Below are 55,786 nucleotides of genomic sequence, written 5' to 3'. Positions count from 1 at the left end.
GCGCGGACGGCATCCGATCGGCGGTGACCGCGATGGGAACGGCCGGGGTGACCCGCCTGATCGCGGTCAGCGCCCACGGCGTGCTGGAGACCCACGACAGGTCGCTCTACTCGCGAGCGGTGTGGGCCGGTGTGGCCGGGAGAATGCGCGACAAGGAGGCGATGGAACCGCTGATCACCGGCTCCGGACTGAATTGGACGATCGTGCGGCCGCCGAAGCTGTCGGACCACCACGCCGTCGGGAAATACACGGCCGGCACCGACCTGCCGATCCGGCTGTGGAGCTCCATCGGCCGCTCCGATCTCGCCGCTTTCCTGATCGACGAGGCCGAGACCCCGCGGTACGCACACGCCTACCCGCGGATCACCCGATGAACGTCACGATCCCCGACCAGACGGGAAAGGTCGCGGTCGTCACCGGGGCGACCGGCGGCATGGGCCAGATCATCGCGGCCGACCTCGCCCGGGCCGGCGCGCACGTGGTCGTCATCGCCCGCGACCCGGCCCGCATCGGACCTGGGGTGGCGAACCGCTTCGAGGTCGTCGCCGGGGATCTGTCCCGGCGTGCGGACGTCGTGACCGCCGCGCGGACCATTGCGGACCGGCACGACCAGATCCACCTTCTGATCAACAACGCCGGTGCGCACTTCCCCGAACGCCGACTCTCGGCCGACGGCGTCGAGATGCACATCGCCCTCGACTACCTCGCCGCCTACGGCCTCATGACCCGGCTGGACGGACCACTGCGGCGCGGCCGGGCCCGGGTGGTGAACGTCGCGAGCGACACCCTCAACGACACCCGCCCGGTCAAACTCGCCGGCCGGCCCCGCCCGGCGACCCTCGACCTGGCCGGCGTCGACGATCTGGCCCGGCTGAACCCCGCCGCCGGGTTCGTGCCCTTCGAGGCGTACGCGCGGGCCAAGCTGATGACCGTCGCCGCCGGTTACGCCCTCGCGCGCGAACTCGCCGCCGACGGGGTGACCGTGAATGCTCTGCATCCCGGGATCGTCGCCACCGGCATCGTCGACGACCTGATACCGGCACCGCTGCGCCCGTTCCGCGGGCTGATCCGCCGTAGCCTCCTCACCCCGGCCCAGGGAGCCGAGACCGCGCTGCACCTCGCCACCGATCCCGGCCTGGCCGGGGTGACCGGCAAGTATTACAACCGCGACATCGAGAAGACCACACCGCCGCTGTCCCACCACGACGGCACCCAGCGGAGACTCCTCGCACTCAGCGAGCTCCACTTCGCCCGCTGAGCACACCGGCCACCGCTAGCCGCCGGCCATCGCGCCCACCACCAGAAACGGCTCCTCGCCGGTGGCGACCCGGTCGGGGAGCGGGGTGTCGGGCGGGTCGTTGGAGAGGTCCTCCTCGCAGGCGAAGAAGCGGACCAGGGCCCGCCGCTTCGCCGTGTCGCGGTCGCGCATCGTGCCGACCAGCATCGGGAACCGCTCCTCGACCGCGTCCAGCACGGCTCGCTGGGTGACCGGACCGGCGACGTCGACCTCGACCTCGCCGGTCACCTTGGCCAGGTTGCGCAGGTGGGGTGGGAGGATCACGCGGATCACGGCAGGACCTGGACCTCGACCGACAGGACCGCGGGCAGGTCGCGGACGATCGGCTGCCAGCTGTCGCCGCCGTCGGGGGAGCCGTAGATCTGGCCGCCGGTGGTGCCGAAGTAGATGCCGCAGTCGTCCAGGGTGTCCACCGCCATCGCGTCGCGCAGGACGTTGACGTAGCAGTTCTCCTGGGGGAGGCCGTTGGTGAGCGGCTCCCACTCGCCGCCGCCGGTGCGGCTGCGGTAGACGCGCAGCTTCGCGTCGGGCACGTAGTGCTCGGAGTCGCTGGTGATCGGGATGACGTAGACGGTCTCCGGCTCGTGGGCGTGCACGCCGATCGGGAAGCCGAAGTCCGTCGGCAGGTTGCCGCTGATCTCGCGCCAGCTGCCGCCGGCGTCGTCCGTACGCATCACGTCCCAGTGTTTCTGCATGAAGAGCACGTCGGGGTTGGACGGGTGCATGGCGAGGCGGTGCACGCAGTGGCCGACCTCGGCGTCGGCGTCGGGGATGCCTTCGGAGCGCAGGCCCCGGTTGATCGGCTGCCAGCTCTTGCCGCCGTCGTCGGTGCGGAACGCGCCGGCCGCCGAGATGGCCACGAAGATCCGGTCCGGGTCGACCGGGTCGAGAATGATGGTGTGCAGGCACATGCCGCCGGCGCCGGGCTGCCAGGCGGGGCCGGTCGGGTGGTTGCGCAGCGCGGTCAGCTCGGCCCAGCTCCGGCCGCCGTCGGTGGAGCGGTAGAGGGCCGCGTCCTCGGCGCCCGCGTACACCGTGTCGGGGTCGGTGCGGGACGGCTCGAGGTGCCAGATCCGCTTGAACTCCCACGGGCGCGGCGTTCCGTCGTACCAGAGGTGGTCGCCGACCTCACCCGCGTACGCGAAGTCGTTGCCCACCGGGTTCCAGGAGCGGCCGCCGTCGTCGGAGCGCTGGATCACCTGCCCAAACCAGCCGGAGGACTCCGATGCCCACAGCCGGTCGGGGTCGGCCGGCGAACCGGCCACGTGGTAGATCTCCCACCCGCCGAAGTGCGGGCCGCTCACCTTCCAATCCTTGCGCGTGCCGTCGGCGGTCAGCGTGAACGCGCCCTTGCGTGTGCCTACCAGGAGCCGGACGTCAGTCATGGCCCCCATAGTGCCGTAAGTCACATCAGTGTGGCGTCGCGGCGGGGAGGCAAATCTTGGCCTTCGTACCCCGTCCGGTGCCGGCCGAGTCGAGGGCCAGCCGGCCGCCGTGCGCGTTGACGATCCGCCAGGCGATCGCCAGGCCGAGGCCCATGCCGGGGACGGCCTGCTCCTGGGCGTGCCGGCCGCGGTAGAAGCGTTCGAAGACGTACGGCAGCTCCTCGGCGGGGATGCCGGCGCCCTGGTCGTGCACCTCGATCCGGGCCCCGGCCACCCGCACACTGACCTCGTTGCCGCCGGGGGAGAAGGCGACGGCGTTGCGTACGACGTGCTCGAGTGCCTGGCTCAGGGCGGCGGCTTCGCCGACGACGTACGCCGGAAGTTCTTCACCGGAAAGAGTGACCGTCACGCCGCGCTCGGCCGCGAGGGGTTCGCAGGTGTCGACCGCGGTCCGCGCGGCGGCGGCGAGATCGACCAGACCCTCGGCCTTGGCCGGCGCGTCGTCGGGGCGGGTACCGGCCAGCAGGTGGTCGACCATCCGGACCAGGCGGTCGCCGTTGCGCCGGATCGGTTCGAGCATCCGCCGGTACGGGGCCAGGTCCTCGTCCTCGGCCAGCATCTCCAGGTAGCCCTGCATGGTGGTGACCGGCGTGCGCAGTTCGTGCGACACGGCGGCGACCAGGTCCTGTTCGCGGCGCATCAGGCGGGTGAGTTCGGCGTCGAGGAAGCTCAGCCGGTTCTGCTCGCGGATCGCCTCGAGGTGCCCGATGGCCTGGGCGGCGAGGTCACTGAGCAGAGTCACCTCGCGCTCGTCGATCTCCCGCGGCTCCCGGTCGAGGACACAGACGCTGCCGAGGATGTGGCCGTCCGGGTTGACCAGCGGCACCCCGGCGTAGAAGCGGAGGTACGGCGCACCGGTGACGTTCGCGTAGTCCCGGAAGCGCGGGTCGACGCGGGCGTCCGGGACGATCAGCGGGCGCGGGTCGTCGAGCATCCAGGCGCACAGCGAGATGGCCCGGGGCGCCTCGCTGCCGTCCATGCCGGTGTTTCCGGCGAACCACTGACGGTTGCGGTCCACCAGCGTCACGGTCGACATGGGCGTGTCGAAGATCCGCGCGGCGAGCCTGGTCAGGTCGTCGAGCACGACCGGGCGTACCGCGTCCAGCAGGCCATATGTGTGCAGCGCCGCCAATCGGGAATGCTCTGCCGCTGGGCTCAACGTCGTTTCCTGTCCGTCGGTGATGTAGTCGTAGGTCGGCACCGCACGTCGCTACCTGAGAGATTCACCTTCAGCACGTAAGGTCCCGTGCCATGACGCGGATCCTGCTGATCTCGGGAAACACCCGAGCCGACTCGCTGCATACGGCAGCGCTGCGCACGGCGGCCCGGTTCGCCCCGCCGGAGATCAGTGCGTCGCTCTACGACGGCCTACGTGACCTGCCGGCGTTCGTGCCGGGTGACTACTCCTCGCCCGACCCGGTGGCATTCCTGCGCCTGCAGGTCGCCGCCGCCGACGCCGTCGTCTTCAGTACCCCGGAATTCGCCGGTTCGATCCCGGGCAGCCTGAAAAACCTGCTGGACTGGCTGGTGGACGGGGGCGACCTGAGCCACAAGCCGGTCGCCTGGCTGTCCGTGTCCACGCCCGGCCAGGACGACGGCGCGCGCGACCTGCTGGAGACGGTGCTCGCGCACGCGAACGCGAAGATGCTGCACCCGGCGTGCATGCGGATCCCGCTCAACGCGGCCGCGCTCGACGAGGTGGACGGCACGCTCACCGACCCGCATCTGCATCAGGCGCTGCTGGACATGCTGGACGTGCTGTCGAGGGCCCTGGCCGCGCCGAAACCGAAGGCACAGCCGTCCTGGCAGGGGGTCTCCAGCATGTTCCCGGTCGTGCAGCGCAACGACGCCTCCGCCCCGTTCCGGTCCTGGCGGGCGGAGATCTGGCGACCCGACGCCTAAACCCGGGCGCTCCTCTGCCGATGTGAACCTCAGCGGTTGACAAACGCCGGGAGAGTGCGTGCTCAGGGAACGAGACGAGGGCTTCACCCTCGTCGAGATGGTCGTGGCGCTGGCCATTCTGAGTGTCACCATGCTCGCGAGCGCCCCGTTCTTCGTGCGCAGCCTGACCAACGTCAACAAGCAGCGCGCCAAGCAGGCCGCGATCCAGCTCTCCGACACCGCGATGGAGCAGGTGCGCGGCCTGAAGGGCAGCGCCCTGCTGAGCGGGCGCAGCGTCAGGGCGACCCAGGCGCAGTTCGACGCCGCTTCCACCGTGGTCCAGCCGTACCTGAAGACGATGCAGGTGGCCGGCGATCCGATGATCACCGACAGCACCTCGACGGTGGGGGCGGACGCGCCGATCTCCACGTCGGCCCAGCGGGTCACGGTCGAGGGCACCACGTACACCCAGAACATCTACGTCGGGGAGTGCGAGGTCTATCTGACCGGCACCACCGAGTGCGTCTATCCGAAGGGCGCGGCGGCTCCGGCCGACTCGACCCAGATCCTGCAGTTCTTCCGGGTCGTGGTGCTGGAGACCTGGCCGGATTCCACCTGTGCGAGCAGCCTGTGCAGCTACGTCGCCACGACCCTGGTCTCCCGCGCGTCCGAGCCGACCTTCGACTTCAACCGGCCGTCGCCGGTGGTCATGGAGAACACTCCGACCTGGTACGTCGGCGACACCGTCTCCTATCAGCTCAAGGCCCGCGGCGGTCAGCTCCCCAACACCTGGACGATCGTCCAGCTCCCGGCCGGCCTCTCGCTGGCCTCGTCCGGGATCATCACCGGGGTCCCGAGCACGCCGGGCGTCACGTCGACCACCGCGACGGTCACCGACCACGCGAATCGCACCAACACCGGTTCGGTGACGATGACCGTCGTCAAGCCGCCGGCACCGACCGTTCCCACCGGCGTCGTCAGCCGCATCGGTGACGCCTACAGCCTGGCCCTGTCGGCCTCCGGCGGGGTGGCGCCGTACACCCCCTGGGACGTGACCGGCCTCCCGCCCGGCCTGGCCTTCGACGCCGGCACCGGCCTCATCAGCGGCAGCCCGACCACCGCCGGCACCTACACCGTCACCGTCACGGTGACCGACGCCAATGCGAGGACCGGCAAAGCTAACTACACCCACACCGTGAATCCCGGGCTGACCCTGAGCGGCCTGTCCGACCAGACGATCGGCCTGAAGTCGAGCCTCGATCTCACCGCGGTCGCCGCGGGTGGTGACGGCGACTACACCTACAGCGCCACCGGCCTGCCGACCAGTGTGTCGATCAACAAGAACACCGGTTCGTTCTCGGGCAAGGCCTCGTCGTCGGGCCGGTTCCTGCCCACGATCACCGTCACCGACGGCAGCGGTGGCACGGCCAGTAAGCAGATCGTGGTCATCGTGACGACGAGTGACTCGCTGGTCTTCACCGCGCCCGCGCTGACTGCGCCCGACCAGAGCACGGTCAAGGGCAGCGCCGCGGCGCTGGCCCTGGCGACCAACGGAACGCTGCTGGGTCTTTCGCCCGCGCTGTCCGTCTCCGGGCTCCCGCCGGGCCTGACCTTCAACGCCCTGACCAAGGTCATCTCCGGGACCCCGACGACCGCCGGCACCTACGTGGTGACGGCGACCGCCACCACCGTCGCGCCGCCGAGCAGCAGCATCCTCACCTTCGTCTGGAAGATCACATGAGCGAGATCGAGACCCCGGAGGCGGGCGACGAAGGCTTCTCCCTGATCGAGCTCATCGTCTCGATGTCCGTCATGGCGGTGATCATGGTGATCGTCACCGGGGCGATCACGGAGGTCTACTCCGACGTCAACCGGACCGACAGCCTGAGCAACGCGCGGGACCAGATCGGCAACAGCTTCCGCCGGCTGGACAAGGAACTGCGCTACGCCACCTGGGTCTCCACGCCCGCGCAGGTGGGCGGCGTCTGGTATCTCGAGTACGCCACCCCGACCAACTGCCAGCAGCTCGTCTTCCGGAACGGGGCCCTGACCCGGGCCGTCTGGACGCTGCCCGGCACGACCCCGGGGGCGGCCACGACGATCGCCACCGACCTGACCCAGACCGGTTCGTTCGCGCCGTTCACCGTCTACGCGCCCGGCGACCAGCCGTACGCCTCGGCCAGCCCGAACGTCAGTGGTGTCGGCAGCGGCTACGAACCCGAGCACAACCAGGTCCGGCTCCGGTTCAGCGGCACGGTCGGCAAGACCGTCCTGCCCCTGGACGTGCTGTTCACGGCGCAGAACACCAACCGCAACACGTCGGCGCTCAACGACTGCAGCAAGGGGAGGCCGTCCGCATGAGGCTCTCGCTCCGCCGCGACGAGGGGTCGATGCCGCTGGCCATGCTGGTCGTGACCGTCGTGCTGGCCCTCTCGGCGACGCTCGTCCCGATCGTGGTTCGCCAGATCAAGAACACCGTGAACTACGACCAGCGGGCCGCCGCTCTCGATGCCGCCCAGGCCGGCCTGGACGTGATGATGGCCCGCGTCCGCGCCGCGTCCGACGCCGTGCAGAACGGTTACCTGGAGAATCTGCCGCCGTGCACGATGAGCGGGACGACCGGCGCGACCGGCGGCACCATCACCTCGGCGTACACGGTGACGGTCACCTACCGCGACAAGGACGGCAACACGATCACCAGCTGCGCCGTCTACGACGTGCCCACCACCGCGATCGTCCAGTCGGCCGGCACCAACGGCACGGTGACCCGCACGCTGACCGCCACGTACGTCTTCTCCACCAGCAACACCAACATCCCGGGCGGCCGGATCAAGATCGCCAGCAGCACCCTGGGCGACCAGTGCCTTGACGCCGGCGCCGCGGCGAGCCCGGCCGCCGGGACCGCCGTCCTCGTGCAGACCTGCAACGGCAGCAGCCAGCAGCAGTTCGGCTACACACCGGACCTCTACCTGAAGCTGGTCTCCTCGGAGTCGTCCACCGCGACGTCGGGCATGTGCCTGTTCTCGAACTCGACGCGGGTGAGCGGCACCACGCCGGTCGTCTTCCAGGCCTGCCCGACCGTGCGCACCACGAACTTCCAGTGGGCGCTCGACGGCAGCAGCGTCTTCCACGCCACCACCTCGGCCAGCAAGTCCGACGGCAGCTTCTGCATGAACATCAAGACTCCCGGATCGGTCGCCGACCACACGGTGCTCCTCGCCGGCTGCGGCGCCACGTCCAACAAGAACGTCTGGTACTCCGCACCCGGCGTCGGCGCCGGGATGGCCGGTGACTCCACCAACCAGCTGGTCAACTACAAGCAGTTCAGCCGCTGCCTGGACGTGACCAGCAAGAGCACCAGTGCGACGTACATGATCGCCTGGTTCTGCAAGCAGGACCCGGGCGCCCTCGTCGACTTCAACCAGCAGTGGGTCCACCCCGTGCCGGTGCTGCCGGCCATCTCCAAGTCCGGGCCGATCATCGTCAACAACACCAGCGCCAACAGCAACGCCAACAACGGCAGCGCCAATAACAACTACTGCCTGAAGTCGCCGGGCATCGTCACCTCGACGTCGTGGGCGACGGTGGTGTCGTGCAAGGACGCCGCCACCCAGGCTCAGGAGACGCTGACCTGGACGGTCTACCACGACACCGGCGACTACGGCACGAGCTACCGGATCATGGACTACAAGGGGTACTGCCTGCAGCCCACCGAGCAGGGCAGCGGCGTCGCCAACGACTTCCACGGCGACGGCACCAGCAAGGTCAAGGTCGCCACGTGCAGCACGGCCGACATCCAGAAGTGGAACGCGCCGGCGAACATCGACCAGCCGACGCCGCTGGTCAACCTCACCGAGAAGTAGGCCGCCGGGCCGCCGACTTGGCCCGGTACATCGCGGCGTCCGCCTCGCGCAGCAGATGGTCGGGGTCGGCCCCGCCGTCGCCGCCGGAGAGCGCCACGCCGATGCTGCAGCCCACCTCGACCCGCTCGCCGTCGATGAAGAACGGTGCGCGGATCGCCGCGTGGATGTTGTCGCAGGCCGCCTTGTGCCCGTCCGGCCGGGTGATCCCGTCGAGCAGGACCACGAACTCGTCGCCGCCGAGCCGGGCCACCGTGTCGGACTTGCGCAGCAGGCCGGTGAGCCGCCGGGCCACCTCGATCAGCAGCTGATCGCCGGCTGCGTGCCCGAGCGTGTCGTTGACCGCCTTGAAGCCGTCCAGGTCGAGCAGCAGGATCGCGAACCGGTAGTCGGGCTGGCGGCCCGCCCGCCGGCCGGCCTGCTCCATCCGGTCCTCCAGCAGCACCCGGTTGGGCAGCCCGGTGAGGTGGTCGTGCAGGGCCGCGTTGCGCAGGCTCTCCTCCTTGTCGCGGAGGGCGGCCATGGTCACCTCGTAGTCGAGGGCGGCGGCCAGCAGCGCCCCCGAGTGGTTCATCATCTCGCGGCCGGGCGGGGTGGTGGACTGGATCCGGCCGACCGCGGCGAGGACACCCCAGTCGGCGTTCCGGCTGCGGACCGGCACCAGGAACACCACGTCGCCGGCCGGCCCGTCGGTCGTACCGAACAACTCGGGCGGCGGGAAGTCGGCGGCGTCGACCGCGTGCCCGGTCGGGCAGCCGGCCCGGAACTCGCCGACCACGTCGAGCCGGCCCTCGGAATTCCACAGGCCGAGGCAACCGGCCAGCGCCGGGGTCAGGCCCAGCCAGCCGAGCGCGCGCGGGTCGCTGCCGTGCGTGCCGAGCAGCTCGATGCCCAGTTCGTACTGGATGTTCAGGGTGCTCTGCAGGTATTGCACCTGGGCGAACAGGCTGCGCGCCTGCGGTTCGGAGATCGGCAGGCCGTGCCCGGTGCAGCCGCACGAGTCCCGCCGCACGAAGGTCGTCGGGACGTGCCGGACCAGCCGCTCACCGGAGTTCTCCGACAGCTCGGTGAGGAGCTGGTAGACGACGGCGCCGACCTGGTCGAGCGGCTGCCGCACGGTGGAGAGGCTGGGCCGCAGGTAGGCGGCGTCGGCGATGTCGTCGAACCCGACCACGGCCAGCTCGGTCGGCAGGTCGTAACCGGCCCCGGTCATCCGGGAGATCAGGCCGATCGCGTTGCGGTCGGTGCCCAGCACGATCGCGGTGGCCGGCATGCCCGCCTTGATCAGACCGTCGGCGACCGTCTCACCGCCGCTCTCGTGGTTGTCGCCGGAGTCGAGCAGAAGCGACGGCTGAGGGGTGATGCCGTGCGCGAGCAGCGCCTCCCGGTAACCCTCGTAGCGTTCCCGCACGTCGAAGTGGGCGAGATAGCCGGCGAAGGCGATCCGCTCGTGGCCGTGCTCGACCAGGTGCGCGACCGCCTCGCGGACGCCGCTGCGGTTGTCGGCCAGCACCGCCGAGCAGCCGCTGCCGGTGGCGTCCTGGGCGACGAACACGACCGGCAGGCCGGACCGGTGCGCCTCGGCCGCGTACGCCGTGCCGACCGCGCCGGGCAGCACGACCAGGCCGGCCAGCTGGTTCCAGGAGATCGGCCGGCGGAAGTCGGGCAGGCCGCTGCGGTCGGCGCTGTGCGCGCCGGGGTCGAGGGTCTGGATCGCCATGATCCGGTCCCCGCCGCCGGCCGCCGCCGTGTTGATGCCCTCGATGATCGCCCCGTAGTAGTCGCCCCCGACGAAGGGCGAGAGGATCCCGAAGGTACGGCGGCCGTTCACTCCGCCATGATCTCTCGAAACACCGGTGTCGTGGGTCACATCCCAGCCGTCGGGCAGAATGTCGGACCGTGACAAGAGCACAGGGTGACGCGCAGCCGCCGGAGTCGACGGTGTCGCTGGACTATTTCACCGGGCTGTACCTCGCCAAGGACGATCCGTGGGACCTCGCCACCAAGTGGCACGACCAGCGTAAATACGCGGTGACGGTGGCCAGCCTGCCGAAGCCGCGGTACCGCCGGTGTTACGAGCCGGGCGCGTCGGTGGGCCTGCTGACCCGGTTGCTGGCCGAGCGCTGCGACGAGGTCCTCGCGGTGGACAGCGTACCGGAGGCGGTGCAGACGGCGACCGAGAACGTGCGCGACCTGCCGAACGTCACGGTCGAGGTGGCGCTGCTGCCGGCCGAGCTGCCGACCGGCACGTTCGACCTGATCGTGGTGGGTGACCTCTTCTACTACCTGTCCGCCGCCGATTTCGAGGCGCTGGTCGACGGCCTGCTGGAGCGGCTCGAGCCGGGCGGCGACCTGGTGTCGGTGCACTTCCGCGACCGGGAGAACCCGGGCAACTACGACGGCTTCAACGTGCACGAGGCGCTGGCCGCCAAGATCGGGCGGGTCGTCCATCACGAGGACGAGTGGTTCGTGCTGGATGTTTTTCGCGCGAACGCCGAACGGTAGCGGTGCGGGCTCGTCCCCACGATCCGCTTGAAACGGTCGCGGAACGCGGTCGGTGATCCGAAGCCGACCGCCCCGCCGATCCGGTCCACCGATTGCGCGGTCGTCTCGAGCAGGTGCTGGGCGCGGCGGATCCGGGCCCGGTGCAGCCACTGCAGCGGAGTGGTGCCGGTGTGCTCACGGAACCGCCGGTTCAGCGTGCGCGTGCTCATCCGCGCGTGCGCCGCGATCTCGTCCAGCGTGAGTTCGCGGCCGGCGTTGTCGTCGAGCCAGCGCAGCAGGGGTTCCATCGTCGAGCCGCGCGGCACCGGCGGCTGCTCCGGCACGATGAACTGGGCCTGCCCGCCGTCGCGTTCGAGCGGCATCACCGACAGCCGGGCGGCGTCGGCCGCGACCGCCGACCCGTGGTCCCGCCGGATCATGTGCAGGCACAGGTCGAGCCCGGCGGCCGCGCCGGCCGAGGTCAGCAACTGGCCGTTGTCGACGTAGAGGACGGCCGGGTCGAGATCGACCCGCGGGTACGTCCGCGCGAACAGGTCGGCGCCGACCCAGTGCGTGGTGGCCCGCTTGCCGTCGAGCAGCCCGGTCGCGGCGAGAACGAACGCGCCGGCACAGATCGACGCGATCCGGGTGCCGCGCGCCGCGGCCGCCCGCAACGCCGACACCACTTCCTGCGGTACGGACTGGTCCGCGCACCCGGGCACCATGATCGTGTCCGCGTCCTGAAGCGCGGAGAGCCCGTGATCCACCCGGATCGTGAACGCGCCCGCCCGCACCTCCGGCGATGGCGCACAGACGCGTACGTCATAGGCGGCGGAACCGTCGCCCAGCCGCACCCGGGCGAAGACCTCGATCGGCGTAGCCAGATCGAAGGGAATGACCCCGTTCAGGGCGAGCACGACGACGCGATGCATGCCGCGCAGTCTAGTGGCGAGAATCCGTTGACCCGTGCCATTCCCGCCACTGTCGGTAGCGCATCGGCCGGGTCTACGCCTCGCTCGGCCTGGCCGTCCCGGTCTTCGGCCCGGCCACGGTCGGTCGCTGTGCGTTGCGCGTTCTGCAACCTAAGGCTGCGGCCGGCGCGGTTCAGCGCGGATCACCGGGTTGTTACGTTCTTGCGCGCTGTGATCACAAGGGGGTCTTCCAGTGTCGAGACGTGCGACTCGAGCCGTGGCGGCGGCCCTGGCGATAACCCTGTGCGTCGCGTGCGGTGAGGACCGGCCCGCGGTCGCCCGGAGCACCTACACGCTGGGATTCGTCAACGGGGCGAGCACCGAGTTCCACAACTGCCTGCAGAAGGCGGTCGAGGGGGAGGCCACCCGGCGCGGCGTCAAGGTGATCACCGCGAACTCGAAGCAGGACCCGAAGGCCGAACTGTCCAACATCGAGAACCTGATCGACCAGCACGTGGACGCGGTGATCGTGCAGACCGTCAGCACCGACGCCCTCGAGGCCGACATCGCCAAGGCCCGGGCGGCCAAGATCCCGATCTTCCTGACCTCGGTCGCGCCCGCCGACACCGGCTCGATCCTGGGTGCCGTCGCGGTCGACCTCAACCAGGTCGGGCTGCTCGACGCGAGCTGGGTCAGCAATGACGCGGTCGGCGCCCCGGGCACCGCCGCCGTCATCGCGGGTGCCCCGGGTGCGGCCTCCGACCTGCTGATCCGGGGCTTCACCGACAACCTCCCGAAGAACATCACGGTGGTGGCGAGCAAGCCGGGCATGTTCGACCGGGCCAAGGCCAAGGCGGTCGCGGCCGAGATGATCAAGGACCACCCCGATCTCGGGTACGCCTTCGTGGCCAACGAGGACATGGCCGTCGGTGCCGCCGAGGCCTTCCGGGCCGCTGGGAAATCGGTGAAGATCGTAACGGTGAACGGGACGGACACCGGACTCGCCGGCATTCGGGACGGCCGATTCGCCGCGACCGTGTCCAACCCCGCCGCCCGCCTCGGCCAGCAGGCCGTGGAGAACACGATCAGCCTGCTCAACTCGGAGCCGATCGACCAGATCGACTATGTTGCGATCAGCCTGATCACCAAGATCGACCTCGCTCGGGCGCCGAGTTACTGCCTGATCGACTAGGAGGCCCCCCGTGCCCATCGACCCGGAAGAGGCGAAGCTGCGGGTCGGCCCGCCCCCCGACCACGCCGCCGGGCTCGCGGCGGTGCGGATCAGCATGGCCACGGCGCTCAAGCAGATGGGCGTCGTGAAGACCGCGCGCAACCTGCTCAGCCTCAACCAGGTCGACGGATTCGACTGCATGAGCTGCGCCTGGCCCGACCCGCAGGGCCACCGGCACACCGCCGAGTTCTGCGAGAACGGCGCGAAGGCGGTCTCCTGGGAAGGCGTACGCGAGTCGGTCGGTCCTTCGTTCTTCGCCGAGCATTCCCTGGCGGACCTGGCCGGCCGGACCGATCACTGGCTGGAGAAACAGGGCCGGCTCATCCATCCGATGGTCCGGCGCGAGGGCGGCACCCACTACGAGCCGATCTCCTGGTCCGATGCGTTCGCCCTGATCGGCTCGCATCTGCGAGCCTTGAAAAGCCCCGACGAGGCGATCTTCTACACCTCCGGCCGCACCAGCAACGAGGCCGCGTTCCTCTACCAGCTGTTCGCCCGCGCCTTCGGCACCAACAACATGCCGGACTGCTCCAACATGTGCCACGAGTCCACCTCGGTGGGCCTGGCCCGCACGATCGGCATCGGCAAGGGCTCGATCAGCCTGCAGGACCTGCACGAGGCCGACCTGATCGTGATCTCCGGGCAGAACCCCGGCACCAACCACCCCCGCATGCTCACCGCCCTGGAGATCGCCAAGAAGAACGGCGCCCGCATCCTGGCGATCAACCCGCTGCCCGAGGCCGGCCTGCTGCGCTTCGACAACCCGCAGAAACCGCGCGGCCTGGCCGGGCGCGGCACCGGCCTGGCCGACCGGCTGCTGCAGATCCGCTCCAACGGCGACCTCGCCCTCTGGCAGGCCATCGGCCACCTGCTGCTGGCCGGTGGGGCGATCGACCGCGACTTCATCGACACGCACACCGTCGGCTTCGCGGCGTGGGCGCGGCACATCGAGCAGATCGACCGCGATGCGGTGCTGCGCGCCACCGGCCTGCCCTGGGCGGAGATCGAGGCGGCCGCCGCCATGCTCGCGTCCTCGAAACGGATCGTGCACTGCTGGGCCATGGGCATCACCCAGCACCACAACGCGGTCGCCACGATCAAGGAGTTCGTCAACGTCGCGCTGCTCCAAGGCATGATCGGCAAGCCCGGCGCCGGCCTGTGCCCGGTCCGCGGCCACTCCAACGTGCAGGGCGACCGCACCATGGGCATCTGGGAGAAGCCGCTCCCGGTGTTCCTCGACGCCCTCGCCGCCGAGTTCGGCTTCGAGCCGCCCCGGGAGCACGGGTTCGACGCCGCCGACGCGGTCCGTGCCCTCCGGGACCGCCGGGCCAGGGTCTTCATCGGCCTGGGCGGTAACTTCGTGGCGGCCATGTCCGACACCGAGGTCACCGCGGCCGCCATGCGCGGCGCCGACCTCACCGTGCAGATCTCCACCAAGCTCAACCGCAGCCACATCGATGCCGGCGGCACCGCGCTCATCCTGCCCACCCTGGGCCGCAGCGAGATCGACCGCACCGGCGGCACCGTCCAGCGGGTCACCGTCGAGGACTCGATGTCGGCCGTGCACGCCTCCCGCGGCCGGTCCGCCCCGGCCGGTCCGCTGCTGCGTTCCGAGGTCGAGATCGTGAGCCGGATCGCCGCGGCCACCCTCGGCTCGTCCTCCGGGATTCCGTGGGCCGAGTTCGCCGCCGACTACGACACCATCCGTGAGCGGATCGGCCGGGTCGTCCCCGGCGCCGCCGGCTACGCCGAGAAGATCCGGCAGGACGGCGGCTTCACCATGCCGCACCCGCCCCGCGATTCCCGTACGTTCCCCACCCCCGAGGGCCGGGCCGTCTTCACGGTCAGCCCGCTCGAGGTGCTCGAGGTGCCGTCGGGCCGGCTCGTGCTGCAGACCATCCGCAGCCACGACCAGTTCAACACCACCATCTACGGCCTCGACGACCGCTACCGCGGTATCAAGTCCGGCCGGCGGGTCCTGTTCATCAGCGCGGAGGACCTCGCCGAGTTCGGGTACGCCGACGGCGACCACGTCGACCTGATCTCCGAGTGGTCCGACGGTGTCGAACGCCGCGCCGAGAAGTTCCGGCTGGTGGCCTACCCGACACCGAAGGGCTGCGTCGCCGCCTACTACCCGGAGACGAATCCGCTGATCCCGCTGGACTCGCAGGCGGCCGAGAGCGGCACCCCGACATCGAAGTGGGTGATCGTCCGACTGACCTCGACCGCGGAGCCGCCCGGTGCCGCCGTGGCGTAGGTCCGCCATCATGGGGCGATGCCCAAGGGACTGTCCTACACCGACGCCGTCAAGATCCTCGGCGGTTCCGGTCCGCTGACCAAGGCGGTGGACAACCTGCTGGGCGGCGCGCTGAACGCCGCCACGCTCGGCGGCAGCGACGCTGCCTTGAGCTTCTTCGACGCCAAGGCGGAAATGGTCCGGCTGGGCGGGCTGGTGACCACCAAGATCACCGATCTCGTACGCGGATTGAGCCGCTACAACCGCACCGAGCGCCTGCTGGCCGCCTCGGCCGTCCTCGCGGTCACCTCGCTGTTCGAGGCGCTGGAGGACAGCCTCCGGCTCGCCGGCATCGAACCGGCCGAGTTCACTCGCGAGGATCAGCTCGGACTCGTGAGCGCGCCCAGCGAGGACTGGGTAGGCAGTCTGATCACCGCGCCGATCCCGCTGCCCTCGCCGGCGACGTCCTACGACGAACACCTGCGCGAGATCGCCGTGTGGTCCACGAAGCGCAGTGCCGCTCTCCTCTCGTATGTCGGCGGCCTCGCCGTGTGGGACAAGGCCGACGAAAGTACCAAGTTACGGGCAGTGGCCGGGGCCGCGAGTCATATCGTCAACCGGACCGCCGAACGATACGACGAGCATCATCGGCAACTGGCCGGCGAGATTCCCGAATTCGCCATCTGGTCCGGCCGCCTGGAGGCCCGGGCCACCGCGCAGAGCCTCCGGCGTCTCGAGGACCTCCTGGTGCGTGCCTCGGCCGGCCGCGACCCGAGCCGGCACCGCGGCGCCCTGTCCCGCGCCTACCGGGCCAAGCTCAGCCGCCCGGTGCTCGGCGGCGACGCCGGCGAGGTGGTCCTGCCGGATCTCGGTGACGCCTATGTGGACCCGCTGTTCCAGGCCCGGTCGACCGACGCCGGATCCCGGCCCTCCGACGACACCTGGTGGAACAGCGCGGTGCGCGACGACTTCCACAGCTTCCTGGCCACCTACCTGACCACCGCGGGCGCGACCGAGACACCGCTGCTGCTGCTCGGCCAGCCGGGCGCGGGAAAGTCCTCGCTCACCCACATCCTGGCCGCCCGCCTCCCGGCGAACGACTACCTCGTCGTCCGGGTGCCGCTGCGCGAGGTCCCGGCCGAGGCGGAGATCCAGGACCAGATCGAGCTGGCCGTCCGGGCCGCCATCGGCGAGACCGTGGCCTGGGCCGAGATGGCCGAGGACGCGCTCGCGGTCGTCCTGCTCGACGGCTTCGACGAGCTGCTCCAGGCCACCGGCCTGCACCAGTCCGACTACCTGCAGCGGGTCGCCCAGTTCCAGGAGCGCGAGCTGGCCCAGAACCGCCCGGTCGCGGTGATCGTGACCAGCCGGGTGGCGGTGGCCGACCGGGCCCGCATCCCGTCGGGCAGCCTGGTGGTCCGGCTCGAACCGTTCGGTGAGCCGCAGATCGATCAGTGGCTGGGGGTCTGGAACGGCGCGAACCCGTCGATCGAGCCGCTGCGCCTTCGCGTCCTGACCCGGCTGCCCGAACTGGCTGGGCAACCGCTGCTGCTGCTGATGCTCGCGCTCTACCACTCGAGCGGAAACCCGCTCTCCGACGAGTTCGACACCGCCCACCTCTACGAACGGCTGCTGAGCGAGTTCGCCGACCGGGAGGTGCGCCGGGTGCACGCCGGCCGCCCCGAGTCGGCGATGCCCGCCCTGGTCGAGGCCGAGTTGCTGCGACTGTCGGTGGTGGCGTTCGCGATGTTCCACCGCAACCGCCTCTGGGTCACCGAACGTGAGCTCGACGACGACCTGGCCGGCCTCGGCCTCACCCCCTCGCGCACCGCCGCCACCGAGGGTTTCCGCACCCCGCTGACCGCCGCCCAGGAGATGGTCGGCCGGTTCTTCTTCATCCAGCGCGCTCAGGCGCTGCGCGACGACAAGGCCTTCCGGACGTACGAGTTCCTGCACGCCACGTTCGGCGAATACCTGGTGGCCCGCCTGGTCGTGCAGGCTCTCCGGGACACCACGGCCCGGGAGAACGCGGCCGTCCTGGCGATCCGGCTCGGTCCGCAGCCCGAGGCCGACCTGCTCCAGGACCTGCTCGGCTACACGCCCCTGACCACCCGCAACACGGTGCTGCAGTTCGTCCGGTCCCTTCTCGACATCCCGGCCCGGGCCGAGATCCGGGAGTTCCTGGTGCGCCGGACCCGCCAGGCGGTGACCCGGCCGCAGTACACGCCGGGCCGCTACCGCCCGATCGACAAGCGCATCGACCACTGGATGGCCACCTACTCCTTCAACCTGGTGTTGCTGACGCTGGCCTGCGGCGGCGAACTGCGGGCGACCGACCTGTTCACCGAGGCGAGCGACCCGGCTGACTGGTTGCGCGGCACCGCATTGCAGTGGCGGGCGGCGGTGCCGGGCGGGATCTGGCTGGATTCGCTGGAGGACCTGTCGGTCCGGCGGGAGGTGCGCGACGGGCGCCGCGACATGGTCCTGCGTGCCTTCGACGATCCCGAGTTCCGTCCGCTGGACGCGGGCTGGTCCAACCGCGTCCGCCCGCCGGGCCGGGACGTCGTCGGATACCCGGCGAACTTCTCCTGGGGCCCGGCGCTGACCTCGATGCACCTGAGCAACAACCTGAGTGACGACACGCTCCTGCACGCCATGGAGCCGCTGGTGTTCCGGCTGCCCGAGGCGGCCGCCCACTACGTCGTGCACGAGTCGGGTGAGACCGAGTCGGTCGCGCGCAGCCTGGTCGCGGTGTGGCTGGCCTCGGGCCTGGTCGAGGACCCGGAAACGCTGGCGGCGGCCTACCGGCGCGCGGCCCGGGCTGCCGTGGTGAGCAGCCACAGCATCGACGCCCGGGACATCGCCGCCATCCTGCTCCGCGCGGTGCGCAACGACGTCGGCCGGCTGCCACCGGCCGAGGTGGTGGCGCTGGTCGATCGGATCACCGACATCGCCGACGTGACCGACCAGCTGCTGGCCGCCGCGATCCAGTGCCTGCTGCTGCCCCACCTGCGCGAGGTCGGCCGGCCCCGGCTCAAGGTCCTGACCGGCGTCTTCACCGCCCTGGTCGTGATCGCCGAGCACTTCGGACTGCTGCGCTACGTCCTGGACCTGCTGGCCGAGTCCGGCGACCTGGAGGCCGTGCTGACCGCCGTCCGGGACACCCTGAACCCGTCCGACCGCGACCTGCTGGCCGGCCACCTCCACGCGACCCACCCGGACCTGACTGTCTTCCTCCGCTGACCCGCGGCGCTCACCCCGTTCTCCCTTCGGTGTGTGCGGGCGGCCCAGAGGCCCGCGGCCACGGCCGAGGCCGCCAGCAGGGCCAGCACGGCGGTCGGGTGGGAGCCGGCGCTGTCGGCCGCGCGGGCCACCGGATTCGATGCGCCGAGCCGGTCGGCCAGCCAGCCGGTTGCCGCCGTCGCGGTGATCGCCGCGACGGTGATGCGCAGGGCCGGTCCGATCCGCAGCCGGGCCACCACCAGCAGACCCGGCAGGGCCAGCGCGACCAGCAGCAGCTGCACCAGCTCGATGCCCAGGTTGAAGCCGAGCAGGCTCAGCGCCAGCTGACCCGTGGACAGTCGCATCTCGGCCAGGGTGAACGAGAACGCCATCCCGTGCCCGAGCCCGAACACCCCGGCCACCAGGGCCTCCCGCCCGGGAAACAGCGGCCGGATCGCGTGCACCGCGCCGACCAGGATGCTGGCCGCGATGAAGGCCTCGACCGGCCAGGCCGGGAACTCGACCCGGGTCAGCGCACTCACCGCCAGGGCGATCGAATGACCGGCCGTGAAGGCGAGGGTGGTCCGGCCGATCCGGGTGACCGCCGTGCGCGGACGCACCGTCGACCGCCAGCGTCCGCGCGCGGCCAGGAGCGGGGCGGGCAGCAGCAGGATCAGCAGGAAGAGCAGGTGATCCGTACCGGTCAGGATGTGCTCGCCGCCCAGCTTGACCATGGCGGCGAAGCCTCGCCATGCACTTCCCTCGCCCAGGTCCACCGTGAGCGGTGGCACGGTCATCGACCGGATGTCGATCTGGATGGTGCCCACCGCCGCGGCGCCGGCGGTCCGGCCGGCCGCCCAGTCCCGGCGGACCGCCACCAGGACCACGTGGGTGACCACCTGGTGGACGATGGCGTCGTACCGAAGGGTGAAGTGCCGGACGTCGGCGCCGGCCGGCGGGGTGAGCGTGGCCGACGCGGTCAGCTCCTGATACGGGCCGGTCGACGTCTGCTCCGCCTCGCGCAGCGCGACGTCGCCGACGGTGACGGTCCAGGGGCGGCCGTCGGTCGTCACCGGCCGGAGGTGGGCGGTCAGGTAGCTGCGGACGGCGGCCGGGTCGGTGCTGCCGGCCGCCGTCCGCAGGTCGGTGACCGGCAGTTCCAGCGCGGCGGTCACCGAGGTGTCGTGCACGTCGAGCAGCACGACCGAGTGCGGCATCGGGTGGGCCGAGGCCGGCGACGCCCCGAACATCAGGAGCGTCGCCGACAGCAGGCCCACCGCCAGGAGCGATGGGATCCGCATCAGAACGTGAACTCGCCGCCGTAGTCGCGGGTGTGGTCGCGGTAGACGGTGTGGTAGTGGATCTGGTCGCGGAAAACGACGCCGTCCTGGCAGATGAACTCGATCCACACGCCGGGGCCGTCGATGCGGACGTAGTCGCCGTGCGTGTCCAGGTTCAGGCCGCCCGAGTAGGACACGAACGTCTGGTTGAGCTGCGACTCGTACGTCTTCATCAGTTGACCGGCGGTCGCGTCGTCGACCACCGCGATCCACGGGTGGATGGCCGCCAGGACCAGCTTCTTCTGCGCGGGCGACAGTTCGCGCACCGAGATGCCCACCTTGGTGGCCGGGAACTGGCCGTCCTTGCCCGGGCCGATCAGCACGTCGCTGAACGACTCGGCCAGCTTCGCCTTCGCCTGCTGGGCGGTGGTGAGGCTGGTGGTCAGCTTCAGCATGCCGTCCTTCATGATCGACAGTGGCTGGAGCGTGGTGCCGTCGTCGGTGGTGAAGCTGGTCGGCTCGACACCGACGAAGTACGGGCTGGCGCCCGCGACCTTGCCGGCCCGGTAGGTGAGGTTGACCGCCAGGTGGTGGCCGCCGAAGTGCAGCTGCCAGGTGCCGGTGGCCGACGGCGTGCCGAGGAACGCCAGGAAGTAGACCCCGCTGCCGTAGCCGAACGCGCCGCCACCGGGACCGCCGGTGCCGCCGGACGGGGGAGTGCCACTGGGCAGGTCGGTGGGCACGGCGGTCGCGGACGGCTCAGCGGTCGCCGACGGCTCAGCGGTCGCGGACGGGTCGGCCGAGCCGGTCGGGGCCGGGCCGCCGCCGCTTCCCTGGTTGGCGGCCAGGACGTCGTCGGCCTGCAGGATCTGCATGGCCTGGTCGAAGCCGGTGCTGTTCCCGGTGCCCTGGGCCGCCTTCAGCACGGCCTTGGCCGCGGCCAGCTGCGTGTCGGTCAGCGAGCCGAGCTGGATGCCGGGCCGGCAGGTGCCACCGCACGGCAGGTTGGACCAGGCGGTCGCGTTCTCCTCCGAGAAGTCGAGCAGCACCTCGGCCTTCTGGTCGTCGCTGAGCGTGGCGAGGAAGGTGGTGGCCGCGTTGACCACGGCCGTGACGCCGGTGCCCCGCGGTGGCTGAGCGGCCGGCACGGCGGCGGTCCGATCCTTGCTCTTGCCGGTGACGGTGGCCGCGTTGGCGGTCGCGAAGCCGCCGCCGATGAGGAGCGCTGCTACGGCACCGATGGCGAAACCTCGCCACGGTCGCCGGGCCGGCGGGGCTGGCCGGCTGGTCTCGTCGATCACCCGAGCTCCTTTGTGGTGGATGTTTGGGATCTGCCACAGGATTGTTGACAACCGTATCGACAAAGGGCAAGACATCAATAAGAAATTGTTTACATCACGAGCGGCTGAGAATCTGCTGTACCGGTCACCACCTGCGAAGATGACTCAGAAAAATATCGCGCTCACGCTCGGGATCGACCAATTCTCTTAACCGATCGACAGCTTTTTCAAATGCTATTCACAAGTGTTTTCATTAGGCGCCGATCGAGGCGGCCAGCAGCCGGACGGCGGCGATCACGCCGGCCCGGGGCGCGTCCCGCCACTGTGGCGTGACCGGGGCGAGGCTCGCCGACCGCGGGTAACGCTCGGCCAGATCCGGGATCAGCGTGCGGGTCGCCGCGGCGCGTTCCTGCCAGGCGGCGGCACCGTCCCGGTCCATCCGGGCATAGGCGGCGGCGGTTTCCGCGCAGGAGCGGACCGTCGCGTACAGCATGGTGGTGGCCGGGGTTCTGTTCCCGGCCGGAACCGCCCAGCGGTCGAGGATGCCGAGGAGGCGTTCCATCCAGTCCTGCTCGTTCGGGCCCTGGCCGGCCTGCGCCCAGGACCGCTCGCTCAGCCAGGGGTGGGCCAGGTGCAGGTCGAAGAGGGCGAGCGCCCAGCCGAGAAGGTCGTCGGCCAGGCCGGTCGCCGGATCGTCCCACGCCGGGAGGGCGCTCGCGTGGTCCTGCATCAGGGCCAGGAGCTGCTCCTTCGTGCCGACATAGGGATAGAGCGCCATCGCCGTCTTGCCGAACCGGGCCGCCACCGCCCGGGTGGAGACCGCGGTCAGCCCGTCGCCGTCGGCGATGCCGACGGCGACATCGAGGATCTCGTCGAGATTCAACTGCTGTCGAGGACCCCGGCGCGGCGCCGGCAGGGTGGTGCCACGGTGTCGCCACAGACGGCGTACGTGATTGAGGGTGCTCTCCATAGTCCTTACATCGTATAGTGTTTTGCATGCCTACCGCACGACTGCACGACGACGCGCCGATCGAGGTAACCGTGCTCGGTGCCGGCCCCGCGCTGCTGCTGCCGGTCAGCACCCGCGTGATCGAGGGCCCCGAGGCCGAGCAGATCAGAGCCTGGGGCGCCGACCCCAACCTGGGCCACCATCTGGCGTCCGGCCTGGCCGAGGCCGGCTTCCGGGTAATCACCGCGGATTACGAGGGCCACCTGGCGGCCCACCCCAAACCCCGCACGCTGAGCGCCGCGACCCTGGCCGCCGACCTGCTGGCCATCGCCGACGCGGGCCTGGCCGGTGGCCGTTTCGCCTATTACGGATATTCCTGGCTGGCCTTGGCCGGCCTCCAGCTGGCGGCGCGGACCGACCGCCTGACCGGCCTGGCCATGGGCGGCTTCCCGCCGATAGGTGGCCCCTACGACGCGATGCTCGACGTGACCCGCGCGACCTACGAGATGGCCCTGAATCCACCGGCCAACCCGACGAACCCGACGCCGGGCGATTGGGACAGCGCGGAGATGACGCTGACCCCCGACCAGACCAGGCAGTACCTGTCGCTCTACGAGTCGCTGCGGGACTTCGACGACCGCACGCTGCGCCTGCCATCCGTGCCGAAGCTGGCCTTCGCCGGCGAGAAGGACACGATCGTCTACGGCCCGAAGTGGGGTGATGCCGTGGTCGACATGGTCGGCCCGCTGATCAGCGGCCGCGAGCTCCTGATCGCCCGGGGCTGGCAGGTCGAGGTCGTCCCGGGCGCCGACCACATGGCCGCCATGCAGGCCGCCGTGGTCCTGCCCCTCCTGACGTCGTGGCTGTCAGCTCTCCGCGGGGCGGGTGGCCGGCCAGGTCAGGACGCTGTCGGGGATTGACGGGTGGTGCAGGGCCCGCTGGTCGCGGCCGGGGATGTCGCAGCCGGCGCCGGCCACCAGGCGGGCCACCTCGATCGCGCCGTGGGCCTGGAAGTGGGTGTTGTCGGATACGCCGTCGGGGTAGTTGGGGTGCTCGCCCGGGTCCAGCCAGAGGAAGTAGTCCTTGGTGGCCTCCGGGCCCAGCGTGCTCCACAGCGCGAAGGACAGCGCGGTCAAATCGATCAGCGGGGTGCCGGTCGACTCGGCCAGGGCGCGCATCGCGTCGGGGTATTCGCCGTGCGAGAGGTAGGGCGTCCCGTCGGCCCGGAAGCGGCGCCGCTCGACCGGCGTGACCAGGATCGGCTGGGCCCGCTTCGCCCGCGCGCCGTCCAGGTAGAGCCGCAGGTAGTCCTGGAAGGTCGTCCACGGCTCGGTGTAGCGCGCCGGGTCCTCGGTCTTCTCGTCGTTGTGGCCGAACGACACCAGCAGCACATCGCCCGGCCTGATCGCGGCGAGGATGAGATCGAGCCGGCCCAGGTCGGCGAAGCTCTTCGAGCTGGCCCCGGAGAGCGCGCCGTTCTGTACGGCGATCTCCGGCCGCAGGAACGCGGGCAGTGCCTGACCCCAGCCGGCGCGTGGCACGTCGGCGGTGGCGTAGGTGGCGGCGGTCGAATCGCCGGCCACGAAAATGGTGCGGCGGCGTCCGCGGCCGCCGGCGTTTGCCGGGCTCATTCCGTACGCCGAGGCCACCGCTCCACCGAGCGCGGCCCGCAGCACCATTCTCCGATCCAGCGACATGCAGCTCATCTAATCAATGGTGATCGATGTAGGCAAGCGCTTTCCTGGGTCAATCCTCGGGCGCGTGCACCCGGCCGCCGAGTTGCTGGGCCACCTCGAGGTCGTTGCCCTCGAACCAGGTCTCGGCGATCCGGCCGCCGTCGAGCCGGAAGATGATGATGCCGGTCTCCTCGACGTCCTGGTCCCGGCCGGGCAGATCGAGGTAGCCGCCGCGGTAGGTGGAACGCACCGTGTAGCGCACCACCACGCGATCCCCGCCGTCGATCACGTCCTCCAGCGAGGGGCGCTGCTCGGAGAATGCCTTCGGGTACCACCGGAGCCAGTCCAGGAACGTTTCCCGATCGCCGGTCCCGCCGGGACCGTGACACACGAAGTCGTCGGTTGCCAGATCCTGGAAAACCACCACATCGCCCATTCGGCACATCTCAAACCATGCCCGCGCGATCTCACCCGAACGCATGCATGATGTTCTATTCCTTACGGAGGCGGACCGCAACTACGCAACTGCGTGGAGTTGCCGAAGTTGATCGATCTGGGCGGTGCGCGATTCGACGATCTGCCGGGCGAACGCCAGGGCGGCCGGGTTGGTGCCGTTCGCCTGTTCCCGCTGGGCCAACGTCACCGCCTCCTCCTGGTGGGCGATCAGGGTGCGGACCGGGTCGCCGCCGGCCGGGCTGGGCGAGGCGGCGGCGGGCGGGGTAGCGGCGGGCGGGGTCGCGCCCCAGGTCCGCAGCCAGTCGGTCATCCGCACCACCTCGTCCTGCTGGGTCACGATGATCGCCTCGGCCAGCGTGCGGACCTCGGGAGTCTTCGCCGCGGCGCCGGCCAGCGCGATGCCCTCCCGGTGGTGGGGGATCAGGGCACTGACGAACTCCACGTCGGCGGCGTTGTGCCGGGCGCCGGGGCCGAGGGTGTCGGCGGTGGCCGGAGCGGCGATCCTCGGCGGCGTGGGAGCCGCGGGCGAGGGCGAGCCGCAACCGGCCGCGATCAGGGTCGCAACGAGGACGATCGATACGCGACGCATGGGCCGAAGGTAGCGGGCAACCACTGGATCAGTAAATATTGTTAACCGAAATAGTCTCGGGACGCGAACAGCCGCAGTCCTCCAGAGGTGGGGGCTGCGGCTGTTGCGGTTGGGGGAGGGGCTCGCCGTACTCTCCGTCGGCGAAGCCGGATTTTTATCTTCGGCGCCGTGGCATCGAGTAGAAGCCGGTGGGCAGGGCCTGCGTCTGAGCCTGCCAGGCCGGGTCGGCCTTGCGGTTGCGGGTGCGGATGCGCAGCAGCAGGGCGACGCCCAGGAAGACCAGGACCGCGCCGATGATCAGACCCGGGCCCAGGACGCTCGGGGTGCCGGCCGCGGGGTTCAGGGCCGCCGCCGACGTTGCCCGGCCGGTCGGCGTGGTGGCGTCGTCGGCCACCTGTTCCGTCTCCTCCTCCGTCGCGCTCACGCTCGGTGAGGGGGAGGGGGAGGGGGTGACGCTCGGCTTCGCGGCCACCGCCGTGACTACCCGGCTGGTGGTCGACGCCGACGACAGCTGACGGCCGGCGACGTCCAGGGCCCTTGCCTCCAGGGTCACCTCGCCGTCGTCGGGGCCGGTGAACGCGATGTCCCAGCGCCCGGTCACCGTCTGGTCCCGGCACAGCTGGCCGGGGTCGAGCTGGGCGTCGACGATGCTGGCCGCGTCGTCGTCCACCTGGGTCCGGGTGCGGAACGTCTGGTCGTTCTCCACCCGGTTGATCCGGATCTGGTCGAGGCTCACGCCCTCGGTGCGCACCGTCAATGCCCAGCGGACCTTGACGCAGCGTCGCCCCTCACGCTCGGTCGTCGCGACCGCGGTGAGTGTTCGTGCCTGCTTGCCGATGGTGAACGTGGCCGGGTTCTGGCCGATGTCCACCGCGAAACCCTGCACGTCCGCCGACGCCGGCGCCGCCCAGGCCAATGACGCGGCTACCAGAGTCAGCGCGGTGAGTGCCCGTGCCGCCAGGTGTCGCATGATGATCATCTCCTTAGAGCACGGCTGGTGGAACCGTCCGCACACGAAGTGGTTCGTGGCTCGGCGGCGAAAGGTTCACCCGGTGCGCGGCGTCACTCTCCGGCGCACCTTATTTTTCGCTTAGCCGATGGTTACCGGTCGGTATCTGTGCAGCTCAGCAGCCCTCCGGCCGGGAGCTCTGGAAACTAGCCGACAAATTCGGGGTCGGCCGTTCATCCGAACCGGCGCCGGACACGTAGATGGGGGAGGGCAGAGACCGGGGGATCGGTCGCTGCCCGGCAGGAGTGAAGCACGGGGCATCCCCCACGGGTGCCTGCGTCCCACCGCCCATCGGGACGTGTAACCGCTGCGGAGAACGAGGAGTCAATGGCCCGGACAGGAAACAACCAGCGATCCGCCAATCGTGTGGCCGTCGATGTCGGAGCTACCGGAACGAGGACAGTCGGCAAAGGCTCCGTCTTCGTCCTCGGCGCGAGCGTGCTCGCCGCCATCTGGGCTCTCGCGATGATGACCTCGATGGGTCGAGTCGTCTACGTCTATGTCTTCATGTACCTAGAGTTTTACATGGGCGTGCTAGTCCTGGTTTCGATCTCGGTCACCATCATGGTCGGGCTCGTGTCCACGGACCGCTTGGTGCTGTCCATCCGGCAGCGGGTCTTCCTGCAGTCCATCCACCGCACCACCGGTGTGATCGCGGTCGTCGCGCTGTTCTTCCACCTCTGGACGAAGGCCGCCGAGGGTCACATCCGGGTGATCGACATCTTCATTCCGTTCATCGCGCAGAGCAACAAGGCGCTGTACATCGGCCTCGGCCAGGTCACCGCGTACCTGCTGGTCCTGGTCATCTGGACGGGCATCGCCCGGGCCCGGTTCATCGGCCGGGGCAAGCCGTGGATGTGGCGGGCGCTGCACTCGATCTCGTACCTGATGTGGCCGATCGCCCTCCTGCACGGCCTCGGCGCCGGCCGCGCCGCCAAGCCGTGGGTCGTCGTCAGCTACATCATCTGCGTTCTGCTGGTGCTCATCGGCCTGGCCGTGCGCCTGTCGGTCAGCCTGAACCGCCGTAAGGACTTCGCGTCGCCGGCCGGACTCGGCGCCTCCAACTCGGTCGGCCAGATGGTGCCCACCGCCTCGCCGGCCATGAAGGCGCCGCGCCGGGGCCGGGAGCCGGCCCCCGAGCCGGAGCGGCTCGGCCCGGTCGCCGTGGTCGACACGTTCCAGCCGGCCGCCCCGGTCCAGATGGCCCCGCCGGTGCAGAACCTGCCGCCGCAGGAGATCGAGCGCGGCCGCCGCTTCGCCGACGAGGACCTGGTCGCCCCCGCACCGCGGCAGCGCCGCCCGATGGCCGACGACGAGATCGAGTACGACGAGCCGGGCCCGCGCGGGCGCCGCTACGCCGGCGAGGACACCTCGACCCGGATGCGCCGCCCGGAGCTGGAGGACACCTCCACCCGGATGCGCCGGCCCGACCTGGAGGACACCTCCACCCGGATGCGCCGCGTCGAGATGGACGACACCTCGACCCGGATGCGCCGGGTCGAGATGGACGACACCTCCACCGGGATGCGCCGGATCGAGGTGGACGAGCCCTCCCGGGGCCGCCGCTACGCCGAGGACGACTTCGAGCCCCGCTCCCGGCGCCGCCCCGCCGACCAGCCGGAGTACGACGAGGCACCGCGCGGCCGCCGCCGGGCCGACGCCGACTTCGACGAGACACCGATGCCCCGCCAGCGTTCCCGCTACGACGACGAGCCGCCGGCCCGCCGGAGCAGGTACGAGCCGCGGTACAGCGACTTCGGCCCGGAGGCCGAGGAAGCGCCCCGGGACCGGCGCGACCGGGGCGCAGACCTAGACCGCGCCGACTCGGGACGACACAGCCGCAGTGGCTTCGTGGACATGGCGGACCCGGACGAGACGCCGACGCTGGTCGACATGGCGTCGCGCCGGGCCCGCCGGGCAGAGCAGGAATCCGGAAACGACCGGGCGGGCCGGGGGGCTCGTCGCAACGGACGTGGCCGGCTGAACGACGACGTCGCTGACGACCGGTACTGGTCGCAGCTGCGAGGGGAAGCGAATTGAGCACCACCGCACAGGTTCCACCGGTCACCTCGATCGGCGTTCCGCGGTTGACCGCGGGCTTCGACGAGTACGGCCGCCTCGATCTGGTCGCCCACCAGGAGGTGCACGGCGGGTTCGCCGCGCTGTCCTCGGGTGAGCTGATCGGCCTGGCCGACCGGATCGAGCTGCGCGGACGCGGGGGAGCGGGGTTCCCGTTCGCCCGTAAGGTCCGGGCCGTGCTCGACTCGTGCCGGCGCCAGGACCTGCCGCCGGTGATCGTGGTCAACGGCACCGAGGGTGAGCCGCCGTCCTGGAAGGACAAGGCGATCCTCACCCGCGCCCCGCACCTGATCCTGGACGGCGCCGCGCTGGCCGCGGCCGCGCTGGACGCCGAGGAGATCGTCATCGGCATCGCCGACGACGGCATCGGCCAGAGCTCGATCACCGCGGCGCTGGCCGAGCGGCGGATGCCGTGCCCGACCCGGATCGTCACCGTCCCGCACCGGTTCATCTCCGGTGAGGGCGGCGCGCTGGTCCGCGGCATCAACGGTGAGGCGCACATCCCACCCGGCCGCAAGGTGCGGTCCAGCGACAACGGCGTGATGGGCCTGCCCACCCTGCTGTCCAACGCGGAGACGTTCTCCCAGCTGGCGATCGCCGCCCGGCTCGGGCCGTGGGAGTACAACGCGGTCGGCATCCCGGAGGAGCCGGGCACGGTCATGCTGACCGTGGGCGGCTCGTCCAGCAGCCCGGCCGTGGTCGAGGCGCCCAGCGGCACCCCGCTGATGGACGTGCTGAACATGTGCGGCGCCGACATCGGCCCCGGCCTGCTGGTCGGCGGCTACCACGGCAAGTGGATCAGCGCCGAGGCCGCGCAGACCGTGACGATCTCCCGCAAGGGGTTCGCCAAGGTCGGCGGCACGCTCGGCGCCGGCATGCTGATCCCGATCGGCTCGAAGACCTGCCCGCTCGGTGAGGTGTCCCAGGTCGTGCAGTACCTGGCCGGCGAGTCGGCCGGGCAGTGCGGCCCCTGCCGGCTCGGCCTGCCCGACCTCGCCCGCGCGGTCACCCTGGTCAGCCTGGGCGGCAACGCGGTCGACAACGTGCGGCAGGCGGCCGGCGTGGTCAAGGGCCGCGGTGCGTGCAGCCACCCGGACGGTACGTCCCGGTTCGCGCTGTCCGCACTCGAGGTGTTCGCCAAGGACGTGGACGCGCACACCAACGGCGAGGGCTGCGGCAAATCGGTCAAGGGCATCCTGCCGCTGCCGTACACGGCCGAGACCGGGGCGCGGAAGCTGGCCCTGGACTGGTCCCGCTGCGACGGGCACGGCCTCTGCTCGGCGGTGGCCCCGGAGATCATCCGGCTCGACTCGAACGGTTTCCCGGCGTTCCCGCAGACGCCGCTGCCGCCCTGGCTGGAGAGCGGCGCCCGCAAGGCGGTCAACGTCTGCCCGGCGCTCGCCCTGCGGCTCGACGACGCGAAGGCCTCCCATTGAGAAAGCTCGTCCTGGCAGCGCTGCTGCTCGTGGCCGCGGCCGGTGGGTGCTCGGTGCCCGTCGAGGCGACGCCGCAGTCGGCACCGATCACCGTCGCGTCCCTGCCGGCCACGGGCGAGACCCCGGAGAGTCCGGCCCCGGCGGTCCCGGCCGTCGTGCCGGCCTCGCTGCAGTTCACTGGGCAGACCCTGGACGGCGCCGCTTACAACGCCGCGGCGCTGGCCGGCAAGCCGGCCATCCTGTGGTTCTGGGCGCCGTGGTGCGCGACCTGCGCGAGTGAGGCGCAGAGCATCGCCGACCTGGCCGACGAGTACCAGGGCCGGCTCGGCATCCTCGGCATCGCCGGGCTGGGCAGCAACAAGGACATGCACGCGTTCGTCTCGGACCTCGAGGTCGACGCCGTGCCGCACCTGGACGACCAGGCCGGCGCGATCTGGAAACGCTTCAAGATCACCCAGCAGAGCTGGTACGTCTTCCTCGACCGCACCGGCAAGGTGACCAAGGTCGGTTACCTCGACGACCTGCAACTCACCGCCGAGGTGAAGACGCTGGTGGCCTGAGGTGCTGCTCGCGCTCGCCGCCGGCATGCTGGGCGCGGTCAACCCGTGCGGCTTCGCGCTGCTCCCCGCGTACCTCTCGGTCCTGCTCGTCGATGGCCCGGCCTCGCCGGGCAAAGCCGTTCGGCGTGCGCTGCGTTGCACCCTCGCGCTCACTCTTGGGTACGTCGTGGTCTTCGGCACGTTCGGTCTGGTCCTGACACCCCTGGCCGGGGCGCTGCAACCGCGCCTGCCGTGGCTGACCGTCGTCCTCGGCCTGGTGCTGGCCGGGCTGGGCGGTTGGCTCACGCTGGGCCGTTCGTTGCCGAGCTGGGGCGTACGGGCACCCGCCCTGACCGGGTCGACCTGGTCGATGGTGGTCTTCGGGATGGCCTACGCGATCGCCTCGCTGGGCTGCGCGGTCGGCCCGTTCCTCGCCTTGGTGGCCTCGAGCCTGCGGGCCTCGACGCTGCTCGCCGGCCTCGGGTTGTTCCTCGCCTACGCCGCCGGGATGGGTCTGATCGTCGGGGTGACCGCGGTGGCGATGGCGCTGCTGCGCTCCTCGGTGATCACCCGGGCCTGGCCGCTGCTCGGCGTGGTGCCCCGCCTCGGCGGGGCGATCCTCGTGGTCAGCGGCCTCTACGTGGCCTATTACGGCTGGTACGAACTGCGGCTGGCCGGCGATCTGCGCCTGGCGGGCAGCGATGCGCTGGTGGCCGCCGCGTCGAATCTGCAACAGCGTCTCGCCGGTTGGATCGCCGGAGTCGGCGCGCTGCCGTTCGTGATCGCCCTGCTCACGCTGGTGCTGGCGCCGTTGACGTGGCGGCTGTTTTCCCGGCGGGCTCGCGGCGGCGCTGATTCGCGCCCGGCCGGTGTGGGCTCCGAGGCGCTGCCGCCGGACGGTCCGAGTGGGGTACGGACCGGTCCGGCGGCAGCCGGGCCCACATCACCGCTGCGTGCCGAACCGGGGCTCAGACGGCGGGCGGGTACGCGGTGACGTAGGCGGGCTTCTCGGCCGGCATCAGGATCCACAGGATCGGGTAGATCAGGATCTGACTGCCCGGGATGGCCAGCAGGACGACGACGAACAGGAGCCGGGCCAGCCACGGGTCGAGGCCGAAACGCTTGGCCAGGCCGGCGACGACACCTCCGATGATGCGCCCCTCGGTCGGCCGGACCAGGCCCTGGCGAGTCATCGAGTCGTGCACCGAGTTCATGGGTCTCTCGCTTCCCTGAGCGGTTCTTGCGGACCACTCAAGAGTCGCCTCTTTCCGGTTTCGGGGCATCGGGGAAGTGCCCTGACGCGTCCCTGAGTTCTAGCGCCTGTTTCGTAGGTGGAGTCGGGCTGCGGCGTGGCCCAGCCGCCGCCTGGGCGCACGCCGTGAACACCCGAATACAACCCCGGTATTCGGGCGCCCACGGCGCACACCCAGACAACACCTGGACCTCGCCTCACTCCGGCCCCACCTACGAAACAGGCGCTAGGCCGCGAACTCCCGCAGGGGCTCGGCGGCCGGCTCAGCCGCCGGCTCCGCCTCGGCCAGGCGCGCGGCCGCGATCTCCTCGACCGGGAGCGGGATGGCCGCGGCACCGGCGCCGGCCGGACGAGGCTTGGGCCGCTTGGAGGGCGCGGCGGCGCTGCCACCGCGGCCCGGGTAGACGTACAGCCCGTTGACCGGGTCGGGGGTCGCGTCGAGCGCGGCCTGCACCACCGGGAGGGCACGGAACCGCTCCCACTCGTCTGTTTCGCGGAAGGCGACCTCCAGGACGACCCCGCCGGGCATGATCGTCCATTCCCAGCGCTTGGCGCCGTTGGTCAGCGCGGCCTCGAGCAGGGCCTCGCCGTAGCCGTCCTTCCACCGCAATGCCGAGAGCACGCCGTCGCGCACCTCGATCGACCACCATCGGTTGCTCATGCGTTCGAAGGTACGCCGCCTCTGCCCGCCGCCGCGGGGATCGCGTTGTCGACGAGGACGGCCGCGATGGCGGCGGCGGTGGCGAGGGTGTCGGTGTTGAGGACTCGGCTGCGGGCCGAGGCCCCGTCCAGCAGCAGGGCCAGTTGCTCGCCGAGCTGCTCGGGGTCGGCGGCGCCGGCCTCGCGAGCGGCATCGATGAGCCGGGCGGCGAAGGCTTTCTTGTAGTCGCGGGCGTACACCCGGGCCGGGTGGTCCGGGTCGGGGATCTCGACGGCCGCCGCGATGAACGGGCACAGGGGCGCGTGCACCTCGAACACGGCGAGGAGTCGTTCGCGCGGTGTGCGGTCGGTGCGGTCGAACACCTCGGGGAGGATCTCGGGGTCGAATCGGCGCAGGCACTCGGCGATCAGCTCGTCCTTGCCGGCGAAGTGCTGGTAGAGCGTGCGCTTGGACACCTCGGCGGCCGCGCAGAGCTGGTCCATGCCGGTGCAGTTGATGCCCTGGTCGCGGAACAGCTGCTGGGAAGCGCTGACGATCCGCTCTCGTGCGCCCCGGCCGCGGCGCAGGCCGCGCGGCCCTTTCTCCAACTCCGTCACCCGACCATCCTAGCCCGCTCGGGTACCGATCGGTGTGCATAGCTTGCGCCCCGCCCTGCCGGCGGCTACGTTAAGCACGCGCATCGGTGTACATAACGTCGGATGGAGTAGTTGTGGGAAAGCTCGATGGCAAGGTCGCGGTGATCACCGGCGGGACGAGCGGGATGGCGCTGGCCGGTGCCAAGCTGTTCGTCGACGAAGGGGCCCACGTCTTCATCTCGGGCCGGCGGAAGGACGCGCTGGACGAAGCCGTCAAGCTGATCGGCCGCAACGTGACCGGCGTGCAGGGCGATGCGGCCGACCTCGACGATCTGGACCGGTTGTTCGAGACGGTCAAGCAGGAGAAGGGCGCGGTCGACGTGCTCTGGGCGAGTGCCGGGACGGGTGAGCAGGGCAGGCTCGGCGAGATCACCGCGGAGCAGTTCGATGCCGCCTTCTCGCTGAACGCGCGCGGCACGCTGTTCACGGTCCAGAAGGCGCTGCCGCTGTTCAACGACGGCGGCTCGATCTTCATGACCGGGTCGAACGCTTCGCTCCGGGGCTACCCCGATTGGGGTGTGTACGCGGCGAGCAAGGCCGTGCTGCCCGCCTACGCCCGGGTGTGGGTGTCCGAGCTGCGGGACCGGAAGATCCGGGTGAACGTGCTGACCCCCGGCCAGGTCGCCTCGCCGATGATGGAGGGGGTGCTGGACGCGCAGATGAAGGCACAGTTCGAGTCCGTGATCCCGCGGCGGGAGATGGGCCGCCCCGAGGAGATCGCGTCGGTCGCGCTGTTCCTCGCCTCGGACGACTCGAGCTACGTCAACGGCATGGAACTGGTGGCCGACGGCGGCGCCGTCATCTGAGCGCGATCCGGACAAAGGGGAACCCACGTCATGACCACCATCAGCATCATCGGCTCGGGCAACATGGCCACCACCATCGGCACCCGGGCGGCGAAGCACGGCCACACCGTCGAGATCATGGGCCGCGACAACGCCAAGGCTCAGGCGCTCGCCGACCGGATCGGCAACGGAGCCACCGCCGGCACGTACGGGGCGAGGCCGGCGGGTGACATCGTCATCGTCGCCGTCCTGTACACCGGCGCGGTCGACGCGGTCGCGCACTACGGCGATGCGCTGGCCGGCAAGATCCTCGTCGACATCACCAACCCGTTCAACGCCGACGTGAGTGGGCTCGTGACCACCGTGGGCAACTCGGTGTCCGAGCAGATCGCCGCCGTCGCCCCCGAGGGCGTACACGTCGTGAAGGCATTCAATTCGATCTTCCGCGGCGTCCTGGCCGGGGACCGGCCCCTGGACGTGTTCTTCGCCGGCGACGGCGCCGAGGCGAAGGCCCGGGTCGCGGCGTTCGTGGAGAGCTTGGACATGCGGCCCCTCGACGCGGGCGGGCTCGAGATGGCCCACGCCCTGGAATGGGCCGGCCTCCTCCTGGTGGGGCTGGCCCGCAACGGCGCCGGCTTCGACGTTGCCCTGGGTGCCGAGGTTCTGACGGACGGCTGACGGGTGACTCGCTCGACCGGGCCGGACGCGCGACGATGCGGGCATGCCCATCACCGATGAGGACATCGCCCAGCTGGCCCGCGACGCGGAGGCAGCCGCCGTCGCCATCATCCGCGGTGACATGCGTACCTATCTGAGCCTGATCCGGCACGCCGAGGACTACACGCTGTTGCCGCCGTTCGGCGGTGGCGCGCGCCGCGGCTTCGACCACTCCGAGGAGGCGGTCGAAGCCATGGCGAACCAGTTCCAGGGCGGCGAGGCCACTCTGGAACTGGTGCGGTCCTACGTGTCCGGCGACCTGGCCGTGCTGGTGGCGATCGAACGCCAGCACGGCCTGGTGCTGGATCTGCCCGATCAGGACTGGTCGCTGCGGGTGACCCTGGTATTCCGCCGCGACTCCGACGGCTGGCAACTGGCCCACCGGCACGCCGACCCGCTCTCCCACCCGGTCCAGCCCGGCCTCGTGGCCGCCCTGGCCCGTGGCGAGCCGGTAGGATGAAAGTATGACCGTCAAGCTCAGCATCAGCGTGCCCGACGACGTGGCGGGATACCTGCAGAGCAGCGGAAACGCGTCCGCCGCGGTCACCGAGGCGGTGCGGCGCCTGCTGCCCGAGGCGCGCCGGGCCCGTCAGCGAGCCGCCGCCCGGGCCTACGCCGAATTCCTCCGCCAGGCACCGGCGGTCATCGAGCAGAGCAACGACGTCGCGCTGCGGGGTGCCCGATGGTGAGGCGCGGCCAGGTCTGGACCTGGGTGCGCGGCGACGACCGCTACCAGGTGCTGGTGATCAGCAACGACGAGTACAACGCGGAGCCCGGTGTCGCCGTGTGGGCCCTCGTCCTGGTCCGCGGCCTGGCGCAGAGCAACCCGCTCGGCGTGCACCTGTGCAGCGACGACCCGTTCGCCGGCGCCTCGGTGAGCATCCCCGGCCTGGTCCAGATCCTCGACCGCACCGCCCTGACCGAGAACCACGGCTACCTGGCCCCCGGCACGATGCGGTCGGTCGAGGATGCCCTGCGCGAGTTCATGGACCTGGTGTGAGCGGCCGGGCCGAGGCCGAGGTGCGCCGGGTCTGCCGCGCCCTGCCCGAAGTCACCGAGCGGCTCAGCCACGGGTCACCGGCCTTCTTCGTACGCCGGAAACAGTTCGTGATGCTCTGGGCCGACGGTCACCACGACGCCGCCTTTCCGCATCTGTGGTGCGCGGCGGCGCCCGGCAGCCAGGCGGAACTGATCGCCGCCGACCCGGACCGGTTCTTCCGTCCGCCCTACGTGGGTCATCGCGGCTGGCTGGGTGTGCGCCTCGACCGCGATCCGGACTGGACCGAGATCGCCGAGCTGTGCGCTGACGCCTTTCGCGCCGTTGCCCCCACAGCCTTGGTGGCCCGGATGGACGACCCGGCGCCGTTTTAGCGCGACCTTGAGCACTTCGCGTCCCGAGCTGACAGCAGGTCCACAAGATCGGGGAGGTGACGCGCGCGGGGGGATGGCGGTGCGTGAGTGAACGCGTCCCGGCGAGGGCGGCACGTTAATCTGCCGGTGTGAAGCTCAAGCTGAGCAAGCGCCAGATCACCGTCGTTGCGGTCGCGGCCGTGGCCGTCGTGGCCGTCATGATGAGCCGGGCCGGCAGCGACGACGACGGCGCGCCGGAAGGCATCGACGCGGCGGCCCATCAGGCGTGCACCGACTTCGCGGCCGGCTATCCGAAGGCGAAGTCCAAGACGGCGCGGCTGGCGCTCGCCGACAAGGTGACCGCCAACTCCAGCAAGTCGGAGAACGACCTGATCCGTAAGCGGGCCGCCGAGATGGGCGCGAGCGCCAACGACAGCAATGCGGAGTGGAAGGCGGCCGGCGACGCCCTCACGAACGCCTGCAAGAGCGGCTGAGCCCCATGGACATCGACTACGAAGAGCTCTACCGGGAGAAGCCACCCTGGGAGATCGGCGGGCCGCAACCGGCGATCGCGGCGGTGCTCGGCGAGGCGCGCGGGCCGAAGGTGCTCGACATCGGCTGCGGCAGCGGTGATCTCTCGATCGCGCTGGCCCGCCTGGGCCACCGGGTCACCGGCGTGGACATCTCGGCCACCGCGATCGAGCAGGCCCGGGCCAAGGCGGCCGCGGCCGGGCTGGACGTGCGGTTCGAGGTGCAGGACGCGGCGCGGTTGTCGCTCGGGGCCGGGCCGTTCGACTCGATCTTCGACTCGGGGCTGCTGCACTGGCTGGCCCGCTACGACACCGGTGTGGACGAATATCTCGCGCTGCTGCCCGGCCTCGCCGCCCCGGGTGCGACCGTCTTCGTGCTGGCGGTCTTCGAGGCGGCGGGCGGCGGCAGCTGGGGTGTCACCGAGGAGATGCTGCGGGCCGGCTTCGCCGAACCGTCGTGGACCGGCACCACGATCGAGGAGACCGAGGCGTACGCCGACGTGGACGGCCAGGTGATCCGGCACCGGGCCTTCCTGCTGCGGACCAGCCGAGCCTAGGCCTCGGTGATGTCGGCGACGATGACGGTCACGTTGTCGGGGGCGCCGTTCTCCAGGGTGCGGTGCACCAGCTCGGCCGCGGCGGTCTTGCGGTCGGGGTTGGCCAGCAGGGTCTGGCAGATCACGGTGTCCTCCACATAGTCGGACAGGCCGTCGCTGCACAGCAGGAAACGGTCGCCGGGCCGCACCGGGAGCATGCGGCCGGCCGGGCGGAACGGGCCGCCCTGCACCGCCTGGGTCACCAGGGCGCGCTGCGGGTGCCGGCGGGCGTCGTCGGGGGTCAGCACCCCCTGGTCGACCAGCGCCTGGACGTACGTGTCGTCCTTGGTGATCTGGGTCAGCTCGGCGTCGCGCACCAGATAGCACCGGCTGTCGCCGACGTTGAGCGCGGCCATCCGGTCACCGGACAGCAGCAGCGCGGTCACCGTCGTGCCCATGCCGTCGCGGGCGTCATCGTCGGCGACGGCGGCCTCGATGCGCTCGTTGGCGGTCTGCAGGGCGGCGATCAGATCCTGCAGCGGCTCACCGGTGTCGGGCATCTCGTCGACCACGCCGAGCGCCTGCACCAGGATGTCACTGGCCAGCTCCCCGGCGGGAAGCCCGCCCATGCCGTCCGCGACCACGAGAAGGCGGTTGCCGACGAACACCGCGTCCTCATTGTTGGACCGGACAAGGCCCTGATCGGTGGCGGCGACCGCCCGGACAACAAGCGTCATGTCACAAGACTGCCAAACGCCTTAGGAGAAGTCTCTAGTACGTCCTACGTAGTGCCCCAGCCTACCCCGTGACCGCGCTCCGTAGGGTGGAGTGATGATGGCGGTGCCGATGGTGGGGCGAGCGGGCGCGCTCGACGAACTGCGCGGTGCCTGGTCCCGCGTGCGCTCCGGCCGGAGGCCGGTCACCGCGGTCGTGACGGGTGCGGCCGGAACAGGGAAAACGGCTCTCGTGACGGCGTTCCGGCAGGAACGGGCGACGACGAACGTGCTCGCCGGGACGGCCCGGGTGCACTCGCCGGCACCCTACGACTGGCTGGCGGCGGTCCTCGCCGGGCGCGACACGCGCGGGCTCGACGTGCCGCCGGACGCTCTGGCCTGGCTGAAACAGGATCCGGATGTCCCCCGGGAGCGTTACACTCCCGAGGCCCTGTTGCGCATCGCGGTCGCGGCGGTGCGCGGGCTGGTCGGGACCCACCACGCCGTACTCGTGGTGGAAGATCTTCATGCTCTTGATCCGGCCTCGCTCAATCTGATCGCCGAGCTCGGCTCGACCGACCTTCCGGTCCTGCTGCTGGTGACCAGCCAGCCGGCCGAGGCGGCGCTCTCGCCGGAGCTCACCACGCGCACCCTCGCGCGGCTGGGCGGACACCCCGGCGCCGTCCGGCGCCATCTCGGCGGTCTCCTTCCGGCCGAGGTCGGCGAGGTTTTGAGGCATGTGTACGGGTCGGAAGCGGGCGCGCCGGAGCTGGCCGAGGCGGTGTGGCGGCGCACCGACGGCAACCCCTACCGGCTCAGCGAGCTGATCGCCGTGGAGGGCGCCGCCGTCTGCGAGATCTCCCGCCGCCCCGAGCTGACCGCCCGGGAGCGCGAGGTGCTCGGCCTGCTCGCCGAGGGAATGCCGAACAAGCAGATAGCGCGAGTTCTCGGAATTTCGGTCCGCACGGTCACCGTCCACGTGTCAAATCTCCTGCGTAAGACGGGTGCCTCGTCCCGCACCGAGGCGGCCCTGTGGGCCCTCTCCGGTCGCCGCTCGGGTGATCATCATGTGGGGTGGCGCGACAACGACACCGCGGCTCGGTCACAATCGTCGGCGTGACGACAGCGATCCATCAGCGCATAGCCTCCGAGCTCGGCGTCCGGGAGAACCAGGTTGCCGCGGCCGTCGAGCTGCTCGACGGCGGCGCCACCGTGCCGTTCATCGCCCGCTACCGCAAGGAGGTGACCGGCACCCTCGACGACACGCAGCTGCGCACCCTCGAGGAACGCCTCGGCTACCTGCGGGAGCTGGAGGACCGGCGGGCCGCGGTGCTGGAATCGATCCGCACCCAGGGCAAGATGACCGACGAGCTGGAGCAGAGCATCCTCGCCGCCGACTCCAAAGCGCGGCTCGAGGACATTTACCTGCCGTTCAAGCCGAAGCGCCGCACCCGGGCCCAGATCGCCCGCGAGGCCGGACTGGAGCCGCTGGCCGACGCCCTGCTGGGCGACCCGTCGCTCGACCCGCGCGGCACGGCGGCGGCCTACATCGACGCCGACAAGGGTGTGGCCGACGAGGCCGCGGCCCTCGACGGCGCTCGGGCGATCCTCATCGAGCGGTTCGCCGAAGACGCCGACCTCATCGGTGACCTGCGCGAACAGATGTGGACCCGGGGCCGGCTGGTGGCCAAGGTGCGGGACGGCAAGCAGACCGACGGCGCCAAGTTCGCCGACTACTTCGACTTCGCCGAGCCGTACGCGAAACTGCCCTCGCACCGCATCCTCGCCATGTTCCGCGGTGAGAAGGAGGACGTCCTCGACCTCACCATGGAACCGCACCCGGAGGAGGACGAGGGCTACTTCGAGGCCCGCATCGCCGGCCGCAACGGCATCTCCGACGCCGGCCGGCCCGGCGACAAGTGGCTGGTCGACACCGTCCGCTGGGCGTGGCGCACCCGCATCCTCATCCACCTCGGTGCCGACCTGCGGGTGCGGCTGTGGCAGGCGGCCGAGGACGAGGCCGTCCGGGTCTTCGCCGCCAACCTGCGTGACCTGCTGCTCGCCGCGCCGGCCGGCAGCCGCACCACGATGGGTCTCGACCCGGGCTTCCGCACCGGCGTCAAGGTGGCCGTGGTCGACTCGACCGGCAAGGTCGTGGCCACCGACACGATCTACCCGCACGTCCCGCAGAACAAGTGGGACGAGTCGATCCACCGGCTCGCCGCGCTCGCCTCGAAGCACAACGTCGACCTGATCGCGATCGGCAACGGCACCGCCTCCCGCGAGACCGACAAGCTGGCCGGCGAGCTGATCAAGAAGCACCCCGAGGCCGGCCTGACCAAGGTGATGGTCTCCGAGGCGGGCGCGTCGGTCTACTCGGCGTCCGCGTACGCCTCGCAGGAACTGCCCGGCATGGACGTGTCGCTGCGCGGCGCCGTCTCGATCGCCCGCCGCCTGCAGGACCCGCTGGCCGAGCTCGTGAAGATCGACCCGCGCTCGATCGGCGTCGGGCAGTACCAGCACGACCTGGCCGAGTCGAAGCTGTCCAAGTCGCTGGACGCGGTGGTCGAGGACTGTGTGAACGCGGTCGGCGTGGACGTCAACACCGCGTCGGCGCCGCTGCTCACCCGGGTCTCCGGCATCGGCGCGGGCCTGGCCGAGAACATCGTGATGCACCGCGACTCGAACGGGCCGTTCCGCACCCGGGACGACATAAAGAAGGTCGCCCGGCTCGGGCCCAAGGCGTTCGAGCAGTGCGCCGGCTTCCTGCGCATCCCGGACGGCGACAACCCGCTCGACTCGTCCAGCGTGCACCCCGAGTCGTACCCCGTGGTGCGGACGATCCTGGCCGCCACCAGCGCCGACATCAAGACGGTGATCGGGAACAGCCCGCTGCTGCGGGCGCTGCGCCCCTCCGACTACGTCACCGACGCGGTCGGCCTGCCGACCGTCACGGACATCCTGAAGGAGCTCGAGAAGCCGGGTCGTGACCCGCGGCCGGGGTTCACCACGGCCACCTTCGCCGAGGGCGTCGAGAAGATCGCCCACCTCAAGCCGGGCATGATCCTCGAGGGTGTGGTCACCAATGTGGCGGCGTTCGGGGCGTTCGTCGACGTCGGCGTCCACCAGGACGGTCTGGTGCACGTGTCGGCTCTGTCCAACACGTTCGTGAAGGACCCGCGCGACGTCGTCAAATCCGGCGATGTCGTGAAAGTTCGGGTGGTCGAGGTCGACGAGGCCCGGAAGCGGATCTCGCTGACCATGCGCCTCACCGACGAGCCGGCCCAGCGCCGCCCGCGCGAGGACGGGCCGGCCGGTCAGCCCCGTCAGGGCGGTCAGCCTCGGCAGGGCGGTCAGCCCCGCGATAGCGGTCAGCCCCGCGAGGGCGGCGGTCAGCGCGGTCAAGGTGGCAGCGGTCCGCGTCAGGGCGGGCAGGGCGGTGGCCAGCGCGGTCAAGGCGGTGGCGGTCCGCGGCAGGGCGGCGGCCAGCGTCAGGGCGGTGGCGGGCAGCGCCAGGGCGGCGGTGGCGGGCAGCGCCAGGGTGGCGGCTCGGCTCCGATGAACGACGAGATGGCGGCCGCGCTGCGGCGGGCCGGCCTGATCAAGGACTGAGCGGTTGCGGGGCTCAGTTGCCGCTGAGCCCCCACACCTTCACATTGCTGAACGCCACGTCGTAAGGGCCGTCCTCGGCCGCGCCGCGCTCGGTGTAGACGCCGAGCAGCACCCGGCCGCCGGTGATCTGCGTGTCGGTCAGCGGGACCGTGCCGACCTCCACCCCGTCACGCAGCACCGTCGCCTGGTTGCCCACCGCGCGTACCTCGATCGTCGTCGGCGCGGCGCCGATCGCGATCGGCGCGTCGAGCGGAAACGTGCGGATCGTCGCGACCGCCTGGTCCTTGTGCGTGCCCAGATAGATGTTCTTCTCGCAGACCCGCAGCAGATAGCCGTGCCAGGGTGCGAAACGGAACCACAGCCCGGCGCAGCTGTCCTCGGTCAGCAGGCGCACCCCGACCTCGACCCGGACGTCGTCGGGCACGCCGTCGTCCGGGCCGGAGCAGCGGTAGACGCCCTTGGTGTCCCGGTGGGCCACCATGCCGGTGCCGTCGAACGAACAGGACGCCTTCTCGGCCGGCAGCGACTTGGCCTGCCACAGCCGCGGCCCGGTCAGGGCGTCGTCGATCACCAGGGTGTCGGAGGCGGGCGCGGCCGACGACGGGCCGTCCGTCGGGCCCTCGGAGGCGATCGCCCGCTCGCCGGCCGGGGAACCGAGCACGACCATCATCGCGCCGGCCACCACCGCCAGGATCAGCGCGGCCACCGCGACCGGCAGGAACCAGCGGCGGCGCGGCTCGGGCGGCGGCGGGCCGGGCAGGGGAGTGGGCACCGGCGAGATCGGCACGGTGACGATCGAGTTTTCCTCGTAACCGATCAGGCCGGCGAGGTCGGCCGGAATGCGCACCCCGGTGACCGCCTGCGCCTCTGCGGCCGCCGCCCGCAGATCGGGTTGGCCGGCCAGCGCGGCCGCCGTCGCGGCGGGCCGCGACGGGCCGGAGACCAGCAGGTCGAGCAGCTCGCGGGCGCTGGGCCGGTTGGCCGGGTCCTTCTCCAGGGCGTGCCCGACCAGCTCGCGCAGCGGACCGGCCAGGCCGGACAGATCGGGCGGCTGGGTCAGGATGCGGGCCGCGGTCGCGGGCGGCGAATCGGCTGCGAACGGGGTGCGGCCGGTTCCCGCGTACGCCACCACGCCGCCCCAGGCGAACACGTCCGCGGCCGGGGTCAGCGGGGTGTCGGCGACCCCGAAGCGCTCCGGCGACATGTAGGCCACCGTGCCGACCATCTGCGACGTGTCGGTGTTGCCGCCGGTCGCCTCGACGTGCCGGGCGATCCCGAAGTCGATCACCTTGGGGGAGCCGGGGGCGAGCAGCACGTTGCGCGGTTTGAGGTCGCGGTGGATGACGCCGGCGCCGTGGATGGCGGTCAGCGCGGTCGCCACGCCGATCGCGACACTGTGCAGGTTGGCCGCGGTGAGCGGGCCACGCTCCTCGACGACGTGCGCGAGGGTCGGGCCGTCCACATATTCCACCACCAGGTAGGGGCTCTCGTGGTCGGGGTCGGCGTCGAGCACCTCGGCGGTGCAGAACGGCGGCACCTGCCGGGCCCGGGCCACCTCGCTGCGGAAGCGGCGGCGGAACTCGTCGTCGGGCGCGAGGTCGGCGCGCACCACCTTGACCGCGACCAGCACTCCGCCGGGCGTGCGGGCGAGATAGACCGTGCCCATGCCGCCCTCGCCGAGGCGGCCGACGATCTCGTAGTCGCCCAGGGCACGCGGATCGTGCGGGCGCAAAGGCTCCGTACGCTCCCCAGACATGGTGTCCCCGCCCCCCGAACTTGGCGACGTCACTCTATCGGGCGTAAGCCGGCGGTCGTAGGCCAGCCATGCACTTGGCATCGAACCGTCATGCTGGAGGTATGGATGATCGCCTCTGGATCGTTCCGGTCGTTCCCGGGTTCGCGTCGGCTGTCCGATCCGTCGCCGGAGTTGTCGGGTTCTACGCCGGTGGGTCGATCGGATCGGGCGACTACCGGCCCGGGATCAGCGACCTCGACCTGGTGGCGGTGATCTCCGCGCCGCTCACGCCCTATCGGCGGGCTCGCCTGCGAGCGCTGCACCGGGTCATCGGCCCGGCGAAGCTGCACTGCGCTTACGTCCCGCTCGGCGAAATATCCGATATCTCCGCATCTCATGTGAACTGGGCGCACGAGCGGATGTTCCGGCGTCCGCTCAGCGGGATCGCCCGCGGCGAGCTGCACCAGTTCGGTGTCACCGTCCTCGGTCCGCCGCCGGGCGAGCTGATCCCGCCGGTCAGCCCGGCCGAGCTGGCCGAGGCGGCCCGGGGCGAGCTGCGCGGCTACTGGGCCTCGGCGGTAAGGAAGATCAAGGTCTGGCGTACGGATCTGCACGTCGACCTCGGCCTCACCACGGTGTCGCGGGCCGACGAGACGATCGCGACCGGCCGGCTGATCACCAAGCGGGAGGCGATCGACCGGCTGCCGTCCCTCGGGGTGCCCGCGTCGCTGGCCGACGAGATCCGGCGGCGCCGGGCCGGCGAGACGATCGCCCACACCGACGAGCAGCTGCGGGACCGGGGCACGCTGGTCCGCCGCCTCATGCGCGGGCATCTCGGCCGGTTGCTCTGAGTATCCTCGGCGGATGCTCATCAACACCGAGCGGCTGATCCTGCGGCGTTTCCGGCCGGCCGACGCGCCGGTGCTGGCCGCCTACCGGTCGGACCCGGAGGTGGCTCGCTACCAATCCTGGGACGCGCCGTTTCCACTGCTCAAGGCCGAGACCGCGGTGGTCAATTTCATGGAGTCCTCGCCGGACATCCAGGGCTGGTTCCAGTGGGCGATCGAGCGACTCGAGGACCGCCGGTTGATCGGCGACGTCGGCGTCCGGCTGCACGACAACCTGATGCAGGCCGAGATCGGCTTCACGCTGGCCACGCCGTACCAAAAAATGGGTTATGCGACCGAGGCCGTCCGCGGCGTACTCGATCGGCTGTTCCGCCTGCAGGGCCTGCACAAGGTGACCGGCGAGTGCGACGCGCGCAACGTCGCGTCGGCCGGGCTGCTGGAACGACTCGGCTTCACCCGCGAGGGCCACCTGCGGCAGCAGACCTACATCAAGGGCGAGTGGACCGACGACCTGATCTACGGCCTCCTCGGCGACGAGTGGCTCCGCGAGGAGTAGGTGCAACGTCCGGCCCGGCCCGGGCGTGTAGTGGCCGTGACAGCATTCGCCGGAATGACACCGGAGGCGCTGCCCGCCGTGCCGAACGAGACATCGTCGTTTGACGAGATCTATGCCGCGCACTACGGCGACCTCACCGTGCAGCTCTATGCCTACTTCGGGGACCGGCAGGAGGCCCAGGACGTCGTCCAGGAGGCGTTCTGCCGGGCGTACGCGAGATGGCGCACCATGTCCCGGTTCGATGACCCGGTCGCCTGGGTGCGCCGGGTCGCCTGGAATCTGGCGGTCAGCGGATGGCGCCGCCGGCGTACCGTCCGCGGCTTCCTGGGCCGGCAGCGCCCGGAGGAACACCAGGTGGACGGGCCCGAGCCGGAGCGGGTCGCGCTGATCGCGGCGCTGGCCACCCTGCCCGACAACCATCGCCGCGCGATCGTGCTGCGCTACCTGGCCGACCTGACCGTGGCCGAGATCGCCGACCGGGAGGGCGTGCCGGCCGGCACGGTGAAGTCCTGGTTGCACCGGGCCCGCCAGGCGCTGGCCGCTCAGCTCGCTCTGACCGACGCCGCGCCCGAGGAGGACCCGCGATGACCGACAAACTCGAGACCCTCTTCCAGGACCTGCGCACCCGCACGCTCAACGAGATCGTCCCGCCGGGCGCGTCGAAGGTCCGGGCGACCGTACGCCGCCGGCGCGGTGTCGCCGTCTCGGCCGGCGCCGGGGTCACCGTGGCCGTGATCCTGGTCGGCGCCGGGGTCGGCCTGTACCCGGGCGACGGCGGCAGCTACGTCGCGGGCGACCCCGGCGCGACGCCGTCCGGCAGCGACTGGCCGCCGGTGATGCCGGACCCGACCGGGCCGGAGTACGACCGGGCGCAGACGGCCGGCGAGCTGCTGGCCGACCGGGACAAGACGCCGACGTCGATCAACGCGACCCAGGGGGTGGTCATCGCGGACTACGAGAACCACATGAACGACATGCCGGCCGACACCTATGCGTTCCGCTTCTACTGCGTCGGTTCCGGCACTGTCGTCGTCGTCGTGAAGCAGGGCGACTCCGGCGACACGGTGCTCGGCCAGGGCGCGGCCACCTGCGCGGACAACGGCCCGGTGCCGCTGCAGCTGACCATCCGCCAGCCGGTGTACGGCTATCTGCGAATCTTCGCCGCCGGTGACGCGCAGTCGAACGACCGGGCCGGGTTCGCCTTCGAGTTCCTCAGCACGACCGGTAAGACCGGGTTCGGTCCGTCCGGTCCGCCGTACACGTTGTCGACCTCCGCCGGCGGATAGACGGCGGTGGCTACCTTGTGCGCATGGCCCTGGTCGCCTCCGGCATTCTCTGCCTCGGCATGTGCATGGTGCTGGTCACCCCGATCTTCGCGGCGATCAGCGCGGGCAACGTACGCCTGGCCCGCCGGCTGCGCCGGACACCGCCGACGCCGATCGGCACCTGGTCCGGCCGTAACGGCTTTGTCACCGTCGAGGCGGTCGTCGAGCACGGGACGGCGGGGCCGCAGATCGGGCCGCTCAGCGGCGAGGCCTGCGCCTGGTACGAGATGACGCTGACCCTGGTCCGGCGCAGCAGCGAGGCGGGCAACCATTACTCGGAGGCCGGGACGACGCCGGCCCCGCCGGTGCTGACCGACGGCACCGGGTCGGTGACCATCCACCAGCGACTGCTCACCGACCGCTGGGGAAGCCCACAGTCCTACCAGGCGCCGTCGGTGTGCGACGAGACCTCCGAGAGCTATCACCGCGGCGACGAACGGCCGTCCTGGGTGACCGAGGGGATGGCCAAGAGCCTCGGCATCGGCGAGAGCCTGCTGATGACCGAGGTGCGGCTGCCGCGCGGCCGTGAGGTGTTCGCGATGGGGCGGGTGGCCGGCGGCGTGCTGCGGCCGGGCCGGGGCGCGCGGATCATCAAGGGCACCTGGGCCGGCCTGATCACGGAGACGGAGGATGACCTCTCGCTCATGGCGAAGGCCATCCCCGTCTTCGTCGTGGTCGGCTCGATCGTCGGCGTCGGCGGGTTCGGGCTGCTGTTGCTGGTGACCGGCTGAGCTACTGCTGGTAGCGCAGCCAGACCGCGCCGAGCGGCGGCACCCGCAGCGAGGCCGAGGCGTTGAAGCCGTGCCACGGCAGCTCCTCGGCCGTGACCTCACCCAGGTTGCCGACACCGGAACCGCCGTACAGCGAGCTGTCGGTGTTGACGACCTCCTGCCAGCGGCCCGTCCGGGGCAGGCCGATGCGGTAGCCCTCGTGCGGGAGGGCGGCGAAGTTGACGATGCAGGCCAGGGCGTCGCCGTTGGGGGCGAAGCGGACGAACGAGAACGTGTTGTGCTGGGAGTCCTCGCTGGTGATCCAGCGGAAACCGGACGGGCTGGTGTCCTGGGTCCAGATCGCCGGGGTCTCCTTGTACACCCGGTTCAGGTCCTTGACCAGGCCCTGCACGCCACCGAAGGCCGGGTTTTCGAGCAGGCCCCAGTCCAGGCCACGCTCCTCGGACCACTCCCGCATGTCGCCCATCTCGCTGCCCATGAACAGCAGCTGCTTGCCGGTGAAGGCCCACATGAAGCCGAGCAGGGCGCGGGTGTTCGCCAGTTTCTGCCACTCGTCGCCGGGCATCTTGCCGGCCAGCGAACCCTTGCCGTGCACGACCTCGTCGTGGCTGATCGGCAGGATGTAGTTCTCGCTCCAGGCGTACACGGTGGCGAAGGTCATCTGGTGGTGGTGCCACTGCCGGTAGATCGGCTCCTTCTCCATGTAGGAGAGGGTGTCGTTCATCCAGCCCATGTTCCACTTGAAGCCGAAGCCCAGGCCGCCCAGGTGGGTGGGGCGGGTGACGCCCGGCCACGCGGTCGACTCCTCGGCGATGGTCACCACGCCGGGGTTGTTCTTGTAGACCGTCGCGTTCATCTCCTGCAGGAAGCTGATCGCGTCCAGATTCTCCCGGCCGCCGTACTGGTTCGGCGTCCACTCGCCGTCCTTGCGGGAGTAGTCCAGGTAGAGCATCGAGGCGACCGCGTCGACCCGCAGGCCGTCGGCGTGGAACTCCTCGCACCAGTACAGGGCGTTCGCGACCAGGAAGTTGCGAACCTCCTTGCGGCCGAAGTCGAAGACGTACGTTCCCCAGTCGGGGTGTTCGCCGCGCCGCCAGTCGCCGTGCTCGTAGAGCGGAGTGCCGTCGAAGCGGGCCAGGGCCCACTCGTCCTTGGGGAAGTGGGCGGGCACCCAGTCGAGGATGACGCCGATGCCGGCCTGGTGCAGCTTGTCGACCAGGTAGCGGAACTCGTCGGGGTTGCCGAACCGGGAGGTGGGGGCGAAGTAACCGGTCACCTGGTAACCCCACGAACCGCCGAACGGGTGCTCCATCACCGGCATGAGCTCGACGTGGGTGAAGCCCATCTCGACCACGTAGTCGACCAGTTGCGACGCGAGCTCGGTGTAGGACAGTCCGGGGCGCCAGGATCCGAGGTGCACCTCGTACGCGCTGGTCGGCTCCTGATGCCACCGCTTGGTGGCGCGCTCCCGCATCCAGTCGGTGTCGCCCCACTCGTAGGTGGACTCGAACACGACCGACGCGGTGGCCGGCGGCACCTCGGTGTGCTGGGCCAGCGGGTCGGCGTGCTCCCGCCAGACGCCGTCCCGGCCGAGGATCTTGAACTTGTACTTGGAGCCGGTGTGCGCCTCCGGGATGTAGACCTCCCAGACGCCGCTGCTGCCGAGCGACCGCATCGGCCAGCCGTCGTACGGCCCCCAGCCGGAGAAGTCGCCGACCACCTGGACACCGCGGGCGGCCGGCGCCCACACCGCGAAGCCCACGCCGGTGCCGCGCGGCTGGGCGCCGAGCACCCGCCACAGCTTCTCGTGCCGGCCCTCGCCGATCAGGTGCAGATCGAGTTCGCCCAGGGTGGGCAGATGACGGTACGGGTCGTCGAACTGGGTGCCGTCCACGTCGAGGCGGTAGTCGAGGACCGTGCCGGGCAGTTCGGCGGCGAAGATGCCGGCGTCGTGCACCTTGGTCATGTCGGCGCGCTCGCCGCCGTAGACGAGCGACACCTTCTCGGCGCCCTTGCGCAGGGTGCGGATCACCGTGTGGTCGCCGGCCGGGTGGGCGCCGAGGATGGCGTGCGGGTCGTGGGTGTCGCCGGCCACCACGCTGTTCATGGCGCGCTGGTCGGCGGCGAGCGAGGAGGCTGGGTGGCCGATCACGAGAGTGGCTCCTTCTAGCTGAAGTGGTTCGGGCCGACCAGCCGGGCGATGGACCGCAGGGGGATCCGCAGCCATCCGGGCCGGTGCCGGGCTTCGTACGCGGCCTCGTAGACCGCCTTGTCCAACTCGTACGCCGCGAGCAGCGCACCCTGGGTTCGCGGGTCGAGGCCGGAGGCGTGCGCGTACCCGTCGCAGAAGGCGGTCCGGTTCCGGTCCACCCACTCGCGGGCCCGCGCGGCCAGGTGCTCCTCGTCGTCCGAGTCGACGAGCAGCTGATAGGCCGCGTACTCGTAGCTGCGCAGCACGCCGGCGATGTCGCGCAGCGGCGAGTCGGGCCGTCGCCGCTCGTCGAGCGGCACGCCCGGCTCGCCCTCGAAGTCGATCAGCAGCCACGCCTCGGGGGTGCGCAACACCTGGCCGAGGTGCAGGTCGCCGTGCACCCGCTGGACCGTGACCTCCACGCCGTCGAGCGCCCGGAACTGGGCCTCGATGGTCGGGACGTACTGCTGGATCTCGGTGACCGAGTTGGCGGCCTGGCGCAGCCGGGCCAGCACCGCGTCCAGCGGGAACGCCGCCGGGCCGGAGCCCAGCTCGGCGGCCAGGTCGGCGTGCACCGACGCGACGGCCTCGCCGAGCCGGTAGGACTCGCCCTGGAAGTCGCCGCCGACCTCGTCGGCGCCCATCTCCGCGTCGGCGAACAGGTCACGCGCGCTGGCGGTGGCCATCGCCCAGCCCTCGGCCGAGTTGCCGGCGAACGCGGTCACCATGCCGAGCGGGCACGGTTCGCCGCCCTCGATGGTCTCGAACGAGCCGAGCAGCCGCGCCACGTGCGGGTTGCCGCGCCGGCCGAGCACCTGGTTGAGCTCCACGTCCGGGTTGATACCGGTGGACACCCGGCGGAAGACCTTGAGGATCGCGTCCTCGCCGAAGATCACGCTGGTGTTGCTCTGCTCGGCGTCGAAGACCCGGGGCCAGGACTCCTCGGTGGGGAACTCGGCGTCCGGTTCCGGCTCGAAGACCACGTCGCCGACCGACGCGCCGCCGGCGACCAGGCCCAGCAGGTAACGCGCGGCGCCCGGGTCGTAGAGGGCGTCGTAGCCGGTGCGGCCGTCGACCGTGCCGATGGTGGCCACGCTGCTGTACTCGGCGATCGGGTGGTTGTCCCAGGCGACGATCACCTGGTAGCGCTCGGAGCTGCCGTCGGTGTACTCGACATCGACCAGCACCAGGTCGAGGTTGTCGCCGAGCTTCGTCGACGACGCCTCCTTGACGGACGCCAGGGTGCGGGCCTTGCCCGCGTACCAGCGCTGTTGCGGGAGCCACTCGGCGAAGGGCAGCGTCATTGCTTCTCCTCGGACCTGCACAGCTGGAACCAGTAGAAGCCGTGCCCGGGGAGGGTCAACAGGTACGGCAACTGGCCGACGCGCGGGAAGTTCACGTGGCCGGTCAACTCCACCGGCGTGTACCCGTTCCAGTGCTGCAGGTTGAGCTCGATCGGTTGCGGGAAGCGCGACAGGTTGTTCACGCACAACACCACGTCGTCGCCGTTCTCGCGCAGGTAGGCGAGGACCGACGGGTTCGACCCGCCGAGTTCGCGGAACGTTCCGACGGCGAACGCGTCGTGGCGGCGTCGCACCGCCAGCATCGTACGGGTCCAGTTGAGCAGGGACGTGGAACTGTCCCGCTGCGCCTCGACATTTACCGCCTGATAGCCGTACACCGGGTCCTGATTCGCCGGCAGGTAGAGCCGGCCCGGGTTGGCGGTGGAGAAACCGGCGTTGCGGTCGGGTGTCCACTGCATCGGCGTGCGCACGCCGTCGCGGTCACCGAGCCAGATGTTGTCGCCCATGCCGATCTCGTCGCCGTAATACAACACCGGCGAGCCGGGCAGCGACAGCAGCATCGCGGTGAACAGTTCGATCTGGTTGCGGTCGTTCTCCAGCAGGGGGGCGAGTCGCCGGCGGATGCCGACGTTCGCTTTCATCCGCGGGTCCTTGGCGTACTCCGAGTACATGTAGTCGCGCTCTTCGTCGGTGACCATCTCGAGGGTGAGCTCGTCGTGGTTCCGCAGGAAGATGCCCCACTGGCAGTTGTCCGGGATGGCCGGCGTCTGCGCCATGATCTCGGAGATCGGGAAGCGGGACTCGCGGCGGACCGCCATGAAGATGCGCGGCATCAGCGGGAAGTGGAACGCCATGTGGCACTCGTCGCCGCCGGTCTTCGGATCGCCGAAGTACTCCACCACGTCGGCCGGCCACTGGTTGGCCTCGGCCAGCAGCACCCGGCCCGGGAACTCGTCGTCGATCACCTTGCGGCAGTGCTTGAGGAACGCGTGCGTCTCGGGGAGGTTCTCCCCGTTGGTGCCCTCCCGCTCGTACAGGTAGGGGACCGCGTCCAGCCGGAAACCGTCGATGCCGATGTCCAGCCAGAAGCGCAGGACGTCGAGCATGGCCTCCTGCACGGCCGGGTTGTCGTAGTTCAGGTCGGGCTGGTGGGAGAAGAACCGGTGCCAGAAGAACTGCCGGCGCACCGGGTCGAACGTCCAGTTCGACTCCTCGGTGTCGACGAAGATCACCCGGGCGTCCTGGTATTTCTCGCTGGTGTCGCTCCAGACGTAGAAATCGCCGTACGGCCCGTCCGGGTCGCGCCGCGACTCCTGGAACCAGGCGTGCTGGTCGGAGGTGTGGTTCATGACCAGGTCGGTGATCACCCGGATGCCGCGCTTGTGGGCCGCGTCGAGCAGCGCCACGAAGTCCTCCACCGTGCCGAACTCCGGCAGCACCCGGTAGAAGTCGCTGATGTCGTACCCGCCGTCGCGCAGCGGCGACTGGTAGAACGGCGGCAGCCAGAGGCAGTCGACGCCGAGCCACTGCAGGTAGTCGAGCCGCTCGATCAGGCCGCGCAGGTCACCGGAGCCGTCCGAGCTGGAGTCGTAGAAGGCCCGGACCAGGACCTCGTAGAACACGGCTCGCTGGAACCAGGTCGTGTCGGCGGGCAGTGATCGGGCATGGCCGAAGTCCTCGGCGGTGGGATGCTCGACCACACCGTCCTCGACGTGGCTTCCCTCCGCCGGGTCGTACGCCGGATCGAGATCTTCAGTCAGGTCCATTGCTTTCCCACCTACCCACCCGCAGGTACTTGAATCAGTTGCGCCGTAGAACGAAGACGTGCGCCGGCTCGACGTAGGGGTCGATCCGGACGGCGTTGTGCTGGCCCCACTCGTACGTTGCCCCGGTGATCTGGTCGACCACCGTGAACCGCTCGTGCCAGTCCATGCCCAGCTCGGGCATGTTCAGCGTGACGTTGCCCCACTGCACGTTGCTGGAGTCGAAGGAGACGACAACCAGAACGGTGTTACCGGTCTCCAGGTCACGCTTGGAGAAGATCAGAAGCGCGCCGTTGTCGACCTCGTGGAAGCGCAGGTTGCGCAGCCAGTGCAGCGCGGGGTTCTCGGCCCGGACCTTGTTCAGACGCGTGATGTACGGCGCCAGGGACCGGCCACTGCGCTCGGCGGCCGCCCAGTCCCGCGGCTTCAGCTCGAACTTCTCGTTGTCGACGTACTCCTCGGCGCCGGGCCGGGCCACGTGCTCGAAGAGCTCCAGCCCCGCATACATGCCCCAGGACGGCGAGAGCATGCTGGCCAGCACGGTGCGGATCTTGAACATCGGCGGGCCGCCGTGCTGCAGCGTCTCGTGCAGGATGTCGGGGGTGTTGGGCCAGAAGTTCGGGCGCATCCAGTCCAGCGACGCGATCAGCTGACCCATGTACTCCCGCATCTCCCAGGCGGTGGTGCGCCAGGTGAAGTACGTGTACGACTGGGTGAAGCCGATCTTGCCGAGACCGTTCATCATGGCCGGCCGGGTGAACGCCTCGGCCAGGAACAGCACGTCCGGATCAGTTTCCTTGATCTTGGCGATCAGCCACTGCCAGAAGTTCAGCGCCTTGGTGTGCGGGTTGTCGACCCGGAAGATCTTGACGCCGTTGTCGATCCAGTGCCGCACCACGCGATAGACCTCGTCGCGCAGGCCACGGTAGTCGTTGTCCCAGTTCAGCGGGTAGATGTCCTGGTACTTCTTGGGCGGGTTCTCGGCGTACGCGATGGTGCCGTCGGCCTTGGTGGTGAAGAACTGCGGATGCGACTTGACCCAGGGGTGGTCGGGCGCGGCCTGCAGCGCGAGGTCCATCGCCACCTCCATCCCGTTGTCCTTCGCGACGGCGATGAAATCGCGGAAGTCCTCGAGGGTGCCCAGCTGGGGGTGGATGGCGTCGTGGCCCCCCTCGTCCGAACCGATCGCCCACGGCGAGCCGACGTCGACCGGCCGCGCCACCAGGGTGTTGTTGCGCCCCTTGCGGTTGATCTTGCCGATCGGGTGGATCGGCGGGAGATAGAGGACGTCGAAGCCCATGGCCGCGACGGCCGGGATCCGCTCGGCCGCGGTGCGGAACGTGCCGTGCTTGATCGGGGTCGCGTCCGGGCCGATCTCGGCGCCCTCGGAGCGGGGAAAGAATTCGTACCACGAGGAGTAGAGCGCGCGCTGGCGGTCGACCCAGATCGCGTAGGACCGGGTGGTGGTCACCTGCTGACGCACCGGGTTCTGCCAGAGCAGATCTTCCAGGTCGAGCGCGGGGGAGACCCGGGCGAACAGGGACTGCTGCTCGTCGCGCAGCACCGCCGCGGCGGTGCGGACCCGTTCCTCGTCCTCGTGCGGCACGACCTTGGTGGCCAGGTCGAGCACGTCGGCGCCCTCGGCCAGGTCGTTCGCCAGGTCTTCCACGCCCTGGCCGGCACCGATCTTCTTCACCACGGCGTCGCGCCAGGTGCGGTAGGGATCCTCGAACGCCTCCACGGTGAACGTCCACCGGCCCACTTTGTCCGGCCGGATCAGACCGTGCCACTGGTCGAGGCCGGGCTCGCCGGGCCGCATGCGGGTGAACGGCTCGGACTCGCCGTCGGGACCGCGCCATACCACGTTCACGCCCAGGGCGTGGTGTCCTTCGCGATAGGACACCGCGGAAACCGGCACGAATTCACCGACGACGGCCTTGGCGGGGTATCGGCCGCAGGACACGGACGGCGTTACGTCTTCGATAGGAAAACGACCGGTCATGATCTCCACCGTAGTCAGCGGGGCGGGCGTGGGCGCGGCGAAATGAGGACCGCCGTCAGGGCATACTTCTCCGCAGGGGAGGCACCACAAACAAGCGGACAGCCGATGCGTCAAACCTACCGGAGTGCGCTCAGCCCGGCTCGTCCAGGAGTGCCCGTGCGCCTCCGGTGAATTTCGACAGTTCACCCCCGCTCATGCTTACCCGGTCTGATCATCGATACGTTTCCGGCCGGCAAAATCACGCTCCACAAACGCAACACCGGGCCCACTCGTACCGCACGGGAGCGTGTCGGTTGCCGAGCGGTCCCATCATGGTCACCCTGCTCATGCTGGCCACCCGAGCCGCCGAGGTAATCCCTGACGCGGTTCGACCGGAGCCGCGCCTGACCTCCAGGAGCGCCTCGTGGCCGGACCGTCTGTCGAGCTCTCGCCGGTGATCGCCGCCAGCACCCACTGGCTGTCGCGCGCTTACCCCGCGGGCACCCCCGACACCATCGCCCACACGCTGTCGGAGCTGCAGGCGCGCCAGGCCGTCACGGTCGCCGCGTGGCTGCGCTACCCGACCGAGATGGACGCGGCCCTGGTCGCGATCGCCGGCCCGGGCGGTTCCGCCGTCCTGGACTGGCGGATCGGCAGCGAGCCGGACGACGAGGAGGCCGAGGAGGAGGGCTGGCGCACCTGGGTCGACGAGGTCGTGGTCAGCTGGGCCGCCTGCCTGCTGGCCGACCCGATGCTGGCCCGCCGGGGCGTCGACGCGGTCGCCGCCGCCATCCCGCCGAGCCGCGACGAGCGGCCCCGCCCGCTCCCGCGCCGGGCCGGTGGCCTGCCCAACGAGTTCCGCCGACTGCTCGACCCGGACCAGCGTGACCAGGAGGCCGCGGTGCTGCTGCGCCACCCCGACCTGCTCGAGCCGGTCGCGTCGATGCATCGCGACACGCTGCACTACCTGCTCGGTGTCGAGCAGGTGGAGCACGCCGTCTAGAGACCCCCCAAGAAAGAAGGCCGGCGCCCTGGTTCAGGGCGCCGGCCTTTCTTGTCGTTGTCGTCTACTCGGCCAGCCGGGCCGGGAAGCCGCCGGTGGCGATCGGGCCCCACCGGTCGATGGTGATGCGGATCAGGGATTTGCCCTGGTCACGCATCGCCTGGCGGTACTCGTCCCAGTTCGGGTGTTCGCCCGAGATGCAGCGGTAGTAATCGACCAGGGGCTCGACCGAGTCGGGCAGGTCGATCACCTCGGCCACGCCGTCGACCTGCACCCAGGCCCCGCCGAAGTCGTCGGACAGCAGCAGCACCGACACCTGCGGGTTGCGCCGGACGTTCATCGCCTTGGCCCGCTCGGGGTAGGTGGAGATGACGATCCGGCCCTCGGTGTCGACGCCGCACGTGTTGGGCGAGGACTGCGGGCGCCCGTCGCGGCGGGTGGTCATCAGGATCGCGTGGTGCCGCGGCCGGATGAACTCCAGCAGCTCGTCGCGGTCGACGGTGGTGTTGGTGGCGATGGTGCGCGGCACGTCAGACCTGCACCGGGGAGCCGGTCTCGGCCTGCTCGGCCGCCACCGCCGCGCCGATGATGCCGGCGTTGTTGAGCAGGGTCGCCGGGACCATCGGGGTGCGGATGTCGATCAGCGGGAAGAACTTGTCGGATTTCTTGCTGACCCCGCCGCCGATGATGAACAGCCGCGGCGAGAGCAGCATCTCGACGTGCTTGAGATAGTCCTCCACCCGGCCGGCCCATTTCTCCCAGCTCATGTCCTCGGCCTCGCGGGCCCGGTCGGAGGCGCGCGCCTCGGCGTCCTTGCCGTCCAGCTCGAGGTGGCCGAACTCGGTGTTCGGGATCAGGACGCCGTCGAGGAACAGCGCGCTGCCGATGCCGGTGCCGAAGGTCAGCATCATGATCAGGCCGCGCTGGTCGTGGCCCGCGCCGAACGCCACCTCGGCCGCACCGGCGGCGTCGGCGTCGTTGAGCACCGTGACCGGCTTGCCGAGCCGCTGGCTGAACAGCTCGGCCGCGGGGGCGTCGAGCCAGGACTTGTCGACGTTCGCCGCGGTGCGGGTGACGCCGTCGACCACCACGCCGGGGAAGGTGATGCCGACCCGGTCGAAGTCGTCGAACTGGGCGGCCACCTCGGCCACCGCCTCGACGACGCTGGTCACGTCGCTGGGTTGCGGCGTGGGCACGCGGAACCGCTCGGTGAGCAGGTCGCCGCCGATGGTGTCGACCGGCGCCCCCTTCACGCCCGAGCCGCCGATGTCGATGCCGAGAGTGGCCATCTGTGTTCCCGTCCGCTTCTTCGAAGATGTTTCCCGCTGTTTACCACGGGGGACCGACATTGAATCCTCGCGGATGTCCCCCTTGCCACGCCTGCCTCGGGCATTCGGCGTGAGTGACTCATACTTTCGGCTACCCTCACGTAGTCTTTCCGGCTAGCGTGGAGTCACTGAACGGTCGCCGCGTGCGGGCACGGCTCTCTGCCCGTTTGATGGAGGACCACCCATGACCCAGACCATGGCCGGACCGAGGACCCAACAGAGCACGGTGTCGGACAGCGCCACCGAGATGCTCGCGACGATGGCGGCGACGCCCGCCGACCACCCGTCCCGCCCCGCGCTGCGGGACGCCGCGATCGAAGCCTGGCTGCCCCTGGCCCGGCACCTCGCCAATCGTTACTCCGGGCGTGGT

53 protein-coding genes and 2 pseudogenes (1 of these 55 cut by a window edge) are annotated in these 55,786 nt (G+C 70.6%); 32 read left to right on the top strand and 23 right to left on the bottom strand.

The genetic code is table 11. The features are described from left to right. Positions 1–374 carry the 3' portion of an NAD(P)-dependent oxidoreductase gene (locus Ato02nite_RS00280; RefSeq protein WP_213004244.1) on the top strand. The gene continues 238 nt to the left of window position 1, outside the view, so 374 of the gene's 612 nt are visible here — the last part of the coding sequence; its start codon lies beyond the left edge, outside the window; its stop codon occupies positions 372–374. Then, positions 371–1,258, top strand: a complete 888-nt coding sequence (locus Ato02nite_RS00275) for an SDR family NAD(P)-dependent oxidoreductase (protein ID WP_213004243.1) — start codon at positions 371–373, stop codon at positions 1,256–1,258. The genes Ato02nite_RS00280 and Ato02nite_RS00275 overlap by 4 nt, the downstream gene beginning before the upstream one ends. A 15-nt stretch (positions 1,259–1,273) precedes the next feature. Here the strand turns inward: Ato02nite_RS00275 and Ato02nite_RS00270 are convergent, their stop codons facing one another. The 3 genes from Ato02nite_RS00270 to Ato02nite_RS00260 are packed head-to-tail and all read right to left on the bottom strand — an operon-like array spanning position 1,274 to position 3,943. Continuing rightward, positions 1,274–1,561: a MoaD/ThiS family protein gene (locus Ato02nite_RS00270; RefSeq protein ID WP_246605914.1), complete on the bottom strand. Its 288-nt coding sequence runs from the start codon at positions 1,559–1,561 to the stop codon at positions 1,274–1,276. A gap of 5 nt (positions 1,562–1,566) precedes the next feature. Further along, positions 1,567–2,682: a WD40/YVTN/BNR-like repeat-containing protein gene (locus tag Ato02nite_RS00265; RefSeq protein WP_213004241.1), complete on the bottom strand. Its 1,116-nt coding sequence runs from the start codon at positions 2,680–2,682 to the stop codon at positions 1,567–1,569. Between the two features lie 25 nt (positions 2,683–2,707). Continuing rightward, positions 2,708–3,943: a sensor histidine kinase gene (locus Ato02nite_RS00260; protein ID WP_246605913.1), complete on the bottom strand. Its 1,236-nt coding sequence runs from the start codon at positions 3,941–3,943 to the stop codon at positions 2,708–2,710. 50 nt (positions 3,944–3,993) lie between these two features. Here Ato02nite_RS00260 and Ato02nite_RS00255 point away from each other — a divergent pair, with 50 nt between their 5' ends. Genes Ato02nite_RS00255 through Ato02nite_RS00230 form a run of 4 tightly spaced genes read left to right on the top strand, consistent with a single transcriptional unit; the run spans position 3,994 to position 8,486 of the window. After that, a complete protein-coding gene (locus Ato02nite_RS00255; RefSeq protein WP_213004240.1) occupies positions 3,994–4,644 on the top strand; it encodes an NADPH-dependent FMN reductase in 651 nt (216 codons plus the stop codon). A gap of 58 nt (positions 4,645–4,702) precedes the next feature. After that, positions 4,703–6,364: a type II secretion system protein gene (locus Ato02nite_RS51285; RefSeq protein ID WP_246605910.1), complete on the top strand. Its 1,662-nt coding sequence runs from the start codon at positions 4,703–4,705 to the stop codon at positions 6,362–6,364. Continuing rightward, on the top strand, positions 6,361–6,984 hold the full coding sequence (locus Ato02nite_RS00235; protein WP_213004239.1) for a prepilin-type N-terminal cleavage/methylation domain-containing protein: 624 nt from the start codon (positions 6,361–6,363) through the stop codon (positions 6,982–6,984). Before Ato02nite_RS51285 ends, Ato02nite_RS00235 begins: the two co-directional genes overlap by 4 nt. Continuing rightward, complete coding sequence (locus Ato02nite_RS00230; RefSeq protein ID WP_213004238.1) at positions 6,981–8,486, top strand: ricin-type beta-trefoil lectin domain protein; 1,506 nt, start codon at positions 6,981–6,983, stop codon at positions 8,484–8,486. Before Ato02nite_RS00235 ends, Ato02nite_RS00230 begins: the two co-directional genes overlap by 4 nt. On the opposite strand, the gene Ato02nite_RS00225 is transcribed toward Ato02nite_RS00230, so the two are convergent. Then, entirely contained in the window at positions 8,473–10,314 is a 1,842-nt protein-coding gene (locus Ato02nite_RS00225) for a substrate-binding and GGDEF domain-containing protein (RefSeq protein ID WP_213004237.1), read from the bottom strand. The two genes, Ato02nite_RS00230 and Ato02nite_RS00225, sit on opposite strands and share 14 nt — an antisense overlap. Before the next feature lie 68 nt (positions 10,315–10,382). On the opposite strand from Ato02nite_RS00225, the gene Ato02nite_RS00220 reads away from it, so the two are divergent. Further along, positions 10,383–10,988 carry a class I SAM-dependent methyltransferase gene (locus Ato02nite_RS00220; RefSeq protein ID WP_213004236.1) on the top strand — a complete coding sequence of 202 codons (606 nt, stop codon included), beginning with the start codon at positions 10,383–10,385 and terminating at the stop codon, positions 10,986–10,988. On the opposite strand, the gene Ato02nite_RS00215 is transcribed toward Ato02nite_RS00220, so the two are convergent. Continuing rightward, entirely contained in the window at positions 10,934–11,899 is a 966-nt protein-coding gene (locus tag Ato02nite_RS00215) for a GlxA family transcriptional regulator (RefSeq protein ID WP_213004235.1), read from the bottom strand. The genes Ato02nite_RS00220 and Ato02nite_RS00215 overlap by 55 nt on opposite strands. A gap of 232 nt (positions 11,900–12,131) precedes the next feature. Here Ato02nite_RS00215 and Ato02nite_RS00210 point away from each other — a divergent pair, with 232 nt between their 5' ends. Genes Ato02nite_RS00210 through Ato02nite_RS51280 form a run of 3 tightly spaced genes read left to right on the top strand, consistent with a single transcriptional unit; the run spans position 12,132 to position 18,588 of the window. Then, entirely contained in the window at positions 12,132–13,070 is a 939-nt protein-coding gene (locus Ato02nite_RS00210; RefSeq protein ID WP_246605907.1) for a sugar ABC transporter substrate-binding protein, read from the top strand. A 10-nt stretch (positions 13,071–13,080) separates the two neighbouring features. Beyond that, on the top strand, positions 13,081–15,366 hold the full coding sequence (locus Ato02nite_RS00205; RefSeq protein WP_246605905.1) for an FdhF/YdeP family oxidoreductase: 2,286 nt from the start codon (positions 13,081–13,083) through the stop codon (positions 15,364–15,366). 18 nt (positions 15,367–15,384) lie between these two features. Next, on the top strand, positions 15,385–18,588 hold the full coding sequence (locus tag Ato02nite_RS51280; RefSeq protein WP_246605903.1) for an NACHT domain-containing protein: 3,204 nt from the start codon (positions 15,385–15,387) through the stop codon (positions 18,586–18,588). Positions 18,589–18,752: 164 nt separating this feature from the next. On the opposite strand, the pseudogene Ato02nite_RS51275 reads toward Ato02nite_RS51280, so the two are convergent. From Ato02nite_RS51275 to Ato02nite_RS00190, 3 genes and pseudogenes are all read right to left on the bottom strand, one after another. Then, positions 18,753–19,364 (bottom strand): annotated as a pseudogene (locus Ato02nite_RS51275) (HupE/UreJ family protein); the annotation flags it as partial. 503 nt (positions 19,365–19,867) lie between these two features. Then, the gene (locus Ato02nite_RS00195; RefSeq protein ID WP_213004233.1) at positions 19,868–21,148 is read right to left on the bottom strand and encodes a DUF3500 domain-containing protein; all 1,281 of its coding nucleotides are present in this window, start codon (positions 21,146–21,148) and stop codon (positions 19,868–19,870) included. A gap of 232 nt (positions 21,149–21,380) precedes the next feature. After that, positions 21,381–22,097 (bottom strand): TetR/AcrR family transcriptional regulator, encoded by a 717-nt coding sequence (locus Ato02nite_RS00190; RefSeq protein WP_213004232.1) that lies wholly within the window; start codon positions 22,095–22,097, stop codon positions 21,381–21,383. 26 nt (positions 22,098–22,123) lie between these two features. Between Ato02nite_RS00190 and Ato02nite_RS00185 the strand changes: the two genes are divergently transcribed. After that, positions 22,124–22,996 carry an alpha/beta hydrolase gene (locus tag Ato02nite_RS00185; protein ID WP_213004231.1) on the top strand — a complete coding sequence of 291 codons (873 nt, stop codon included), beginning with the start codon at positions 22,124–22,126 and terminating at the stop codon, positions 22,994–22,996. On the opposite strand, the gene Ato02nite_RS00180 is transcribed toward Ato02nite_RS00185, so the two are convergent. From Ato02nite_RS00180 to Ato02nite_RS00165, 4 genes are all read right to left on the bottom strand, one after another. Continuing rightward, positions 22,943–23,773 carry a rhamnogalacturonan acetylesterase gene (locus Ato02nite_RS00180; RefSeq protein ID WP_246605902.1) on the bottom strand — a complete coding sequence of 277 codons (831 nt, stop codon included), beginning with the start codon at positions 23,771–23,773 and terminating at the stop codon, positions 22,943–22,945. The two genes, Ato02nite_RS00185 and Ato02nite_RS00180, sit on opposite strands and share 54 nt — an antisense overlap. Before the next feature lie 49 nt (positions 23,774–23,822). After that, entirely contained in the window at positions 23,823–24,233 is a 411-nt protein-coding gene (locus tag Ato02nite_RS00175) for an ester cyclase (RefSeq protein WP_281419677.1), read from the bottom strand. 36 nt (positions 24,234–24,269) lie between these two features. Further along, positions 24,270–24,797: a DUF305 domain-containing protein gene (locus Ato02nite_RS00170; RefSeq protein ID WP_213004229.1), complete on the bottom strand. Its 528-nt coding sequence runs from the start codon at positions 24,795–24,797 to the stop codon at positions 24,270–24,272. Between the two features lie 154 nt (positions 24,798–24,951). Beyond that, complete coding sequence (locus tag Ato02nite_RS00165) at positions 24,952–25,767, bottom strand: hypothetical protein (protein WP_213004228.1); 816 nt, start codon at positions 25,765–25,767, stop codon at positions 24,952–24,954. 516 nt (positions 25,768–26,283) lie between these two features. On the opposite strand from Ato02nite_RS00165, the gene Ato02nite_RS00160 reads away from it, so the two are divergent. Genes Ato02nite_RS00160 through Ato02nite_RS00145 form a run of 4 tightly spaced genes read left to right on the top strand, consistent with a single transcriptional unit; the run spans position 26,284 to position 30,854 of the window. Further along, the gene (locus Ato02nite_RS00160; RefSeq protein ID WP_246605901.1) at positions 26,284–27,846 is read left to right on the top strand and encodes a translation initiation factor III; all 1,563 of its coding nucleotides are present in this window, start codon (positions 26,284–26,286) and stop codon (positions 27,844–27,846) included. After that, the gene (locus tag Ato02nite_RS00155; protein WP_246605899.1) at positions 27,843–29,321 is read left to right on the top strand and encodes an NADH-quinone oxidoreductase subunit NuoF family protein; all 1,479 of its coding nucleotides are present in this window, start codon (positions 27,843–27,845) and stop codon (positions 29,319–29,321) included. Before Ato02nite_RS00160 ends, Ato02nite_RS00155 begins: the two co-directional genes overlap by 4 nt. Next, positions 29,318–29,881 carry a redoxin domain-containing protein gene (locus Ato02nite_RS00150; protein WP_213004226.1) on the top strand — a complete coding sequence of 188 codons (564 nt, stop codon included), beginning with the start codon at positions 29,318–29,320 and terminating at the stop codon, positions 29,879–29,881. Before Ato02nite_RS00155 ends, Ato02nite_RS00150 begins: the two co-directional genes overlap by 4 nt. A gap of 25 nt (positions 29,882–29,906) precedes the next feature. Then, complete coding sequence (locus Ato02nite_RS00145) at positions 29,907–30,854, top strand: cytochrome c biogenesis CcdA family protein (RefSeq protein ID WP_213004316.1); 948 nt, start codon at positions 29,907–29,909, stop codon at positions 30,852–30,854. Here Ato02nite_RS00145 and Ato02nite_RS00140 read toward each other — a convergent pair. The 3 genes from Ato02nite_RS00140 to Ato02nite_RS00130 all read right to left on the bottom strand — a co-directional run bounded on the left by Ato02nite_RS00140 (position 30,829) and on the right by Ato02nite_RS00130 (position 32,369). Then, positions 30,829–31,074, bottom strand: a complete 246-nt coding sequence (locus Ato02nite_RS00140; RefSeq protein ID WP_203813148.1) for a PspC domain-containing protein — start codon at positions 31,072–31,074, stop codon at positions 30,829–30,831. The genes Ato02nite_RS00145 and Ato02nite_RS00140 overlap by 26 nt on opposite strands. A gap of 264 nt (positions 31,075–31,338) precedes the next feature. After that, positions 31,339–31,773 (bottom strand): hypothetical protein, encoded by a 435-nt coding sequence (locus tag Ato02nite_RS00135; RefSeq protein WP_213004225.1) that lies wholly within the window; start codon positions 31,771–31,773, stop codon positions 31,339–31,341. Next, positions 31,770–32,369 carry a TetR/AcrR family transcriptional regulator gene (locus Ato02nite_RS00130; protein ID WP_213004224.1) on the bottom strand — a complete coding sequence of 200 codons (600 nt, stop codon included), beginning with the start codon at positions 32,367–32,369 and terminating at the stop codon, positions 31,770–31,772. Before Ato02nite_RS00130 ends, Ato02nite_RS00135 begins: the two co-directional genes overlap by 4 nt. 113 nt (positions 32,370–32,482) lie before the next feature. Between Ato02nite_RS00130 and Ato02nite_RS00125 the strand changes: the two genes are divergently transcribed. From Ato02nite_RS00125 to Ato02nite_RS00090, 8 genes are all read left to right on the top strand, one after another. After that, positions 32,483–33,214, top strand: coding sequence for an SDR family NAD(P)-dependent oxidoreductase (locus Ato02nite_RS00125; RefSeq protein WP_213004223.1), 732 nt, complete (start codon positions 32,483–32,485; stop codon positions 33,212–33,214). Positions 33,215–33,244: 30 nt separating this feature from the next. Next, complete coding sequence (locus Ato02nite_RS00120) at positions 33,245–33,871, top strand: NADPH-dependent F420 reductase (protein ID WP_213004222.1); 627 nt, start codon at positions 33,245–33,247, stop codon at positions 33,869–33,871. Between the two features lie 43 nt (positions 33,872–33,914). Beyond that, entirely contained in the window at positions 33,915–34,370 is a 456-nt protein-coding gene (locus Ato02nite_RS00115; protein ID WP_213004221.1) for a YybH family protein, read from the top strand. A 4-nt stretch (positions 34,371–34,374) separates the two neighbouring features. Further along, a complete protein-coding gene (locus Ato02nite_RS00110; protein WP_213004220.1) occupies positions 34,375–34,599 on the top strand; it encodes a hypothetical protein in 225 nt (74 codons plus the stop codon). Then, entirely contained in the window at positions 34,593–34,910 is a 318-nt protein-coding gene (locus Ato02nite_RS00105; protein ID WP_213004219.1) for a type II toxin-antitoxin system PemK/MazF family toxin, read from the top strand. The genes Ato02nite_RS00110 and Ato02nite_RS00105 overlap by 7 nt, the downstream gene beginning before the upstream one ends. After that, the gene (locus Ato02nite_RS00100) at positions 34,907–35,281 is read left to right on the top strand and encodes an MmcQ/YjbR family DNA-binding protein (RefSeq protein WP_246605897.1); all 375 of its coding nucleotides are present in this window, start codon (positions 34,907–34,909) and stop codon (positions 35,279–35,281) included. Before Ato02nite_RS00105 ends, Ato02nite_RS00100 begins: the two co-directional genes overlap by 4 nt. Positions 35,282–35,409: 128 nt before the next feature. Further along, positions 35,410–35,754, top strand: a complete 345-nt coding sequence (locus Ato02nite_RS00095) for a hypothetical protein (RefSeq protein WP_213004218.1) — start codon at positions 35,410–35,412, stop codon at positions 35,752–35,754. 5 nt (positions 35,755–35,759) lie between these two features. After that, the gene (locus Ato02nite_RS00090; protein ID WP_213004217.1) at positions 35,760–36,347 is read left to right on the top strand and encodes a class I SAM-dependent methyltransferase; all 588 of its coding nucleotides are present in this window, start codon (positions 35,760–35,762) and stop codon (positions 36,345–36,347) included. Here Ato02nite_RS00090 and Ato02nite_RS00085 read toward each other — a convergent pair. Beyond that, entirely contained in the window at positions 36,344–37,063 is a 720-nt protein-coding gene (locus tag Ato02nite_RS00085) for a PP2C family protein-serine/threonine phosphatase (RefSeq protein WP_213004216.1), read from the bottom strand. The genes Ato02nite_RS00090 and Ato02nite_RS00085 overlap by 4 nt on opposite strands. Before the next feature lie 94 nt (positions 37,064–37,157). Between Ato02nite_RS00085 and Ato02nite_RS00080 the strand changes: the two genes are divergently transcribed. Both Ato02nite_RS00080 and Ato02nite_RS00075 read left to right on the top strand, forming a co-directional pair. Continuing rightward, positions 37,158–38,159: a helix-turn-helix domain-containing protein gene (locus Ato02nite_RS00080; RefSeq protein ID WP_213004215.1), complete on the top strand. Its 1,002-nt coding sequence runs from the start codon at positions 37,158–37,160 to the stop codon at positions 38,157–38,159. Beyond that, the gene (locus Ato02nite_RS00075; RefSeq protein WP_213004214.1) at positions 38,156–40,651 is read left to right on the top strand and encodes a Tex family protein; all 2,496 of its coding nucleotides are present in this window, start codon (positions 38,156–38,158) and stop codon (positions 40,649–40,651) included. Before Ato02nite_RS00080 ends, Ato02nite_RS00075 begins: the two co-directional genes overlap by 4 nt. Positions 40,652–40,664: 13 nt before the next feature. On the opposite strand, the gene Ato02nite_RS00070 is transcribed toward Ato02nite_RS00075, so the two are convergent. Next, a complete protein-coding gene (locus tag Ato02nite_RS00070) occupies positions 40,665–42,407 on the bottom strand; it encodes a serine/threonine protein kinase (RefSeq protein WP_213004213.1) in 1,743 nt (580 codons plus the stop codon). Positions 42,408–42,508: 101 nt separating this feature from the next. On the opposite strand from Ato02nite_RS00070, the gene Ato02nite_RS00065 reads away from it, so the two are divergent. The 5 genes from Ato02nite_RS00065 to Ato02nite_RS00045 are packed head-to-tail and all read left to right on the top strand — an operon-like array spanning position 42,509 to position 45,846. Continuing rightward, a complete protein-coding gene (locus Ato02nite_RS00065) occupies positions 42,509–43,237 on the top strand; it encodes a nucleotidyltransferase domain-containing protein (RefSeq protein WP_213004212.1) in 729 nt (242 codons plus the stop codon). Positions 43,238–43,250: 13 nt separating this feature from the next. Further along, entirely contained in the window at positions 43,251–43,790 is a 540-nt protein-coding gene (locus Ato02nite_RS00060) for a GNAT family N-acetyltransferase (RefSeq protein ID WP_213004211.1), read from the top strand. A 54-nt stretch (positions 43,791–43,844) separates the two neighbouring features. Then, the gene (locus Ato02nite_RS00055) at positions 43,845–44,378 is read left to right on the top strand and encodes a SigE family RNA polymerase sigma factor (RefSeq protein WP_213004210.1); all 534 of its coding nucleotides are present in this window, start codon (positions 43,845–43,847) and stop codon (positions 44,376–44,378) included. Continuing rightward, the gene (locus tag Ato02nite_RS00050) at positions 44,375–45,076 is read left to right on the top strand and encodes a hypothetical protein (RefSeq protein ID WP_213004209.1); all 702 of its coding nucleotides are present in this window, start codon (positions 44,375–44,377) and stop codon (positions 45,074–45,076) included. Before Ato02nite_RS00055 ends, Ato02nite_RS00050 begins: the two co-directional genes overlap by 4 nt. Before the next feature lie 23 nt (positions 45,077–45,099). Beyond that, the gene (locus Ato02nite_RS00045; protein ID WP_213004208.1) at positions 45,100–45,846 is read left to right on the top strand and encodes a hypothetical protein; all 747 of its coding nucleotides are present in this window, start codon (positions 45,100–45,102) and stop codon (positions 45,844–45,846) included. Position 45,847: 1 nt separating this feature from the next. Here the strand turns inward: Ato02nite_RS00045 and glgB are convergent, their stop codons facing one another. Genes glgB through Ato02nite_RS00025 form a run of 4 tightly spaced genes read right to left on the bottom strand, consistent with a single transcriptional unit; the run spans position 45,848 to position 53,106 of the window. Beyond that, entirely contained in the window at positions 45,848–47,953 is a 2,106-nt protein-coding gene (glgB, locus tag Ato02nite_RS00040) for a 1,4-alpha-glucan branching protein GlgB (RefSeq protein WP_213004314.1), read from the bottom strand. Positions 47,954–48,012: 59 nt separating this feature from the next. Beyond that, positions 48,013–49,341, bottom strand: coding sequence for a maltokinase N-terminal cap-like domain-containing protein (locus Ato02nite_RS00035; protein WP_213004207.1), 1,329 nt, complete (start codon positions 49,339–49,341; stop codon positions 48,013–48,015). Further along, entirely contained in the window at positions 49,338–51,107 is a 1,770-nt protein-coding gene (gene treS, locus Ato02nite_RS00030) for a maltose alpha-D-glucosyltransferase (RefSeq protein ID WP_213004206.1), read from the bottom strand. Before treS ends, Ato02nite_RS00035 begins: the two co-directional genes overlap by 4 nt. Positions 51,108–51,141: 34 nt before the next feature. After that, positions 51,142–53,106, bottom strand: a complete 1,965-nt coding sequence (locus tag Ato02nite_RS00025; protein WP_213004205.1) for an alpha-1,4-glucan--maltose-1-phosphate maltosyltransferase — start codon at positions 53,104–53,106, stop codon at positions 51,142–51,144. A 403-nt stretch (positions 53,107–53,509) separates the two neighbouring features. On the opposite strand from Ato02nite_RS00025, the gene Ato02nite_RS00020 reads away from it, so the two are divergent. Further along, positions 53,510–54,088, top strand: coding sequence for a hypothetical protein (locus Ato02nite_RS00020; protein WP_213004204.1), 579 nt, complete (start codon positions 53,510–53,512; stop codon positions 54,086–54,088). A gap of 64 nt (positions 54,089–54,152) precedes the next feature. Here the strand turns inward: Ato02nite_RS00020 and Ato02nite_RS00015 are convergent, their stop codons facing one another. Further along, positions 54,153–54,617 (bottom strand): PPOX class F420-dependent oxidoreductase, encoded by a 465-nt coding sequence (locus tag Ato02nite_RS00015; RefSeq protein ID WP_213004203.1) that lies wholly within the window; start codon positions 54,615–54,617, stop codon positions 54,153–54,155. Position 54,618: 1 nt separating this feature from the next. Beyond that, positions 54,619–55,377 carry a polyphosphate--glucose phosphotransferase gene (gene ppgK, locus Ato02nite_RS00010; RefSeq protein ID WP_213004202.1) on the bottom strand — a complete coding sequence of 253 codons (759 nt, stop codon included), beginning with the start codon at positions 55,375–55,377 and terminating at the stop codon, positions 54,619–54,621. Between the two features lie 223 nt (positions 55,378–55,600). Here ppgK and Ato02nite_RS00005 point away from each other — a divergent pair. After that, positions 55,601–55,786 (top strand): annotated as a pseudogene (locus Ato02nite_RS00005) (RNA polymerase sigma factor SigF); the annotation flags it as partial.

The sequence above is a fragment of the Paractinoplanes toevensis genome (genome assembly GCF_018332695.1).
GTDB lineage: Bacteria > Actinomycetota > Actinomycetes > Mycobacteriales > Micromonosporaceae > Actinoplanes > Actinoplanes toevensis.
Note: the sequence above shows the minus strand (reverse complement) of the source record. Positions and strands in the feature narration are given on the sequence as shown.

Coding starts and splice junctions, on each gene's coding strand:
- Ato02nite_RS00275 (WP_213004243.1), top strand. CDS start 371: ATGAACGTCACGATCCCCGACCAGACGGGAAAGGTCGCGGTCGTCACC.
- Ato02nite_RS00265 (WP_213004241.1), bottom strand. CDS start 2,682: ATGACTGACGTCCGGCTCCTGGTAGGCACACGCAAGGGCGCGTTCACG.
- Ato02nite_RS00255 (WP_213004240.1), top strand. CDS start 3,994: ATGACGCGGATCCTGCTGATCTCGGGAAACACCCGAGCCGACTCGCTG.
- Ato02nite_RS00235 (WP_213004239.1), top strand. CDS start 6,361: ATGAGCGAGATCGAGACCCCGGAGGCGGGCGACGAAGGCTTCTCCCTG.
- Ato02nite_RS00230 (WP_213004238.1), top strand. CDS start 6,981: ATGAGGCTCTCGCTCCGCCGCGACGAGGGGTCGATGCCGCTGGCCATG.
- Ato02nite_RS00215 (WP_213004235.1), bottom strand. CDS start 11,899: ATGCATCGCGTCGTCGTGCTCGCCCTGAACGGGGTCATTCCCTTCGAT.
- Ato02nite_RS51280 (WP_246605903.1), top strand. CDS start 15,385: ATGCCCAAGGGACTGTCCTACACCGACGCCGTCAAGATCCTCGGCGGT.
- Ato02nite_RS00190 (WP_213004232.1), bottom strand. CDS start 22,097: ATGGAGAGCACCCTCAATCACGTACGCCGTCTGTGGCGACACCGTGGC.
- Ato02nite_RS00185 (WP_213004231.1), top strand. CDS start 22,124: ATGCCTACCGCACGACTGCACGACGACGCGCCGATCGAGGTAACCGTG.
- Ato02nite_RS00180 (WP_246605902.1), bottom strand. CDS start 23,773: ATGTCGCTGGATCGGAGAATGGTGCTGCGGGCCGCGCTCGGTGGAGCG.
- Ato02nite_RS00175 (WP_281419677.1), bottom strand. CDS start 24,233: ATGCGTTCGGGTGAGATCGCGCGGGCATGGTTTGAGATGTGCCGAATG.
- Ato02nite_RS00170 (WP_213004229.1), bottom strand. CDS start 24,797: ATGCGTCGCGTATCGATCGTCCTCGTTGCGACCCTGATCGCGGCCGGT.
- Ato02nite_RS00165 (WP_213004228.1), bottom strand. CDS start 25,767: ATGCGACACCTGGCGGCACGGGCACTCACCGCGCTGACTCTGGTAGCC.
- Ato02nite_RS00160 (WP_246605901.1), top strand. CDS start 26,284: ATGGGTCGAGTCGTCTACGTCTATGTCTTCATGTACCTAGAGTTTTAC.
- Ato02nite_RS00145 (WP_213004316.1), top strand. CDS start 29,907: ATGCTGGGCGCGGTCAACCCGTGCGGCTTCGCGCTGCTCCCCGCGTAC.
- Ato02nite_RS00140 (WP_203813148.1), bottom strand. CDS start 31,074: ATGAACTCGGTGCACGACTCGATGACTCGCCAGGGCCTGGTCCGGCCG.
- Ato02nite_RS00135 (WP_213004225.1), bottom strand. CDS start 31,773: ATGAGCAACCGATGGTGGTCGATCGAGGTGCGCGACGGCGTGCTCTCG.
- Ato02nite_RS00120 (WP_213004222.1), top strand. CDS start 33,245: ATGACCACCATCAGCATCATCGGCTCGGGCAACATGGCCACCACCATC.
- Ato02nite_RS00115 (WP_213004221.1), top strand. CDS start 33,915: ATGCCCATCACCGATGAGGACATCGCCCAGCTGGCCCGCGACGCGGAG.
- Ato02nite_RS00110 (WP_213004220.1), top strand. CDS start 34,375: ATGACCGTCAAGCTCAGCATCAGCGTGCCCGACGACGTGGCGGGATAC.
- Ato02nite_RS00105 (WP_213004219.1), top strand. CDS start 34,593: ATGGTGAGGCGCGGCCAGGTCTGGACCTGGGTGCGCGGCGACGACCGC.
- Ato02nite_RS00090 (WP_213004217.1), top strand. CDS start 35,760: ATGGACATCGACTACGAAGAGCTCTACCGGGAGAAGCCACCCTGGGAG.
- Ato02nite_RS00085 (WP_213004216.1), bottom strand. CDS start 37,063: ATGACGCTTGTTGTCCGGGCGGTCGCCGCCACCGATCAGGGCCTTGTC.
- Ato02nite_RS00080 (WP_213004215.1), top strand. CDS start 37,158: ATGATGGCGGTGCCGATGGTGGGGCGAGCGGGCGCGCTCGACGAACTG.
- Ato02nite_RS00070 (WP_213004213.1), bottom strand. CDS start 42,407: ATGTCTGGGGAGCGTACGGAGCCTTTGCGCCCGCACGATCCGCGTGCC.
- Ato02nite_RS00065 (WP_213004212.1), top strand. CDS start 42,509: ATGGATGATCGCCTCTGGATCGTTCCGGTCGTTCCCGGGTTCGCGTCG.
- Ato02nite_RS00060 (WP_213004211.1), top strand. CDS start 43,251: ATGCTCATCAACACCGAGCGGCTGATCCTGCGGCGTTTCCGGCCGGCC.
- Ato02nite_RS00055 (WP_213004210.1), top strand. CDS start 43,845: ATGACACCGGAGGCGCTGCCCGCCGTGCCGAACGAGACATCGTCGTTT.
- Ato02nite_RS00050 (WP_213004209.1), top strand. CDS start 44,375: ATGACCGACAAACTCGAGACCCTCTTCCAGGACCTGCGCACCCGCACG.
- Ato02nite_RS00045 (WP_213004208.1), top strand. CDS start 45,100: ATGGCCCTGGTCGCCTCCGGCATTCTCTGCCTCGGCATGTGCATGGTG.
- glgB (WP_213004314.1), bottom strand. CDS start 47,953: ATGAACAGCGTGGTGGCCGGCGACACCCACGACCCGCACGCCATCCTC.
- Ato02nite_RS00035 (WP_213004207.1), bottom strand. CDS start 49,341: ATGACGCTGCCCTTCGCCGAGTGGCTCCCGCAACAGCGCTGGTACGCG.
- treS (WP_213004206.1), bottom strand. CDS start 51,107: ATGGACCTGACTGAAGATCTCGATCCGGCGTACGACCCGGCGGAGGGA.
- Ato02nite_RS00025 (WP_213004205.1), bottom strand. CDS start 53,106: ATGACCGGTCGTTTTCCTATCGAAGACGTAACGCCGTCCGTGTCCTGC.
- ppgK (WP_213004202.1), bottom strand. CDS start 55,377: ATGGCCACTCTCGGCATCGACATCGGCGGCTCGGGCGTGAAGGGGGCG.